This window comes from Pseudomonas oleovorans subsp. oleovorans (assembly GCF_002197815.1).
Classification (GTDB): domain Bacteria; phylum Pseudomonadota; class Gammaproteobacteria; order Pseudomonadales; family Pseudomonadaceae; genus Aquipseudomonas; species Aquipseudomonas oleovorans.
Genome location: NZ_NIUB01000013.1, coordinates 1 through 55254, shown reverse-complemented (window position 1 = coordinate 55254; position 55254 = coordinate 1). Strand labels below are relative to the sequence as shown.

The window sequence follows — 55254 nt, the reverse complement described above, 5'->3', positions numbered from 1 at the left end:
ATCACCCGCTCATGTGGTTTCGTAACCTGCTGGTCTACCGTCTCACCCAGGACATTCCTTTCGACGCCGAAGCGCTGGAGACCGCACTGGCCAGTAAACCGGCCCGTCCCTGCGCCAGCCAGGAACTGACCACCTACGGTTTCACCGCCCCCTTCGGCAAGGGCGCCGATGCGCCACTGGTGCATGTCAGCGGCGACTTCCTGCTGATTGGCGCACGCAAGGAAGAACGCATTCTGCCGGGTTCGGTGGTGCGTGATGCGCTGAAGGAGAAGGTCGACGAAATCGAAAACACGCAGATGCGCAAGGTGTACAAGAAAGAGCGCGACCAGATCAAAGACGAGATCGTCCAGGCCTTCCTGCCGCGCGCCTTTATCCGCAAATCCGGCACCTTCGCCGCCATCGCGCCGAAGCAGGGCCTGATCCTGGTCGACAGCGCCAGCGCCAAGAAGGCTGAAGACCTGCTCTCCACCCTGCGTGAAGCCATCGGCTCGCTGCCGGTGCGCCCGCTGTCGGTGAAGATCGCGCCGACCGCCACCCTCACCGACTGGCTGAAGAACCAGAGCGCTGCCGAAGGCTTCTTCGTCCTCGACGAGTGCGAGCTGCGTGACACCCACGAAGACGGCGGCGTGGTGCGCTGCAAGCGCCAAGACCTGACCAGCGAGGAAATCCAGCTGCACCTGTCCACCGGCAAACAGGTTACTCAACTATCGCTGGCCTGGCAGGACAAGCTGTCGTTCGTGCTCGATGACAAGCTGACCATCAAGCGCCTGCGCTTCGAAGACGTGCTGCAGGAGCAGGCCGAACAGGACGGCGGTGACGACGCCCTGGCCCAGCAGGACGCCAGCTTCATCCTGATGATGATGACCCTGGTAGAGTTCCTGCCCGAGCTGTTCAGCGCACTGGGCGGCGAAGAAATTCCGCAGGGGATCTGAAGCAGGACGCAGGTCTGTAGGAGCGGCGCCCCGCCGCGAATCAGGGCGGGGCACGCTTGGATAAAGCTTCGCCCCGAGGCGGGGCTCCTACGAAGAGCGGCTTTGCAGGCCTTGCCGGCGTCTGGCAAGTAGCCCGATGCAATCCGGGCAACAGGCGCCTGCCTCAGACCAGCGACTCGAGGCTCTCGGTAAAGGCACTGGCGCCCTGCTCCGCCGTGCTGAAGTTGTGGCGCATGAAGGCGAACAACTCGCGGCCGCAGCCGATTGCCGGAGCCGGCTTTGGCGCCAACTCGCGCGCGCTGAACTCGGCTTCATCGACCTGCAGCACCAGCTGCCCGCGCTGACCATCGACACGAATCAGATCGCCGTCACGCACCCGCGCCAGCGGCCCGCCATCGAAAGCCTCCGGGCAGACATGAATGGCTGCCGGGATCTTGCCCGAAGCGCCGGACATGCGCCCATCGGTAACCAGTGCCACCTTGAAGCCGCGATCCTGCAGCACACCCAGGTAAGGCGTCATCTTGTGCAGCTCCGGCATGCCGTTGCTGCGCGGCCCCTGAAAACGCACCACGGCGACGAAATCGCGCTCCAGCTTGCCGGCCTTGAAGGCTTCGACCAGCTCCAACTGATCCTCGAACACCAGAGCTGGTGCTTCCACCACCTGATGCTCGGGGGCCACCGCGGACACCTTCATCACCCCACGCCCCAGGTTGCCCTGCATCAGGCGCAGGCCGCCTTCTGCCGAGAACGGCCGCGCCACGGGGCGCAGCACGCTTTCCTCCAGACTTTCGCTCGGCCCGTCGCGCCAGACCAGCTTGCCGTCCTCGAGGAAGGGCTCACGGGTGTAGCGTGACAGGCCGCGGCCGGCCACGGTGTTGACCTCTTCATGTAGCAACCCGGCGTCGAGCAATTCGCGGATCAGGAAAGCCATGCCGCCAGCGGCCTGGAAGTGGTTGATGTCGGCCTTGCCATTGGGGTAGACGTGCGCGAGGGTCGGCACCACTTCGGACAGGTCGGCCATGTCCTGCCAGGTCAGCAGAATGCCGGCGGCGCGGGCGATGGCCGGCATATGCAGGGTATGGTTGGTGGAGCCACCAGTGGCATGCAGGGCAACGATGGAGTTGACCAGGCAACGCTCGTCGACGATCTCGCCGATGGGCATGAAACTCCCGCTCTGCTTGGTCAGGCGGGTGACCTGCTGCGCAGCTTCACGGGTCAGCGCATCACGCAGCGGCGTGCCCGGATTGATGAAGGAAGCGCCTGGCAGGTGCAGGCCCATCACCTCCATCAGTAGCTGGTTGGTATTGGCGGTGCCATAGAAGGTGCAGGTACCTGGCCCGTGGTAAGCGGCCATTTCCGCCGCCAGCAGCTCGTCGCGGGTCGCCTTGCCCTCGGCGTAACGCTGACGCACGTCGGCCTTCTCCTTGTTGGACAGCCCCGAGGTCATCGGCCCGGCCGGCACGAATATCGACGGCAGATGACCGAAACGCAGCGCGCCCATCATCAGCCCTGGCACGATCTTGTCGCACACGCCCAGATACAGCGCCGCATCGAACATGTTGTGCGACAGCGCCACAGCGGTGGACATGGCGATCACCTCGCGACTGGCGATCCCAATCTCCATGCCCGGCTCACCCTGGGTCACACCATCGCACATGGCCGGTACGCCACCGGCGAACTGCCCCACTGAGCCCAGCTCACGCAGCGCCTGTTTGATCTGCTCGGGAAAGGTTTCGTAGGGCTGATGGGCCGACAACATGTCGTTGTAGGCAGACACGATGGCCACGTTGGCCGCATCCATCAGGCGCAGGGTCTGCTTGTCGTGACCGCTGCAGCCAGCCACGCCATGGGCGAAGTTGGCGCACTGCAGCTTGCCCCGCTGCGGGCCTTCGCTGGCGGCGGCACGGATCATCTCCAGGTAGCGCTGGCGCGTGGCGCGGCTGCGCTGGACAAGACGTTCGGTCACTTCAACAACGCGGGGATGCATGGGGAATCTCCAGGCTAGCGACTAGCGCTTATTTGTATTTACAACAAAATACTGCCACTCAATGGGCTTGATTTCTAGAGAAATGGGAATAATCTTGTAATTACAACAACAAATTGACGAGACCCTCACCATGACACTACGCATCGCCATCAATGGCTTCGGCCGCATCGGCCGCAACGTGCTACGCGCACTCTACACCCAGCAATATCGCCAGCACCTGCAGGTCGTGGCCATCAACGACCTGGGCGACAGCGCGATCAATGCCCACCTGTTGCAATATGACAGCGTCCACGGCCATTTCCCTGAAGAAGTTAAAGTGGACGGCGAAAGCTTGTGGATCAAGGGTGACCGCATCGCCGTCAGCACCATTCGCAACCCGGCCGAGCTGCCGTGGAAAACCCATCAGGTCGATGTGGTGCTGGAATGCACCGGGCTGTTCACCGAGCGCGACAAGGCCGCCGCGCACCTCACCGCCGGCGCGCGCAAGGTCTTGATCTCCGCGCCCGCCAAGGGTGCCGACGCCACCGTGGTGTATGGCGTCAACGAACAGGTGCTGACGCCGGACATGCAGATCATCTCCAACGCCTCCTGCACCACCAACTGCCTGGCGCCGGTGGCCCAGGTGCTGCAACGCGAATTGGGCATCGAGCAAGGCCTGATGACCACCATCCACGCCTACACCAACGACCAGAACCTGTCCGATGTGTACCACAGCGACCCGTACCGCGCACGCTCGGCGACCCAATCGATGATCCCGACCAAAACCGGCGCCGCCGAAGCGGTCGGCCTGGTACTGCCGGAGCTGGCCGGCAAGCTTACCGGTATGGCCGTGCGGGTGCCGGTGATCAACGTGTCGCTGGTCGATCTGACCGTGCAGGTCAAGCGCGAAACCACTGCCGAGGAAGTCAATGCCCTGCTCAAGGCCGCCAGCGAGCGATCCCCGGTTCTCGGTTACAACGCTCTGCCGCTGGTGTCCTGCGACTTCAACCACAACCCGTTGTCATCGATCTTCGACGCCAACCACACCAAGGTCAGCGGCAAGCTGCTCAAGGTCATGGCCTGGTATGACAATGAGTGGGGCTTCTCCAACCGTATGCTGGACAACTGCCTGGTCCTGGCCCGCTTGAATTGAACAGGAGGCTCGATGAGCCGTATCAGCTTTACCCGTGCCCAACTGCCGGCACGCAAGCGCATCGCACTGGTGGCGCATGATCACTGCAAGGGTTTCCTGCTGGACTGGTGCGAACGTCAACGCGACAAGCTGGCGCGCCATGAACTGGTGGCCACCGGCACCACCGGCCTACTCTTGAGCAAACGCCTGGATCTGCCGGTGGAGAGCATGATCAGCGGCCCGCTGGGCGGCGACCAGCAAATCGGCGCACGCATTGCCGAGCAGCGCGTGGACATGCTGGTGTTCTTCTGGGACCCGTTCGAGCCGCAGCCACACGACCCGGATATCAAGGCACTGCTGCGTGTAGCGGCGGTATGGAACATCCCGGTAGCGTGCAACGAGAGCAGCGCCGACTACATGCTCAGCAGCAGCCTGCTGGAGCAACAGCACGAGTATCGCATTCCCGACTATCAGGCTTATCTGGCAGCGCGCGGCTAAAAATCCACCTTGCCCCGCCCCGCCTTGATCGCGCCGCGCTTGCTCTTGCCGTCCAGGCGACGCTTCTTCGAGCCCAGGGTCGGTTTGGTCGGGCGGCGTTGCTTTTCCACCTTGCCGGCGCTGCGGATCAACTCGGCAAGGCGCTCCAGGGCATCGGCGCGATTCTGCTCCTGAGTGCGGTACTGCTGCGCCTTGATGATCACCACCCCGTCGGCGGTGATACGACTGTCGGCAAGCGTCAGCAGGCGCTCCTTGTAAAAGGGCGGCAACGATGAGGCCTGGCTGTCGAAACGCAGGTGCACGGCGCTGGACACCTTGTTGACGTTCTGCCCACCGGCGCCCTGGGCGCGGATGGCGGTCAGTTCGATTTCATCATCGGGAAGGTGAACACTGTTGGAGACGATCAGCATGGCCATGATTTCTTGAAAGGCATGGCATCAGAATACCCGCCGCAGCTGTAATCTTTGCTTGAAATTTCCCCACGGCATTCGCCGGTCACCTCGGCTAACGTAGCGGCCTGTCTTTTTTCGGAAGCACTCGATGGACTCCATAACCCAGGCGGTACTCGGCGCCAGCATCCAGGGCGCGCTGCTCGGTCGCTGGCAGGGGCGCAAGGCGCTGCTCTACGGCGCGATGCTCGCCACCGTTCCCGACCTGGATGTGGTCATGGAATACGGCGATGCCGTGGCCAACATGACCTACCATCGCGGTTTCAGCCACTCGCTGTTCGTTCTCAGCGGCTTTGCCCTGCTGCTGACCTGGCTGGCCAGGCGCTTTCGCCCTCACCCGGGTTACTCGGCCAATCGTTTATTGCTCACGCTGTGGCTGGTGCTGATCACCCACCCGCTGCTGGACGCCTTCACCAGCTACGGCACCCAGCTGTTCTGGCCGCTGATGCCGACACCTACGGCCTGGTCGAGCCTGTTCATCATCGACCCGCTGTACACCTTGCCGCTGATTGCAGCGGTGCTGATCAGCCTGTTCACTGGGTTGCGCGAGCAGAGTTGGCGCGTACCGGCCGTAGCGCTGGCGGTGTCGACGCTGTACATCGGCTTCAGCCTGGCCGGCAAGTTCATGGCCGAGCAGCGAGTGGAACGCGAGCTGGCGCGTCAGGGCATCCAGGCCGAACAGCTGTTCACCACACCGACACCGCTCAACACGCTGCTGTGGCGCGTCATCGTGCTCGATGGCGAGCACTATCACGAAGCCCTGGTTGGCTGGTTTGATGACGAGCCACCGCAACTGCAACGCTTGCCGCGCGGCACTCATCTGCGTGAGCACCTGGCTGACGCCCCCATGCATCAACGCCTGGAGTGGTTCAGCGGCGGTGTGCTGCGCTATGACCAGATCGGTGATCGCCTGGTGGTCACCGACCTGCGCCTGGGCATGACCGGTTTTCATCCCTTCCGCTTCGATTTCGCGCAGAGGAAAGAGGGTCAGTGGCAGGTGCATGAGCGCATCGACCGCCTGCCCTTCAGTCGCGGCGAGTCCGAACACCTGGCCTTGCTATTCAAGCGTATCTGGCAGCCTGAGGTGCACGTGCCGCTGCTGGCCTGGGCCAGCGAGTTGCAGAAACCGCTTTTAACTGAGACTCGCTCGCACTGACAGCGTTACTATCGGCGTCCACTCCTATTGAGGCAAGACGCCTGCAATGCTGTTTCGCCGCTTCGAATCCCTGATCGACGTCTTCAAACCAAGCCCCGACGTCGCCCCGCCAACCGGCATGCTGCGTTTCTACAGCCATTACCTGAAACAGGTGTGGCCGCTGATGCTGGCAGTGCTGATCATCGGCTTCTTCGCCGCCCTGATCGAAGTCGCGCTGTTCAGCTTCCTCGGCCAGCTGATCGACATGGCCCAGGCCAGCACGGATGCCAGCAGCTTCTTCAGCAAGCACCAGAACGAGCTGCTGTGGATGCTGCTGGTGGCGCTGATCATCCGCCCCCTGGTGTTCGGCCTGCACAACCTGCTCACGCACCAGGCGGTCAATCCGGGCCTGACCAACCTGATTCGCTGGCAGAACCACCGCTACGTGCTCAAGCAGAGCCTGAGCTTCTTCCAGAACGACTTCGCCGGCCGCATCGCCCAGCGCGTGATGCAGACCGGCCCTTCGCTATGCGACTCGGCCATGCAGGTGATCGACGCGCTGTGGCATGTGGTGGTCTATGCCGGCAGCGCGCTGTACCTGTTCGCCGCCGCCGATCTGCGCCTGGTGGTGCCGCTGTCGTTGTGGATAGTCGGCTACAGCGCGGCGCTCTGGTACTTCGTGCCGCGCATCAAGGCGCGCTCGGCTGCCGCTTCCTCGGCGCGCTCGAAAGTTATGGGCCGGGTCGTCGATGGCTACAGCAACATCGCCACGCTCAAGCTGTTCGCCCACTCGCAGGAAGAGGAAAGCTACGCCCGCGAAGCCATGCAGGATCTGCTCGACAAGTTCCGCCTGCAGTCGCGCACCATCACTGCCCTGGATTTTCTCATCACCTGCCTGAACGGCGTACTGATCGTCGGCACCGGCGCCCTGGCCCTGTGGCTGTGGAGCCAGTCACTGATCACCACTGGCGCCATCGCCCTGGCGCTGGGCCTGGTAATCCGCATCAACAACATGGCCGAATGGATCATGTGGGTGGTCAACGGCATCTTCGAGAACGTCGGCACCGTGCAGGACGGCATGCAGAGCATCGTTCAGCCACGCCAGGTGCTCGACCACGCAAATGCCAAACCGCTGCAGGTGACGCAGGGCGGCGTGCGTTTCGAGGACATCCACTTCCACTACGGCAAGAAGGGCGGCGTGATCAGCGGCCTGGACATCGCCATTGCACCCGGCGAGAAAATCGGTCTGGTCGGCCCTTCCGGCGCCGGCAAGTCGACCCTGGTCAACCTGCTGCTGCGCCTGTACGACCTGGAAAGCGGACGCATCCTGATCGACGATCAGGACATCGCCACGGTGACTCAGGAAAGCCTGCGCGCCAACATCGGCGTGGTGACCCAGGACACCGCCCTGCTGCACCGTTCGATCCGTGACAACCTGCGCTACGGCAAACCCGCTGCCAACGACGACGAGCTCTGGCAAGCAGTACGCAAGGCCCGCGCCGATGCCTTCATCCCCACCCTCGATGACAGCCAGGGCGGACGCGGCATGGATGCTCAGGTCGGTGAGCGCGGCGTGAAGCTGTCCGGTGGCCAGCGTCAGCGCATTGCCATCGCCCGCGTGCTGCTCAAGGACGCGCCGATTCTGGTACTGGACGAAGCCACCTCGGCACTGGACTCGGAAGTGGAGGCGGCCATTCAGGAAAGCCTGGATAGCCTGATGGAAGGCAAGACGGTGATCGCCATCGCCCACCGCCTGTCGACCATCGCACGGATGGATCGCCTGGTGGTGATCGACCGGGGGCAGGTCATCGAAACCGGCACCCACGCCGAGCTGATTGCCCACGGCGGTCTGTATGCACGCCTGTGGCAGCACCAGACCGGTGGTTTCGTCGGGGTGGAGTAGAGTGAGGCTTGTGTAGGAGCCGGCTTGCCGGCGATGCGATTGATACGCCCATCGCCGGCAAGCCGGCTCCTACAGAATCAAGGTCGCAGCCTTACTCCGCAGCCGGCTTCTTGCGCTTGAGCGGCGCGCTGCCATCGGCACTGACCAGCACAGAAGGCTTGCCAGCAGGACGCGGACCGGTCTTGCGCTTGGAGGCGGTGGCTTTCTTCGGATCTTTCTTGTCGGTCTTTTTCTTCTTGCTGCCGGCGGCCTTGCCCGAGGCCTTGAGGTTCTTCGGCCCCTGGTAGATGCCTTTCAGCTCCTTGATGGTACGACGCTCGAAACGCTGCTTGAGGTAGCGCTCGATGCTCGACATCAGGTTCCAATCGGTGTGGCAGATCAGCGATACCGCCAGGCCTTCGCCGCCGGCACGGCCGGTACGACCGATGCGGTGCACGTACTCGTCGCCGGAACGCGGCATGTCGAAGTTGATCACCAGATCCAGGCCTTCGACGTCCAGACCGCGCGCAGCCACGTCGGTGGCCACCAGGACCTTGACTGCTCCCTGGCGTAGGCGGTCGATGGCCAGCTTGCGGTCCTTCTGATCCTTCTCACCGTGCAACACGAACGCCTTGACCCCGGCCGCCACCAGCTTGCCGTAGAGACGATCAGCCTGGACGCGGGTGTTGGTGAAGACGATAGCCTTGTCGTAGGTCTCGTTGGCCAACAACCAGTCCACAAGCTGTTCCTTGTGATAGTTGTGGTCGGCCGTGATGATTTGCTGGCGAGTACCCTCATTGAGCTGGCTGACGCTGTTGAGCATCAGGTGCTGCGGGTCCTTGAGCACCTTGGCGACCATCTCGCGCAGGCCATTGCCGCCAGTGGTAGCGGAGAACAGCAGGGTCTGGTGCGGGCCGCAGGCCTCAGCCAGGCGCTGGGCGTCCTCGGCAAAGCCCATGTCGAGCATGCGGTCGGCTTCATCGAACACCAGCACCTCGACCTCATCCAGCGGCAGATTACCGGCGTTGGCATGCTCGATCAGCCGGCCCGGCGTACCGATCAGAATGTCGATCTTGCGCATCATCGCGGCCTGCACCTTGAAGTCCTCACCACCGGTAACCAGACCGGCCTTGAGGAAGGTGAACTGGGCGAAGCGCTCGACTTCCTTGAGCGTCTGCTGCGCCAGCTCACGGGTCGGCAGCAGAATCAGCGCACGAATGCTGAGGCGCTGCTTGGAGTTGCCATCGCCGAGCAGCCGATTGAGCAGCGGCAGGACGAAAGCGGCGGTCTTGCCACTGCCGGTCTGGGCGATCACCCGCAAGTCCTTGCCCTCCAGCGCAGGCGGAATCGCTGCCGCCTGCACCGGAGTCGGCTCGACGAAATTAAGCTCGGCCACGGCTTTGAGCAGGCGTTCATGCAGGGCGAATTGGGCAAACACGGGGGCACTACCTCAAAGAAATCGACAAAACGATGCATAGCCTAACGGTTTCCGCCGTCGGGGCCGAATTTCTTTGCATGAAACTCGCATTCAGGCGACGACGGACGGCTGTCTGGAGTCGCTATCCGGCAGGAGCGGGCCGGAATCGGGAGCGCGCGCCGGATATCCAATTCGCATCACTACCCGAGAGCGCTGCCCATGCCCATCAAACCCCAGACCACTCTCAGTATCGGCCTGTGCGTCCTGTTGGCCGCAATGGAAGCAGATCGGCCGTGACGTGGTGCTGCTCGCCATCGCGACGGGGATCGTCTAGGAAATTCTGCGCAACGTTCTCGAATGAGAGACTATCGCGCAGCCATCCGACAAGCGGTACGGCGCACGACGAACTTGTCTCGGCGGCGCCACTCCAATTTTCAGATGGCCCGCCCGAGGTGCAATGATGAACCCGTCACTGATCTATCACGTCACTTCGAGCCTCGATGGCTACATCGCTCGCCCCGATGGGCGCATCGACTGGTTCGACTCGCTACGCCAGGCCGATGAAGAATATGCCTTTCAGTACTTCTACTCCGGCATCAACGCACTGCTGATGGGCCGAGGCACTTACGAGGCCCTCCTCAAGCGCGGCGGCCCATGGCCCTACCCCGGCAAACCCTGTGTGGTGCTGACTCGCCTCGCCCTGCCGCGCGCCGCAGACGAAATCCAGCTGACCCACTGCACGCCTGCTCAAGCCGTGGCGGCATTGAACGAAGCCGGCTTCCAGCGTATCTGGCTGGTCGGTGGCAGCCTGCTGGCGGGTAACTGCTACACCGCCGGGCTGATCGACGAAGTGGTGATCAACCTGGTGCCGCACCTGCTCGGCGCCGGCATCCCGCTGCTGGCCACGGGCATGGAACGCAGCCTGACCCTGAGCGACCAACGCCGCTTCAACAGTGGCACCCTGCAGGTGCATTATCGGGTGCAGAAGCAGGCCAATATGCGGACGCAGATCCCCGCGCCGCGTATCAACGTGGCCTGATGCTCTCGCGCTGCTGCTTGCGCAGCAGCCGAGCGCTGTCCCAGCCGACCAGCAGCACAGCCCCCCAGATCGGTAGATAGGTCAGCCATTGCCCGCTGTCGAAGCGCTCGCCCAGCACCAGTAGCGCCACGGCGAACAACAGCACCGGCTCGACGTAACTGAGAATGCCGAACAGCCCCAAGGGCAACAACCGGCTCGATGCCATGTAAGCGGCGAACGCCAGGGTGCCGATCAACGCCATCACCGGTACCAGCAGCCATAGCAAGGGACGATCGCTGAACGCCCCCACCGGCCCGTACGCGATGATCAGCCAGATCGCCAACGGTGCCAGCACCAGCATCTCCAGCACGAAACCGGACAACGCATCCAGGCGCATCCAGCGGCGCAGCATGAAATAAGGTGGGTAACCCAGCGCGGTGATCAGCGTCAGCCAGGAAAACGCCTGGGTACGCCACAACTCGTGCAGCACGCCGAGCATGGCGCAGGTCACCGCCAACTGCTGCAGCGGGCGCAGGCGCTCGCCGTAGAACAGTCGGCCGGTCAGCACCATGGCCAACGGCAGCAGGAAGTAGCCCATGGACACTTCCAGCATGTGCCCGGCCAATGGTGCCCAGAGAAACAGCCCCCACTGCACGCCGATCAGCGCCGCTGCCAGCGGGCAGGCGGCCAACAACAGCGGCTCGCGACGCAGACGCACGAAGCTCTCGCGCAGCAAGCTGGTCTGCCGCGCCAGCAGTACCAACAGCAAGACCAGGGGAATCGACCAGAGCACGCGCTGAGCGAATATCTGCACGCCATCGAGAGGCGTCAGCCACTGCACATAGCCCGGCAGCAGGGCAAACAGCATCGAAGCGCCAACCGATAGCGCCACACCCCGCCCGGACAGTTGCATCAGTGCACCTCGGCCGGCATGCGGCGCTCACGCCCCAGACGAACCAGCGGCAGCGAAGCTGCGATCACCGCACCGCCAAGCGCCAGACGCAGCCAGTCGGCATCGTGATTCCAGATCAGCAGGTTGACCAGCAGGCCAGCCGGCACCAATGCATTGTTCATCACCGCCAGGGTGCCACCATCGACCAGGCTGGCGCCCTTGTTCCACCAGTACAGCCCCACCCCCGAAGCCACCACGCCAAGCCAGAGCAGCACCCCCCACTGCAACGGAGTGCCAGGCAGGCGTTCACTATTGCCCAGCAACAGGAACGCAGGCAGGGCAATCAGCAGCGCCCCCAGATAGAAGAAGCCGAAACGCCGGTACTGCGGCTCGCTCGAGGGATGCTTGAGCAACAGGTGCTTGTACAGCACCTGACCGGCGGCGAAGGTGAAGTTGGCCACCTGCAGCAGCAGGAAGCCGAATAAAAAGCCGCTGCTGATACCGTCATAGCGGATGATCCCGGCGCCCAGCACCGCCACCACTGCAGCCACCAGCGCCCAGGGATTGAACCTGCGGTTCAGCGCATCCTCGATCAGCGTCACGTGCAGTGGCGTGAGAATGGTGAACAACAGCACCTCCGGCACGGTCAGCACCGAGAAGCTCAGGTACAGGCACACGTAAGTGATGCCGAACTGCAGCGCGCCGATCAGCAGCATGCCGCGCACGAATGCCGGGGCATGGCCACGCCAGCGGGTCAGCGGCACGAACAGCAAGCCGGCAATGACGATCCGCGTCAGCACCGCAAAATAGCTGTCGACATGACCGGCCAGGTACTCGCCGATCAGGCTGAAGGAAAACGCCCACAGCAGGGTCACTATCAGCAGATATCGCACAGCCACCTCCGAAGGAAGGCGGCGACCTTAGCGCGTTCCCCTGCGCCGGACAATCCATACGCCAGGGTAGGCGCTGTCCAGCCCCATAAAAAAAACCGGCCGTTCCCTCACGGAACGACCGGTATAGCACGCCCGCTAGCGGGCGCTCAGGAGCGTCGGGGGAGCGTCAGGCCACTTCAGCCAGCCTGGCCTTGGCCTGGGCCAGGCCTTTTTCACTGAACTCGGCGCCCAGGTTCAGGCCTTCGGCATGGATGAACTGCACGTCATGGATACCAATGAAAGCCAGCGCCTGGCGCAGGTAGGGTTCCTGATGATCCAGACCGCTGCCGGCGTAGATACCGCCACGCGCGGTCAGCACGAAGGCACGCTTGCCGGTCAGCAGGCCCTGCGGGCCGGTTTCGGTGTACTTGAAGGTGACGCCGGCGCGCAGCACATGATCCAGCCAGGCCTTCAGCGTGCTGGGGATGGCGAAGTTGTACATCGGCGCAGCCAGCACCAGCACATCGGCAGCCAGCAACTCATCGGTGAGTTGATTGGAGCGGGCCAGGGCAGCCTTCTCGGCATCGTTCTGCTGCTCGCTCGGGGTCATCCAGCCACCCAGCAGGGTGGCATCGAGGTGCGGAACCGGCTCGACTGCCAGATCGCGAATCTGGATCTGGTCTGCCGGGTGTGCGGCTTGCCAATTACCGATGAACTGCCGGGTCAGCTCGCGGGAAACCGAACCTTGCTGGCGGGCGCTGCTTTCGATAACGAGAACACGGGACATGTCTGAGGCTCCATCGAGAGAGTTGAGAGTCGATGGAGCACAGAGTAGAGACTCAGATTTCGATTAAAAAGCGCAAATATCCGCTTACATATATCGATTAAATTGATTTATAGACCTGCCGCGTCTAGGCTTTCATCACCTCAGGTTGCAGGTCAGGTTGACCCGCAGGCGAATCACGCTCCGGGTGAACTTGACCGTCATGTTGTTGCTGGCGCCAGGCGCCAACACGGTACGCCGGGTACGTGGTGCCTCGGGGCCATTGCGAAACACAGCCGTGCATTCGGCCTCGCTCTGCCCGTAGTTGTAGAGCATCAGCGCCGACATGTTGTGATCGATTACCTGTGTGCTGGCCGAGACCTCGGCACCATTGAACTGTTTTTCTACCTCGATGGGGTAGGCATGGGCAGCCAGCGGCAGACAGGCGAACAGCAAGCAGATTATTTTTTTCATCGGTGCTCTCCAACGTGGGATCGCCAGTGTAGGTGGAGATCGTCGGCGATAACAGCCGACTCAGGCAGGATGATGCAATGAAAGCTCCTCGCGTAACCCTGGATCAATGGCGCACGCTGCAAGCTGTCGTGGATCAGGGCGGTTTCGCCCAGGCCGCCGACGTGTTGCACCGTTCGCAGTCCTCGGTCAGCTATACCGTCGCGCGCATGCAGGAACAGCTCGGCGTACCGCTGTTGCGTATCGACGGTCGCAAGGCCGTGCTTACCGAGGCCGGCGACGTGCTGCTGCGCCGTTCGCGGCAACTGGTCAAGCAGGCCAGTCAACTGGAAGACCTTGCGCACCACATGGAGCAGGGCTGGGAAGCCGAGGTACGCCTGGTGGTGGATGCCGCCTACCCCACCGCCAACCTCGTCCGCGCCCTGACCGCCTTCATGCCGCAAAGCCGGGGTTGCCGCGTGCGCCTGCGTGAAGAAGTGTTGTCCGGGGTCGAGGAGGTGCTGCTCGAAGGCACTGCCGATCTGGCCATCAGCACGCTGAACATCACCGGCCATCTGGGTATCGAGCTGGGCGAAGTGGAGTTCGTTGCCGTCGCCAACCCGGAACACCCACTGCACCGCTTGCAACGCGAATTGAGCTTTCAGGATCTGGAAGGCCAGATGCAAGTGGTCACCCGTGACAGCGGCCGCCTGCAGCCGCGTGATGCCGGCTGGCTGGGCGCCGAACAGCGCTGGACGGTTGGCAGCCTGCCGACCGCGCGTACCTTCGTCAGCAGCGGCCTGGGCTTTGCCTGGCTGCCGCGCCACCTGATCGTCCGCGAGCTGCAGGAAGGCCTGCTCAAACCTCTGCCGCTGGCACAGGGTGGCATCCGCAAGCCACGCTTCTTCCTCTACAGCAACAAGGACCGTGTCCTCGGCCCGGCCACGCAGATTCTCATCGAGCTAATCAAGAATTTCGACGCGACGCCTCTGGATGCAGCCTTTGCGGCACCCTCGCCAAACCATTGAGACCCCGCGCATGCCCTACTTCGACAACGATGGCTGTCAGCTGCACTACGAGGACTATGGTCATGGACAGCCGCTGCTGCTGGTGCATGGCCTGGGCTCGAGCACGCGCGACTGGGAATACCAGATTCCGCTGCTAGCCCGGCATTACCGGGTGCTGGCACTGGACGTTCGTGGCCACGGCCGTTCGGACAAGCCGCGCGGACCTTACCGCATCGCCGACTTCGCCGATGACGTGGTCGCACTGATCGAACACCTGCAACTGCCACCGGTGCATCTGGTGGGCATTTCCATGGGCGGCATGATCGGCTTCCAGCTTGGCGTCGACCGCCCCGAACTGTTGCGCAGCCTGACCATCGTCAACAGCGGCCCCGAAGTGAAAGCCAGAAACGCGCGCGAATGGCTGGAAATCGGCAAGCGCTGGACGCTGTCGCGCCTGCTCAGCCTGGACACCATCGGCAAGGCGCTGGGCAAGTTGCTGTTCCCCAAGCCCGAGCAGGCAGAATTGCGGCGCAAGATCGAAGAACGCTGGCCGCAGAACGACAAGCGCGCCTACCTCGCCAGCCTCAACGCGATCATCGGCTGGGGCGTGCGCGAACGCCTCGATCGCATCACCTGTCCTACCCTGGTGATCAGCGCCGACCACGACTACACACCGGTTGAACGCAAACGTGAATACGTGGCAGAAATGCCCAACGCGCATCTGCTGGTGATCGAAAATTCGCGCCACGCCACACCACTGGATCAACCGGAACGCTTTAATAACGCCCTGCTCGCCTTTCTCGGCGAGATTGCCAACAAGGAAAACTGACCATCATGCTCAAGCAACTCGTTCTCGCCACCGGCACCCTGCTGCTGTCCTCCAGCCTGCTGGCCGCCGACAACCCCAAGGTACTGCTGACCACCAGCCTGGGCGAAGTGGAGGTGGAACTGGCCGCCGACAAGGCACCGATCAGCACGCAAAACTTCCTCAAATACGTCGACAGCGGCTTTTACAACGGCACCCAGTTCCATCGGGTAATTCCGGGTTTCATGGTCCAGGGCGGCGGTTTCGATGCCGACATGCGCCAGAAGGACACCGACGCACCGATCAAGAACGAGGCCGACAATGGCCTGCACAACGTCCGTGGCACCCTGGCCATGGCTCGCACCCAGGTACGCGACTCGGCCACCAGCCAGCTCTTCATCAACCACAAGGACAACGCTTTCCTCGACCACAGCTCGCGTGACTTCGGTTACGCCGTGTTCGGCAAGGTGACCCGTGGCATGGACGTGGTGGACAAGATCGCCCAGGTACCCACCGGCAACCGCGGCATGCACCAGAACGTACCGCGCGAGCCAGTGCTGATCATCGACGCCAAGCGTCTGTAAGCTCCCGATGTAGCCGTAGCCCCGATGCAATCCGGGGGATTGCAACACACCCTCCCCGGATTGCATCCGTATATGGGCTACGAGAGCGGGCTACGGGCTACGAGAGCGCCATGAACGACAAAGCCGCCCATCGGGCTAATGCTGATCAGATAAGTTCGTCACCACCCCCTCCTACTTGCAGTAGAGGGGCGTTTTTCGTAGGAGCCAGCTTGCTGGCGATGCTTTTTATGGCGGATCGCCGGCAAGCCGGCTCCTACAAAGATCGAGTGCAACGGCTTAACTGACTGGCATTACCCATCGGGCGGCTTTGTCGTTGAACGGTGGCGCTTATTTTTCCACGAAGGCGCGCTCGATCAGGTAGTCCCCCGGCTCACGCATGCGCGGGGAGATCTTCAGACCGAAGCTGTCAAGCACTGCGCTGGTCTCGTCGAGCATGCTCGGGCTACCGCAGATCATGGCGCGGTCGTCCTGCGGATTGATCGGCGGCAGGCCGATGTCGGCGAACAGCTTGCCGCTGCGCATCAGGTCGGTCAGGCGGCCCTGGTTCTCGAACGGCTCACGGGTCACGGTGGGGTAGTAGATCAGCTTCTCTTTCAGCGCATCGCCAAAGAACTCGTTGCGCGGCAGGTGCTCGGTGATGAACTCGCGATAGGCCACTTCGTTCACATAACGCACGCCGTGAACCAGAATCACCTTCTCGAAACGCTCGTAGGTTTCCGGGTCCTGAATCACGCTCATGAACGGCGCCAGGCCGGTACCAGTGGACAGCAGATAGAGGTGCTTGCCCGGATTGAGGTCATCGAGCACCAGGGTGCCGGTGGGCTTCTTGCTGATGATGATCTCGTCGCCTTCCTTGAGGTGCTGCAGCTGCGAGGTCAGCGGGCCGTCCGGCACCTTGATGCTGAAGAACTCCAGATGCTCTTCCCAGTTCGGGCTGGCGATGGAATAGGCGCGCATCAGCGGGCGACCGTTTTCCTGCTGCAGGCCGATCATCACGAACTGGCCATTCTCGAAGCGCAGGCCCGGATCACGGGTGCACTTGAAGCTGAACAGCGTATCGTTCCAGTGGTGGACGCTGAGCACACGCTCGACGTTCATATTGCTCATGATGATTTCCTCGAAAAACGACAGCGCCAAAGGCGCGATTGCGCGGGATTCTATTCGCGGCAACAATATCTGTTAAGTGGATTATCAAGATATAGGTTATCGGTTATATCGATATGCGATTTACCCTCAGACAACTTCAGGTATTCGTCGCCGTGGCGCAGCATGAGAGCGTTTCCCGCGCCGCGCAATCGCTCGCATTGTCGCAGTCGGCGACCAGCACTTCGCTGACCGAACTGGAACGGCAATCCGATTGCCAGCTGTTCGATCGCGCGGGCAAACGCCTGGCGCTCAACGCCCTGGGCCGGCAGTTGCTGCCCGAGGCCGTGGCACTGATCGATCAGGCCCGCGAGATCGAGCGCCTGCTCGGCGGCAAGAGCGGCTATGGCTCACTGAACGTCGGCGCCACCCTGACCGTGGGCAACTACCTGGCCACCCTGCTGATCGGCAGCTTCATGCAGCGCCATCCCGAATGCCGGGTGAAGCTGCAGGTGCACAACACCGCCCATGTGGTGCAACAGATCGCCCATTACGAGCTGGACCTGGGGTTGATCGAGGGCGACTGCCAGCACCCGGACATCGAGGTGCAGCCCTGGGTCGAGGACGAACTGGTGGTGTTCTGTGCGCCGCAGCACCCACTGGCCGGGCGTGGCAGCGCCAGCCTGGAAGAACTGACGCACGAAGCCTGGATTCTGCGTGAACAGGGCTCGGGCACGCGGCTGACCTTCGACCAGGCCATGCGCCATCACCCGCGCAACCTCAACATCCGCCTGGAGCTGGAACACACCGAGGCGATCAAGCGTGCGGTGGAATCCGGCCTGGGCATCGGCTGCATCTCGCGTCTGGCGCTGCGCGACGCCTTCCGCCGGGGCAGCCTGATGCCGGTGGAAACCCCGCAACTGGATCTGCGCCGGCAGTTCTACTTCATCTGGCACAAGCAGAAGTACCGCACGGCAGCGATGCGCGAGTTTCTCGAGCAATGTCGCGCGCTGACCGCAGGCGTCAGCCGTAGCGACCAGATCGTCCTGCCGCCAATCGTCTGAGCCTCACCCCAGCAGAATGATCGCCCAGACCGAGGCGATCATGCCCAGCGCCAGCAATTGCGCAGCGCTGCCCATGTCCTTGGCATTTTTCGACAGCGGATGGCGCTCGAGGGAAATGCGGTCGATGGCGGCCTCGATGGCCGAGTTGAGCAGTTCGACGATCAGCGCCAGCAGACAAACCGCGACCATCAAGGCCCGCTCGGCGCGACTGACCTCGAACACAAAAGCCGAGGGGATCAGCAGCAGATTGAGCAGCACCAGTTGACGAAACGCCGCCTCGCCGAGAAATGCGGCGCGCAAGCCATCGAGCGAATAGCCCGCTGCATTGAGGATGCGTTTCAGGCCCGTCTGGCCCTTGAATTCGGACATGCGCCCTACCCCTGCGAAAGAGGCGTGCAGCTTACTGCATCCGCCGTCGGAGAGCCTATACAGGAGAGGACAAGCTGAGTCCGATCATGCAGCTGCGCTTGCGTAGACCCTGGCGCAGCAGGGTTACGTCTGGCTAAGCGGGGATCGATTCCATCTGCTGCAACAGCAACGCCGCCTGAGTGCGAGTGCGCACGCCCAGCTTACGGAAGATCGCCGTCACATGCGCCTTGACGGTGGCTTCGGATACGCCCAGCTCGTAGGCGATCTGCTTGTTCAGCAACCCTTCGCAGACCATGGTCAGCACCCGGAACTGCTGTGGCGTGAGGCTCGCCAGGCCGGCACTCGCGGCCTTGGCCTCATCGGAAACCGGCGCGCCTTCTTCAGCCAGTGCGGGCCACCAGGTATCACCATCGAGCACATGGCGCACGGCCTGCTGCAGGGTTTCCAATGGGCTGGATTTGGGAATGAAACCGCTGGCGCCGAACTCGCGGGAGCGGTTGACCACGGAAGCCTCTTCCTGGGCGGAGATCATCACCACGGGGATCTGCGGGTACTGCCCGCGCAATAGCACCAGCCCGGAAAAACCATAGGCACCCGGCATATTGAGATCGAGCAGAACCAGATCCCAGTCACTCTTGGCGGCCAGATGGCCCTCGAGTTCGGCAATGCTGGCAGCCTCGACCAGATGCACCTGCGGCCCCAGCCCCAGGGTCAGTGCTTGCTGCAGCGCGCTGCGAAACAGTGGGTGATCGTCGGCAATCAGGATTTCGTAGGCGGCCATGGGCAGATCCTGTTGTTGTTATGAATGGCACGGAGGTGAGTATGGCAGTGCTTTTCGCCTGAAGATCCGTTCAAGGCTGCACATCCAGCAGCACAGACTCACCCACTCGAACCGACGGCGGCGCTCAGCATGCCGAGCTGTGACGGGGTGGTCAAGCGCAATGCTTTGCGGCAGGATGCGCAGCTTTACTGCCGAGATCCCCGAATGCGAAGCCAAGCCCTGCGCGCTGACCTGTTGATGCTGATCACCGCGATGATCTGGGGCAGTGCCTTCGTCGCCCAGCGCCTGGGCATGGATAACATCGGCCCCTTCCTTTATACCGGCCTGCGCTTTGCCCTCGCCTGCGTGGTGCTGCTGCCCGTACTGGCCCTGCTGCAACGTCGCCAGCAGCATCGCCCCGCCCCACTGAATCGCAACCTGCTGGTCGGCGGGGTGATCATGGGCCTGGCCCTGGCGCTGGGAATCAACCTGCAGCAGGTCGGCCTGCTGTTCACCACGGTGACCAACTCCGGCTTCATCACCGGCCTGTACGTGATCGTGGTGCCGCTTCTCGGCCTGCTGATCGGCCAGCGCAGCAGCGCCGGCATCTGGCTGGGCGCCAGTCTGGCGGTGGTCGGCATGTTCCTGCTCAGCGTCGGCGAAGGCTTTACCGTGGCCTCTGGCGACTGGCTGCAACTGGCCGGCGCCTTCGTCTGGGGCGTGCATGTGTTGCTGGTGGGTTTCTTCGCCAGCCGTCACGACCCGCTGCGTCTGGCCTTCATCCAGTTCGCCACCTGCGCGCTGATCAGCCTGCTGCTGGCGCTGCTGTTCGAGACCGCGACACTGAACGGCATCATTGCCGCCGGCCCGGCCATCCTCTACGGCGGCCTGTTCGGCGTGGCGGTGGGCTTCACCCTGCAGGTGGTGGCGCAGCAGCATGCCATCGCCTCGCACGCGGCGATCATCCTCTCGCTTGAGGCCGTATTCGCCGCCATCGCCGGCGCCCTGCTGCTGAGCGAAGTGCTGGCACCGCGCGGCTATCTGGGTTGTGCGCTGATGTTCGGCGGCATGCTGCTGGCGCAGCTGTGGCCCAAGCCACTGCCGAGTGAACTCAGCGGTACGTCTGCAAACGCTGGTGCAGAGCGTCGTTGAGATCCAGCGGCAAACGCCGTTTGGCCGCCAGGTAGTGCTGGCTGAACACATCGAGATAATCGTCCAGCGCCTCGCCGGCACGCAGGTCGCCCGCCAGCTCCAGGCACATGGCGGCCACCTCGGCCGTGCACAGGTGCTCACCACGGGTAGAGCGGCGCAGGCGATAGCGCGATAGTTGCGCCGGCGTCAGACTCAGCACCGGCAGCGCGTCCAGATAGGGGCTCTTGCGAAACATCTTGCGCGCCTCGGTCCAGGTGGCATCGAGCAGCACGAACAGCGGCCGCTTGCCGGGCGCCAATGTCACCTCCTCGACCACGCGCGACGGCGCCACGTACTCACCGGGAAAGACCAGATAGGGCTGCCACTGTGGATCGGCCAACAGCTCCAGCAGCGCCGGCTCGACAGCGGTTCGTGCCCAGCCGAAGGCATGGGTCTCGGGTACCACATCAGCGATCAGCCAGCCGGTATTGCTCGGCTTCAGCGCCTCGATGTCGTGCATCACCAGGCACATGCCGGCATTGGCCCGGACCTGCGGACGCCAGGCGCACAGACAATGCGTCGGCTGCACGCGGCAGTGCGGGCAGCGCTCGGCGCGTGAACCACGGGCGACGAAAGGCTTGATACTGCGCGCCAGGCGCTCTGCGCGCAGGCGGGCGACGGCATGTGGGGCTGGATCAGTCATGGAAGGCGCAACGGCGATTGGGCGCGCGATTCTAACACCTCGCCCGCACCGCTGGCGGGCCAGAACCAGTAGACTGCAACCGTCACAGGCCAATGGCCAGCGCCGCGAACATTCACGACCGTGGTCTGTCCAAGGCTGTCCACGCCTTCAGGAGTTACATCACATGCTGCGTTACATCCTTCCTGCCCTCGCACTCAGCCTGATGCTTGCCAACGCCCAGGCCGCCTCGCTGAAGGAAATGGAGCTGACTCGCACTCTGGAGCAGGTCGCCCGGCAAAGCAGCGAAGGCACGCCGCGGGCGATCAACGAGGACATTCTTGATCAGGGCTATACCGTGGAAGGTCACACGCTAATTAACCATCTCAGCGTGCGCGAAGCGCATGCCGCGCAGATGCGCGGCAACCCCGATACGGTGCGCAGCCAACTGGCGGCCAGCGTCTGCCGCAATCCGGGTTATCGCAGCCTGCTGGCGCAGGGCGCGCAACTGCGTTATCAGTTCAGCGAGTACCGCAGCAACCGTCCGGTTACCGTCGAAACCTTCGACAAGGGTGATTGCGGCCTGTAAGTACTGGCCAGGCTCAGCCTCGCTGCGCCCGGCGCTGGGCGTCATCGGCGCGTAACTCGGCGAGCAGGACCCCCATGTAGCGTGAGCGTCGCCCCCCCCTTCGAGGCGACGCACGCACGCCTCCTGCAGACTCAACTGGTTGATCCGTGCCGCCTCCTGCAGCATGCGATAGAGGTTGGTGTCGAGTTCTACAATCAGCCTGGGCATACCTGCCCCTCCCTTGCAATTGCCCCAACCCGGTGATTCAGCGCAGGATGTTGGGATCTCCCGTGCCGGCCAGCGCGGCCCGTTCCTCGGCCGTCAGCCAGGCATCGACCGTTATGCCCAGCACCTCGGCGACACTCTGCAACACATGCGCCCAGGTACAGCCGTTGGCGAACAGCATGCCGGCTTCGTCGAAGGTGCCGCCGCGGTTGCGATAACCCAGTGCCCGACAGAACGCGCCCTCGCCCAGCACCGTGGACAAATGCCCCCGTGCCACCTCCGGGCGCATATGGCTGAGCAATACGCGCCGCCGGTACGCAGCGGGGAACAACGCTTCATGTTCTGCAGGCGTAGCCAGCGCCGGTGCTTCCCAGGTATCACGCGGCGCCCGAAAACGTCCTGGCTCCTGCAAGTAAATCAGACGCCAGGCCACCGCATGCTGACTCAGACGAACAGCAGCACGGCGCATCGCGTGTAACTGGTAACTGCCGCTGGCAATCAGCAGCACCGGCTCGCCCTCGCCCTCGGCAGCCACCAGCAAGGCGCCATCACGGGCCAGTTGTTGTGCTTGCGCGGCCGTGAAGCTGCAGGGCTGCTCGCGCTTGGCCACCACCAGGCAAGCCAACCTGCCGCGCGCCTGATAGATGCCTGGCAGCAGCGCCAGCAGCGAATTGTGGTCGGCCGGCAGCAGCACGCGCACGACATCGTGCATCTCGCCCAGCAGCGCTTCACAGAAGGTGGTGTCCTGGTGCGATTGCTGGTTCTTGCCGTTCTCCCAGGTGTGCGAAGTCGCCACCAGCGGCCAACCCAGCCAGCCAGCCGGGCGCCCGACCTCTTTCTGCTGGCGGGCGAAGATCAGGCTCTGACGCACCGCGCCGAGCATCTTCACGCAGAACGCCTCGTAACTGGCCACCAGGTTCAGACCGCCCTGGTTGGCCAGGCAGGCGGAAACCACGGCCTCCTCGTTGAGCGCCGTGATCACCGCGCCATGCACTGATTCCAGCTCGCTTTCCGGCTGGCTGACACGGTGCTTGAGCGCCTTCAGCACGCCACCCAGGCGGTTGCTGGCAAGTTCGTCCGGGTTGCCAACACGGGCGCGTAACTGCGGATTGGCCCGTACCAGATCGACAAAGTAGCGATCCAGCGCGCTCATGGGCGAACAGGCAGCATCGTGAAAATGCAGTGCTGGCTGTACCGGCTGCGCGGGTTGCCGACGGGCCAGTGGATTGTCTCGTTCAGGCTCACGCCCCTTGCCGGCAGCGAACAGGCTGCAGGCCTCAGCCAATGCCTGCGGCCGCACCCACAACGCCGCAGCATGCTGGTTGAACAGCTCGCGCGCCTGCGCGTCGAGAGCCGGGCTGGCCGGTAGCGGCAGGTTGTGCGCGGCATTGCTGCCAGCGCCATAGAAGCCATAGCCCTTGGTGGTTTCGGCAATGCCGTAGGGCATGGGCAGGGGATAGTCGATCAGTTCGCGATTGCGCTCATCAACCCGATGCGCCAGGCGCTGCTCCATTTCCCACAGCGCACAGACGAAGGCTGCCGGGTCACGCCCATCGAAGCTCAGCGGATCGAAACCACAGCCGCGCAGGTGCCGGCGAAAGCCCTCCAGCCCCTCCAGCGTGCCGAGTTCGGTACGCTGCTCGATACGCCGACCGTTGGCGATCATCACCGGCAGCGCCACACCACAATCCTCGGCACGCCACCAGCGCGGCATCCAGTCACTACCGCGCTGCTCCTCGGCAGCACCGTCGGAGAGGAAGGCCACCAGTTTTTCGCCCGGCAATGGCAGATGCGCGTACTGCAACTCGGCAAAGCCCAGGTAACCGCCTTCGGCGATACCGCCAGCGGTATGCGGATTGACATGGCTGCCCAGCGGCACGCCAGGGCTGCCGTCCGCTGCCTGCGCATAGCTGTAGAAGTCTGCCACCAGGCGGCTCATGCCCGTTTCATCACAGGCATAGCGCTTAGCCTGCTCGGGATGCTGGTTGCCGGTCAGCAGGTTCAGCGCCTCGATGGCTGCCACGCAATGCCCCTGCCCCATCAGCCAGCCACGCGTCTCACCGGTCAGCGCGTTGAGGGCCAGGTAACCGGCGTAGGCCGGCACCATATTCAGCGCGCCACCGGTGTGGCCTTCCGGCACCGGCTTGAAGTCATCGGCCTGCAGCGGCTGACCATCGAGCCGAACACGCCGGGCATAGGTCATGTGCACCACCAGCCAGAGGCCGGCTGCGGTCAGCGCATCCAGCGCGCGAAACTGGCGGTAGACGCTTGGCAGATCGGGCTGCAAACCGCTTTGCACCAGCTGATGGGCCAGACGAAAGACCGCAGCGCTGGTCTGCGGGCTATGCTGAACAGGTCCGTGGCCCGCCTGCCAGTGGGCGAAGTCGGGGTATTGCTGGGCGTGTTGAGCCAGAGTCGCGGCATCGGGCAAAAGCTGAGGCATGGGTCATCTCCTGAAAATTCACTTGCAGTTTAGGCACCCGGAGCCCTACATCTAGTGACCTGCATCAAACCACGCGACGCTTCAAACCGGCAGACTCGCCACATCATCACAACAAGGACAGAACCATGGCCCTGCTTACTTTTCTCGGTGCAATCCAACAAGTTACCGGCTCCTGCTACCTGGTGGAGAGTCGCGACGGCGCCAAGGTCCTGCTCGAGTGCGGCATGCACCAGGGGCGCCGCCAGGAGGAGGATCAGAACCGCAGCGCCTTCCCCTTCGACCCGCGGGAGCTGGATGCGGTGGTGATCTCCCATGCCCACCTCGATCACAGCGGGCTGCTGCCACGCCTGGTCGCCGAGGGTTATCGCGGCCCGATCCACGCCACCGAGGCCAGCAGCGAACTGCTCGAACTGATGCTGTTGGATTCGGCCTTCCTGCAGGAGAAGGATGCCGAGTGGGAGAACCGCTGGCGTGCACGCCAGGGCAAGCCGGCGATCACGCCGCTCTACACCATCGCCCATGCCGAGCAGGCGCTCAGCCAGCGCCGCGCGCATGCCTACGGCACAACGATAGAGGTGGCCAAGGGCGTGCAGGTCACCTTCCACAATGCCGGCCACATTCTCGGCTCAGCCATCGTCGAAATGCAGGTGCAGGATCACCACCTGCAGCGTCATCTGGTGTTCTCCGGCGACCTGGGCAATACCTGCTCGCCACTGATGCAGGCGCCGACCCAACTGAACAAGGCCGACGTACTGCTGATGGAGTCGACCTACGGCGACCGTGATCATCGCCCCAGTGACGAAACCCTGGAGGAGCTGGCCGACATTCTGCAGCAGGCGCACAAGGAAGGCGGCAACGTGCTGATCCCCTCCTTCGCCGTCGGCCGCACCCAGGACCTTATCTATTACCTAGGCCGCTTCTATCAGGAAGGCCGCCTGCCACAGCAGGCCGTGTTCCTCGACAGTCCCATGGCCATCCGCGCCAACGCCATCTACAGCCGCTTCCATGATCAGTTCGCCGCCGAAGACCGCGCTGCACTGGCTGCCAAGGGTGTCACCCGGGTAGAGGACTGGCTACCGATCCTGCGCTGCACGCCAACGGCGGAAGAGTCCATGGCGATCAACCGGATCAAGAGCGGCGCGATCATCATCGCCGGTGCCGGCATGTGCAATGGCGGGCGTATCGTTCATCACTTCAAGCACAACCTCTGGCGCGAGAACTGCCATCTGGTCTTCCCCGGCTTCCAGGCCAAGGGCACGCTGGGTCGTTTGATCGTCGATGGTGCGGAAACGGTCAAGGTGCTGCACCAGCGCATTGCGGTGAAAGCCAGGGTGCACACGCTGGGCGGTTTTTCTGCGCACGCCGGTCAGTCGCAGCTGATCGACTGGGCGAGCCAGTTCGAGCACCACCCCGAGCTGTACCTGGTGCACGGCGAGCTGGAGAAGATGCAGGCCCTGCAAGCCGCCCTGCGCGAACGCCTGAACTGGATCGCCAACATTCCCGAACCCGGTGAGCAGATCGCCCTGTAACCGGCGCTTACGAAAAGCAGGCAGCGAAACGGCAACCAGGCTGTGGCAAGCGTCATGAAACGCCATAATCACGGAACCGGTACGGGCGCGAGCCGCATCAACCTCTCGCCCGGCTCAGAACAGGAGAGCCTTCATGCCTTACGAAGCGGACGACTATCTGTCGCGCCACGTGCAAACCAGCGAAGTCGACCTGACCCGCAAGGTCGACGAACTGGTGGCACTGGCAGCCCCCGGCAACAGCCCGAACCTGCAGCTGTACCGGGAAATGCTCAGTACCGTGATCCATATGGCCCAGGCGGACCGCAACCGCTGGGACGCCAAGATCATGCTGCAGACCCTGCGCGAGATGGAAAATGCCTTCGGTGTACTGGAACAGCTCAAGCGCCGGCGCAAGGTCACCGTATTTGGCTCGGCCCGCACGCCAACCGATCATCCGCTGTACCTGCAGGCTCGTGAACTGGGCGCACGGTTGGCGCAACGTGACCTAATGGTCATCACCGGCGCAGGCGGCGGCATCATGGCCGCCGCCCATGAAGGCGCCGGCGTGGACAACAGCCTGGGGTTCAACATCATCCTGCCCTTCGAACAAACGGCCAACGCGACGATGCGCGGCAGCAACCACCTGCTGTCATTCCATTTCTTCTTCCTGCGCAAGCTGTTCTTCGTCAAGGAGGCCGATGGCCTGGTGCTGTGCCCCGGCGGTTTCGGCACCCTCGACGAAGCGCTGGAAGTGCTGACCCTGATCCAGACCGGCAAGAGCCCACTGGTGCCCGTGGTACTGCTCGATCAACCGGGTGGCAGCTACTGGAAGGACGCCCTGGGTTTCATGCGCCGCCAGCTTGAAGACAATGGCTACATCCTGCCCAGCGATCTGAACCTGATGCACCTGGTGTACAGCGCCGAAGAAGCGGTGGATGAAATCGTCCACTTCTATCGCAACTTCCACTCCAGCCGCTGGCTCAAGGATCGCTTCGTGATTCGCCTCAATCATCCGCTCAACGAGGCGGCTCTAGTCATGCTGGACAGCGACTTCGCCAGCCTGTGCAAGGAAGGTGGCTTTACCCAGCAACCCTACTGCGAGCAGGAGCGCGACGAACCGGAACTGTGCCACCTGACCCGTCTGGCCTTTGCCTTCAACGGTCGTGAATATGGCCGCCTGCGCGCGCTGCTCAATGTGGTTAACGAGCCGGCGAATTGGGCAAGCTGAGCTGACGAAGTTGCCGTAGCCTGGATGCAATCCGGGGGTATTGGCCTCTCACCATTCCCGGATTACATCCGGGCTATGTAAAGCAAGAAGCCCAGCATTGGCTGGGCTTCCTTTTACTGCATGCCTATCAGGCGTTGCCGGCGACCTTCATCCGCGCTGCCTGGGTGAAATCGAGCATGCGCTTGAGCGGCTTGATCGCCTTGGGAATCAGCGCCGGGTCGACATGAATCTCACCGGAGCCCTGACGCAGGCCGGTCAGCACACGTTCCAGGGTGTTCATCGCCATCCACGGGCAGTGCGCGCAGCTGCGGCAGGCCGCGCCGTTGCCGGCCGTCGGCGCCTCGATGAAGGTCTTGTCCGGGCACAGCTGCTGCATCTTGTAGAAGATGCCGCGGTCGGTGGCGACGATGAAAGTGGAATTCGGCAGGGTCTGCGCCGCCTTGATCAGCTGGCTGGTGGAGCCCACCGCGTCGGCCAGCTCGACCACGTTCTGCGGCGATTCCGGGTGCACCAGAATGGCGGCGTCGGGGTACAGCGCCTTCATGTCCAGCAGCTGCTTGGACTTGAATTCCTCGTGGACGATGCAGGCGCCGTCCCACAGCAGCATGTCGGCACCGGTCTCACGCTGGATGTAGTTACCCAGGTGCTTGTCCGGCGCCCAGATGATGGTCTCGCCGTTGTCCATCAGGCTCTCGACAATCTCCAGCGCGCAGCTGGAGGTCACCACCCAGTCGGCACGCGCCTTCACCGCCGCCGACGTATTGGCATACACCACCACGGTACGCTCGGGGTGCTGATCGCAAAAGGCCGAGAATTCGTCCACCGGGCAACCCAGATCCAGCGAGCAGGTCGCCTCCAGCGTCGGCATCAGCACGCGCTTTTCCGGGTTGAGGATCTTCGCCGTCTCGCCCATGAACTTGACCCCGGCCACCACCACGGTCTGCGCCGGGTGCTGATTGCCGAAACGGGCCATTTCCAGGGAGTCGGAAACGCAGCCACCGGTTTCCTCGGCCAGGGCCTGGATGACCGGATCGCAGTAATAGTGCGCCACCAGCACCGCGTTCTGCTTCTTCAGCTCGGCGGCGATTTCGCGGCGATAAAAAGATTCTTCCTCGGCGGTCAGCGGCTTGGGCTGCTTGGCGTCGAGGTGGGCCTGAACCAGAAGGCGTTCGGAAATCTGCGTCATGTCGTCGAACCTGGGGCGCTCTTGAGCGAGCTGCGAGTATACCCCCTGCCTGCCCATCGCCACAGGCGGGGCAGCATCGGCCAGAGGGCTTTTCCGAGAGCAAAAAAAAGCCAGTCTCACGACTGGCTTTTGCGATCTGGTGGGTCGTGTAGGATTCGAACCTACGACCAATTGGTTAAAAGCCAACTGCTCTACCAACTGAGCTAACGACCCAACGCGAGGCGCATGATACTGATTTAATTCAGGAAATCAACACTTCGCGAAAACTTTTTCAGAAGTAGCGAGTGGCGTCGGGTACACCAGCGGCGACGAAACCGGCAGCGCGCAGGCGGCAGCTGTCGCACTTGCCACAGGCGCGGCCGTCATCGTCGGCCTGGTAGCAGGAGACGGTCAGCGCATAGTCCACGCCCAGACGCATACCGGCCTGGATGATCTCGCCCTTGCTCATCTGCTGCAGCGGCGCACGGATGGCAAAGCCCTGCCCCTCCACACCAGCCTTGGTGGCCAGGTTGGCCATGCGCTCGAAAGCCGCGACGAACTCCGGGCGGCAATCGGGATAGCCCGAGTAGTCCACCGCATTGACGCCGATGAAGATATCGCGCGCCCCCAGCACCTCAGCCCAGCCCAGCGCCAGGGACAGGAACACCGTGTTGCGCGCCGGCACGTAGGTCACCGGGATGCCTTCGCCCGGTGTTTCCGGAACCGCGATGCTGCTGTCGGTGAGCGCGGAACCACCGATGCCGTTGAGGTTCAGGCCGATCACCTTGTGCTCGACCACACCCAGTTGCCGCGCCACCCGCTCGGCTGCCTGCAACTCGGCACGATGGCGCTGGCCATAGTCGAAACTCATGCTGTAACAGGCGTACCCCTCGGCCTTGGCCATGGCGATGACCGTGGCCGAGTCCAGGCCACCGGAAAGGAGGATGACCGCTTTCTTGTCGTTCATGTTCAGTGTCCCGGCTCGTCGTTCCAGAGAATCTTGTGCAACTGCAATTGCAGGCGTACGGGCAGGTTGTCGGCCACGATCCAGTCTGCCAGCGCACGTGCATCGACCTGTTTGTGGCTGGGCGAGAACAGCACTTCGCCGGCTCGAGCAGCCAGGTCATATTCGATCAATTTGGATACTGCCCAGTCGTAGTCTTCACGCGAACAGATGACGAACTTGACCTGATCGTTGCGTGTCAGCCACTGGACGTTCTCGTAACGATTGCGCTGCACTTCAGCAGATCCAGGCGTCTTCAGATCGAGCACCTTGCTGACCCGGGCATCGACCGCTGAGACGTCGAGTGCCCCACTGGTCTCCAGCGACACCTCGTAGCCGGCATCACACAGACGCGCAAGCAAGGCAATGCAGTTGGGTTGAGCCAGCGGCTCGCCGCCAGTGACGCAGACGTAGCGCGGCCGATAGGCGGCCACCTGGTCGAGGATACTGTCCAGCGTGACGATCTCGCCGCCACTGAAGGCGTAGGCGGTATCACAGTACTGACAGCGCAGGGGGCAGCCGGTAAGGCGCACGAATACCGTCGGCAAGCCGGCAGTACGCGTCTCCCCCTGCAACGAATGGAAAATCTCGGTAATACGCAGAGTTTCTTGCATGGTAGCCACGAGCGTGATGACGAAACAGGCCATCCGCTTCCGTTGCGTTGAAAGACAGGAACGCCGGCAGTGGCCGACATTCGACAGGGCATGGCGACAAGGACATCAGCCGAGCTGAAACCCCGCCTCGCATGCGAGCGCGCATTCTAATGGATCACGCGAGGCCAGATAAGAAAAACCCGCGACTGGCGCGGGTTTGTTTATCGAATCTCGAACCTACAGTCGCTGCAGATCACGCTGCGCCAGCTGCGCTGCTGAGCTGCCCGGGTACTGCGCAATCACCTGCTGCAGAATGCCACGGGCCTTGTCGTTGTGACCCAGGCGACGTTCGACATCGGCCAGCTTGAACAGCGAATCCGGCACCTTGGCGTGACTCGGGTAGGCCTGGCTGACCTTGGCAAAGGCTTGAGCGGCTGCTTGCAGATCACCCTTGGCCAGATTCACTTCGCCCAGCCAATACTGCGCGTTACCCGCGTACTGGCTGTTGGGATAACGATTGAGAAAGGCGCTGAACGCCTGCGACGCCTTGTCGAAGTCCTTGGCCTTGATCAGGTCGAAGGCAGCGTCGTAATAGAGTTTTTCCTTGGCCGGATCACCCGGCTCGGCGCTGGCCTGCTGTTGTGCGGCAGGTGGCGTCGGGGTGCCACTGGCGTTGATCGCGCCAGTGGCTGAATTCTGTGCGGGAGCTCCACCGGCAGCGGCGCCGGAAGAAATGCGTTGGTCCAGATCCTGGTAACGCTCCAGACCTTCCTGCTTGAGGCGCTGAATTTCATTCTGCTGCTCTTCGACCATGCCACGCAGCTGGGCAATTTCCTGCTGCATCTGCTCGAGCTGGATGAACAGCATACCCTGTGCAGAAGCGGGCGCTTGCGAACCCGCTCCGACAGAGGCGCCGGCCGTACCATAACCCGCCGGTGGAAAGCTGCTGCCCTGTTGCATGGAGCTGCTTTCCAGTACGGGAACTTCCGCCATCACCGCGAACGGCAAGGCGAGCGTCAGAAGGGTCAGGATACGGCGGCAATCACGCATAGCAGCTTACTTACGCAGCTCTACGCGACGGTTCTGAGCCCAGGACTGCTCGTCGCTGCCAGTGGCAACCGGACGCTCTTTGCCGTAGGAAACGACTTCCAGCTGAGCCGGGGAGACGCCCTGCAGAACCAGGTAACGCTGCACGGCCTTGGCACGACGCTCGCCCAGAGCCATGTTGTACTCACGGGTACCGCGCTCGTCAGTGTGGCCTTCCAGAACGACGCGAGCGCCGTTGCCTTTCAGGTCCTTGGCGTGTACGTCCAGAGCGCGCATGGCTTCGGCTTTCAGGTCGGAGCTGTCGTAATCGAAGTAGAAAGTGGTGATAGCGCGCAGAGCCGCTTCTTCGCTCAGGCTGCCATCGACAGCGCCAGTGTTGGCACCGTAGCCAGCGTTCGGGTCAACTGCGCCTTCGCCAGCAGCGTCGCCGCCTTTGGAGGAGCAACCTACGGCAACGGCGAGAGCCAGGGACAGTGCAGCGAACTTACCGAATTTCAGCATTTCCATCATGTAACTCCTAATGAACCCCAGTTGTGTTAAGCAAAAAGGTGTAGCACCGCATCAGTTCAGGTAAGGGGACCAAGAAGGCTCTCGAACTTCGCCTTGAGCGGTAGGAAGAGGGAGCCTCACGCGTCCATTGATGGACGCCAACATCAAGACTCCCCGGCCCTGCTGGCGGGTGGCGTAGATTACCATGGTGCCATTGGGCGCAACAGTGGGCGACTCATCCAAACTTGTGTCTGAAAGTATGCGCAAACGGTTGGTTTCCAGGTCCTGGGCAGCCACCCTGAACACGGTGAAGCCATCCTGACGATGAATCATCACCAGGGTCTTTTCATCAGCCGACAATTTTGGGTTGGCGTTGTAGTTACCGACAAAGGTCACTCGCTCCACTGCCCCGCTATTGATGTTGGTCTTGTAGATCTGCGGACGACCCGCACGATCCGAGGTGAAGTAAAGGGTCTGACCATCCTTACCCCAGAAGGGTTCGGTATCGATGGCGTAATGGTTGGTGACGCGGCGCATCTGCCGGCTGCCCATGTCCATCACGTAGATTTCCGGATTGCCGTCCTTGGACAGCACGAAGGCTAGGCGATTGCCATCCGGCGACCAGGCAGGCGCGCCGTTGAGGCCCTCGAAATTGGTGATCTGCTCGCGGCGGCCGGTATCGATGTGCTGCACGAAGATGCGCGGACGACGCTGCTCGAACGAAACATAGGCAATACGACGGCCATCCGGGGCGAAGGACGGCGACAGGATCGGCTCGCGCGACTGCAGCAACGTCACCGCGCGGGCACCGTCATAGTCGGAGCGCTGCAGGGTGTAACGGGTGTTGTTGGCACCCATGCGCTCGGCCGTGACGTACAGCAGACGCGTGGAGAACGCGCCCTTGACGCCGGTGAGCTTCTCGAACGACTGGTCGGCGATATGGTGTGCCATATCGCGCAACTGATCGGTACCGCCACCGACATTGCCGGTCATGATCTGCTGCTCGGTGTTGACGTTGAACAGCGCGTACTGCACCTGCAGCCGGCCTCCATTGGGCACGATGTTGCCGACCAGCAGGTACTGGGCGCCGAGGGCTTTCCAGTCGCGGTAGATGACCTCGCTGGCCTGGGTCGGCAGACTGATCATGTTCTGCCGAGGGATCGGCTCGAAGTAGCCGGAGTTGCGCAGGTCATTACCGATGATCTGCGACATGTCTTCGGGCAATACCGAACCGCCCTGCCAGCCAAAGGGCACGACGGCGATGGGCGTGGCGCGGTCGGCGCCCTGGGAGATCACCAGCGGATCGGCCGCCTGGACGCTACCGACCAGCATGACCAGCCCCAACAGGGCGATACGAATCAGGTTGTTCACAGCGCTCAATCCTCCGGTTTGAAAATAACGCGACGCTGCCTGTACCGACTGTCGAAGGTAGCGCGATCCAATTGTTGCATCTCGGGAATACGCCCGACGTTACGTACAGCTGCCACGGCCGAACTATCGAACGGCGCATCGCCACTGGAGCGCGATACGCTGGCGTTGGTGATGGTGCCATCGGGCAACATCTGGATCACCAGCTCGACACTCATGCCACGACGGGCCGACATCGGCCGCTGCCAATTCTCGGTGATCAGCTTGATGATCAGATTATCGAGGTTGCCGGCCACCTGATCACCATGGGTTTCGGCCAGCGCCTGCTGGTTCTGCACATTGTCCGACAGCAGTTCGGCCAGGGCTGCGGCCTTCTGATCCTCGGCGGCCTTGCGTCGTGCATCTTCAGCCTTGCGTTTGGCATCCTCGGCCGCTTTCTTTTTCGCGGCTTCGGCGGCTGCCTTTTTCTTCGCCTCTTCTGCAGCGGCCTTTTTCTTGGCCTCTTCAGCGGCTTTTTTCTTCGCCTCTTCCTCAGCGCGCTTCTTGGCGATATCGGCCTGGCGCTTCTGCTCGGCGGCCTTCTCGGCCTCGGCCTTCTTCGCTGCTTCAGCCTTGGCAGCTTCGGCTTTGGCCTGCTCAGCCTGTTTTTGTTCCTCGGCACGTTTGGCGGCTGCGACCTTCTGCTCCTCGGCCTTCTTCTGCTCCAGCCTTTCGGCCTCGAACTGCGGCGCGGAGGTTTTCTGTGCTTCGCCGGCGACCTTTTGCGTGGTCTGTGTAGTGGCCTGACTCTGCGACTGCAACTGGTACAGCGTAGCCTGAACCACCGGGCGCGCCGGTGGCAGCTCCGGGGTGAAGGCGACACTGACGAACAGCATGGCAAAGATGAGTACGTGCAGACCCACTGCCCAGACTACAGGCCAGAAGTAGCTTTCCGACTGCGTGCGCTCGTGCTGCATCAAGGCGCCTCGGTTATCAGTCCGACATTGCCGACATCGGCCTGCTGCAAGCCTCCCATGGCCGCCATGACCGTGCCGTAATCAACCGACTTATCACCGCGCACGAACACCTGCACCTGCTTACCCTGACGGCGATTCTCACTGATGATGGCCGACACGGCCTGGGTCATCTGCTCGAGATTGACGGCACGTTCCTGCTCGGTATCGACATCGACCTCGCTGCCCATGTTCCAGTAGTAGGTCTTGTCGGCCTTGATCGAGATGGTCAGCACCAGGGCGTCGTTATCCTGCGGCAACACCTCGCTGCTGACTTTGGGCAAGTCGACCTTGACCCCCTGATTGAGCATCGGCGCGGTGACCATGAAGATGACCAGCAGCACCAGCATCACGTCGATGTAGGGCACCACGTTCATCTCGGCGACCGGCTTGCGTCTGTTGCGAATTCTCGCCATGGTAAAAACCTGTCCTCTTCGCTCGCCTTATTCTTCCGAGGTATGCACTTTGCGGTGCAGGATGGCCTGGAACTCGTCAGCGAAGGTGTAATAACGACCGATCAACATCTCGCCACGGGCAGAGAAGCGGTTGTAGGCGATGACTGCCGGAATCGCCGCGAACAGGCCGATGGCGGTCGCGATCAGCGCCTCGGCAATGCCCGGGGCAACGGTAGCCAGCGTGGCTTGCTGCACCTGGGACAGGCCCAGGAAGGAATTCATGATGCCCCATACGGTGCCGAACAGACCGATATACGGGCTGGTGGAACCGACGGTTGCCAGGAACGGCAGAGCGGTCTCCAATTTCTCCTCTTCTCGGGAGATGGCCACGCGCATGGCACGCGACACACCATCCATCACGGCATCCGGGTCAACGCCCGGCTGCTGACGCAGGCGCGAAAACTCCTTGAAGCCGGCGCGGAAAATCTGCTCCAGGCCAGAGTCCGGATCCGGGTTGCTGCCGGCCTGGCGATACAGTTTGGACAAGTCGATGCCGGACCAGAAACGGTCTTCGAAGTTGTCCAGCGCGCGCTTGGCGGCACGAATGGCGGTGCTGCGCTGGAAGATCATCACCCAAGATATGACGGACGCCGCCACCAGGGTGAGCATGACCAGCTGCACCACCAGGCTGGCATGACTGATCAGGCTCCAGACCGACATATTGTCTACGTTGGCTTCCACGCTTACTCTCCTGCTGCAATTGGACCCGGCGCCTGCGTCCCGGCGAACGCATGTCGCAGAGGCTCGGGAATGGCCCGGGGTTTCAAGTTGTCGGCGCGCACACAGGCCACCAGAAACTGCCCTTCGCAGAGCAGCACATCATCCGCAGCCCGCCTGACCTGTTGACGAAAGCGCAGGCTGGCACGGTTCAATGCGATTACATCGGCGCTGATCACCAGCTGGTCATCCAGACGTGCCGGCGCGTGATAACGCGCTTCGGCCGAATGCACGACGAACAACAGGCCCTCACCGGCAAGCGTCGACTGGGCATAACCCAGTTCACGCAGGCGCTCGGTGCGAGCCCGCTCCATGAATTTGAGGTAGTTGACGTAGTAGACGATGCCGCCCGCATCGGTATCTTCGTAATAGACCCGGCAATGGTGGCTGAACGGCTGGACTCCGTTTTGCGCGCACATACTCTAGTCCTCGGCCTGCGGCTTGCCAATCCGGCCTGGTAACAATTTTTTCGTCATTCGTCACCTGCACTGAACAGATCGTCGGCGACCTGCTCGCCGGCGCGCCTGGGAATATTCAAGCCGAAGTGCAGATAGGCATGACGCGTGACCACACGCCCGCGCGGGGTGCGCATCATGTAGCCCTGTTGAATCAGATAGGGCTCGAGCACGTCCTCGATGGTGTGGCGCTCCTCGCCGATGGCCGCCGCCAGGCTGTCCAGTCCTACCGGACCGCCATCGAACTTTTCGATCATGGCCAGCAGCAAGCGGCGGTCGGAGTGATCGAAACCGCGTTCGTCGACATCCAGCAGATTCAGTGCCTGATCGGCAATCGATGGGGTGATGTGGCCAGTACCACGTACCTCGGCAAAATCGCGCACCCGGCGCAGCAGGCGATTGGCGATACGCGGCGTGCCGCGCGCGCGACGGGCAATCTCGAAGGCGCCCTTGGCCTCGATGGGCAAGCCGAGAATTCCGGCCGAGCGCGCGACGATGGTGGCCAGGTCATCAACACCATAGAACTCCAGGCGCTGAACGATACCGAAACGGTCACGCAAAGGATTGGTCAGCATGCCGGCACGGGTGGTGGCACCGACCAGGGTGAAGGGCGGCAGGTCGAGCTTGATCGACCGCGCCGCCGGGCCCTCGCCGATCATGATGTCGAGCTGGAAGTCTTCCATGGCCGGATACAGCACTTCCTCAACCACCGGCGACAGGCGATGAATTTCGTCGATAAACAATACATCGCCACTTTCCAGGTTGGTCAGCAGCGCGGCCAGATCACCCGGTCGCTCAAGCACCGGTCCGGAAGTGCTCTTGATCGAACTGCCCATTTCTTCGGCGATGATATTGGCCAGGGTGGTCTTACCCAGGCCCGGCGGGCCGAAGATCAGCGTATGGTCGAGTGCTTCCACCCTACCCCGCGCAGCCTGGATGAACAGCGCCATCTGTTCGCGCACGACGGGCTGACCGATGTAGTCGGCCAGACGCAGCGGACGAATGGCTCTATCCTGCTGCTCTTCGCGCTCGCGGGGGGCGGCGGTAATCAGGCGATCAGCTTCGATCATCGAGGCATTCCACTAAAAGTCCATTGAATTGCACTGCCATGCGGCAAACCATGCAGCATTTCCCAGCAGAAGGCCGGTGGATGAAAAGGCGTCACCCACCCTACGCCATGCCGCGCAGCGCGCGCCGGATCAAATCTTCACTGCTCATACCATCCTCCTTGACGGCGGCAACTGCTCGGCTGGCCTCCTGCGGCTTGTAGCCGAGGGATATCAGGGCACTGACGGCGTCATTCTCCGCGCTTGAGACTGCCTGAGCCAGTTGAGGTTCAACCACCAGAGGCGCGATGGACGGTATCGACTCCCAGGCCTTGAAGCGATCCTTGAGTTCTACCAGCAGTCGCTCGGCGGTTTTCTTGCCGACTCCCGGCACCTTGACCAGCGCTGCGGTGTCCTGTGCCTGCACGCAACGCACCAGTTCATCAACTTCGAGCCCCGACATCAACGCCAGCGCCAGCTTGGGGCCGACGCCATTGAGACGAATCAGTTCACGGAACAGCTCACGCTCACGCTTCTCGAAAAAGCCATAGAGCAGGTGCGCATCCTCACGCACGACCAGATGAGTGTGCAGGGTCAGCGGCTCACCCACTGCAGGCAGACGATAAAGGGTCGTCATCGGCACTTCCAGCTCATAACCGACGCCATTCACATCCAGAAGCAAATGTGGCGGCTGCTTTTCCGCCAGGGTGCCGCGCAAACGTCCGATCACCACTGTATTCCTTTGATCCGATTACAAACGAAGACGGCCGCCACGCCGCTTGGCGCCGGCCAGCCCATGGGGAATGAGACTTTGTCGATGGTGGGCATGGCACAGGGCGATGCCCAGGGCATCGGAGGCGTCGATCTGCGGCTTTTGCACCAGCTTGAGCAGGTGCATGACCATCATCTGCACCTGTTGCTTGTCCGCCGCGCCGGTGCCGACTACCGTCTGCTTGACCTGGGTAGCGGTGTATTCGCTGACTTCCAGCCCCGCCTCCACCGCTGCGACGATGGCCGCACCGCGCGCCTGCCCCAACTTGAGCGCCGAGTCGGCATTACGCGCCATGAACACCTGCTCGATGCCCATGGTCACCGGGCCATGGGTGCGAATCACCTCGCTGACGCCGCGAAAGACGATCTGCAGGCGCTCGGCCAAAGGTCCATTACCCGTGCGAATGCAGCCCGAGGCCACATACTCGCAACCGCGCCCGGTATCGCGAACCACGCCATAGCCGGTAATACGCGAACCGGGATCGATTCCTAGGATGAGGGTCATGTCGGCAACTGTCTATTTATCCAGTTGGCGAGTATACGGGCGTCCTCATGCGCCGTCACTCGTGACGCACCTGAGGAACCAGAGAAAACCGCAGAAGGGGCGCTGGGCAGACGCAGGGGGAGCGTAGGGTGGGCTTCAGCCCACCAGGGCCGCTTACCCATAGCGGACACACACGGACTCCACCCTACTCACCCTACACTCACCCTACACATCCGGGCTACAGCTTCAGCCGAGCTGCTCCATGATCTCTTCAGCGACTTCGGCGTTGTGGTAGACGTTCTGCACGTCATCCAGGTCTTCGAGCATGTCGATCAGCTTGAAGACCTTCTGCGCGGTTTCCAGATCGGCAATCGGCGCATTGATCGAAGGGATCATCGCGATTTCCGCTTCCTCGCCCTTGAATCCGGCCGCACTCAGCGCCTCGTTGACGGCATGAAATTCAGTGAAGCTGGTCCACACCAGGGCCGAGCCATCCTCCCCCATCTCTACATCATCGGCACCGGCTTCCAGGGCGGCTTCCATCAGCGCGTCCTCATCGACACCCGGCGCGAAGCTGATCTGGCCCTTGCGCTCGAACATGTAGGCCACCGAACCGTCAGTGCCCAGGTTGCCACCACACTTGGTGAAGGCATGGCGCACTTCGGCAGCGGTACGGTTACGGTTGTCGGTCATCACTTCGACGATGATCGCCACACCGCTGGGTGCGTAGCCCTCGTAGCTGAACTCGACGACGTTGTCGGCTTCGTTGTTGCCGGCGCCGCGGGCGATGGCGCGGTCGATCACGTCACGCGACATGTTATTGGTCAGCGCCTTGTCCACGGCCAGGCGCAGACGCGGGTTATCCGCCGGAATCGGGCCGCCGTGCTTGGCGGCGACCGTCAGCTCACGAATCAGCTTGGTGAAGATCTTGCCCCGTTTGGCGTCCTGACGCCCCTTGCGGTGCTTGATATTGGCCCATTTGGAATGACCAGCCATAACTCACTCCATCTATAAGGTTTCACGATTACCGGGGCGTAAGAGTTTGAGTCTCTCCACCCCATAACGAAGAAGCCTGGAATCTCCAGGCTTCTTTGACAGGCTTATTCAGCCTTGGGTTGCTCGCGCAGGCGAATGTGCAGCTCGCGCAGCGACTTGTTGTCGACAATACCCGGCGCCTGAGTCATGACGCAGGCCGCACTCTGGGTTTTCGGGAAGGCAATCACTTCGCGGATCGACTGTGCGCCGGTCATCAGCATCACCAGACGATCCAGACCGAAGGCCAAACCACCATGGGGCGGCGCACCGTACTTGAGTGCATCGAGCAGGAAGCCGAACTTCTCCTGCTGCTCCTCTTCGCTGATGCCAAGCACACGGAACACGGTCTGCTGCATGGCCTTGTCGTGGATACGGATCGAACCGCCACCCAGCTCGGTGCCGTTGAGCACCATGTCGTAGGCACGCGACAGCGCGGCAGCCGGATTGGCCTCCAGCTCTTCAGGGCTGCAGCTCGGCGCGGTGAACGGGTGGTGCATGGCGGTCAGGCTACCGTCGTCGTTTTCCTCGAACATCGGGAAGTCGACGACCCACAGCGGCGCCCACTCGCAAGTCAGCAGGTTGAGGTCATGACCCAGCTTGATGCGCAGCGCGCCCAGGGCTTCGCTGACGATCTTGGCCTTGTCGGCACCGAAGAACACGATATCGCCGTCGACAGCGCCAACGCGGTCGAGGATGACGTTGATGTTGTCCAGCGGGATGTTCTTGACGATCGGCGACTGCAGACCGTCAACGCCGGCCGCACGCTCGTTGACCTTGATATAGGCCAGGCCCTTGGCGCCGTAGATGCCGACGAACTTGGTGTAGTCGTCGATCTGCTTGCGCGGCATGCTCGCCCCACCCGGTACGCGCAGCGCGGTCACACGACATTTCGGGTCGTTGGCCGGCCCGGCGAAAACCTTGAATTCGACGTCCTTGAGCTGATCCTCCACATCCACCAGCTCCAGCGGAATGCGCAGGTCCGGCTTGTCCGAGCCAAAGCGGCGCATGGCTTCGGCCAGGGTCATGTGCGGCAGCTCACCGAACTCGACGTCCAGCACTTCCTTGAACAGGTTGCGCACCATGGTCTCGGTGATGCTCATGATGTCTTTTTCATCGAGGAAGCTGGTCTCGATGTCGATCTGGGTAAATTCCGGCTGGCGGTCGGCGCGCAGGTCTTCGTCGCGGAAGCACTTGGCGATCTGATAGTAGCGGTCGAAGCCGGCGACCATCAGCAGTTGCTTGAACAACTGCGGCGACTGCGGCAGGGCGAAGAAGCTGCCAGCGTGGGTGCGGCTCGGCACCAGGTAGTCGCGCGCACCTTCAGGAGTAGCGCGGGTCAGGATCGGCGTTTCGACGTCAAGGAAGCCGTTGTCGTCGAGGTAGCGACGGATGCTCGAAGTGATGCGCGAGCGCAGCTTGAGCTTCTCGGCCATTTCCGGGCGACGCAGGTCGATGAAGCGGTAGCGCAGACGGGTTTCCTCGCCAACGTCACTGTATTCGTTGAGCGGGAACGGTGGGGTTTCCGCCTCGTTCAAAACTTCCAGCTCGTAGCCCAGCACCTCGATGGCGCCGCTGGCCATGTTCGGGTTGACCGCACCGGCTGGACGCAGACGCACCTTGCCGGTGATCTTGACCACATACTCACTGCGCACGCGGTCGGCCTTGGCGAAGGTCTCGGCACGATCAGGATCGAACACCACCTGAGCCAGGCCTTCACGATCACGGATATCGAGGAAGATCACCCCGCCATGGTCACGGCGACGGTGTACCCAGCCGCAAAGGGTGATTTCCTGGCCATCCAGGCTCTCGTTCAACTGGCCGCAATAGTGGCTGCGCATCATGATCGTGTTTCGCTTCTCTAAGGTCTTGGATAGGTCAGGCAGCCCCCAGCGCCCTGGGCAGGAGCCACACCGCAGCAAACGTCCAACTGTACGTCGCACGCCGATAAAGAGCGGGATTATATAGCGTAAATCGCCATGACGCAGCCGCCCGGCAGATGGCTTCTATAATCGATGAAGCCTCCCGCCAGGAGAACGACCATGCGCAGCAACCTGCCCAGCGACCTGCTGGAAGACTTTCGCCTCGAAGCCGCCGAGCAGCTACCACGCTGCGAACCACTGCTGATCGAGTTTGAACGAGCGCCCAAAAGCGCGGAAAGACTGCGCGAGCTGTTTCGCCTGATCCATACGCTCAAAGGCAACTTGGGTTACGTCGAGCTCAACACACAGATGCCGCCACCACAAGCCATCGAGGACGTACTCGACGCCCTGCGTTGCGGCGCCATGACCTTCGACAGCCTGCTGGGCGATATCCTGCTGCTTAGCCTCGACCGGTTACGCACCTTGCTGGATCAGGCCCTGGAAGGTAGCGATCATAAGCCTGACAGCGGACAGATCCGGCAACTGTGCAGCGCCCACTGGGTAGAGGTGTTCAACCGAACCTTGCAACAGCAGCCAACCCTGGCTCATCGCTGAGCGCTGCTTCGACGAGCGGATGCGACCCATTGAAAATGAACCGTTCGTTATCGACAACATCCAAACATCGTATTCATTGATATAAGCCAGGTTCATCCTGGCAGCCCGCGTGTTAGCCTTCACTCATCATGCGGGCCACGCCCAGACCAACTGAAAGGAGAAATCATGGAAATCAATATCGGAATCGCCGAACAGGATCGCGCCGCCATTGCCGAAGGCCTTTCGCGCCTGCTTGCCGACACCTACACGCTGTATCTGAAGACCCACAACTTCCACTGGAACGTCACCGGCCCGATGTTCAACACCCTGCACCTGATGTTCGAAGGGCAGTACACCGAACTGGCCCTGGCCGTCGACGCCATTGCCGAACGTATTCGTGCTCTGGGCTTCCCGGCACCGGGCACCTACGCCGCGTACGCTCGCCTGTCGTCGATCAAGGAAGAAGAAGGCGTGCCCACGGCAGAAGACATGATCAAACAGCTGGTTCAGGGCCAGGAAGCCGTGGTGCGCACTGCTCGCGATATCTTCCCGCTGCTCGACAAGGTCAGTGACGAACCGACGGCTGATCTGCTGACCCAACGCATGCAGGTACACGAGAAAACCGCCTGGATGCTGCGCAGCCTGCTCGCAGCCTGACCCCAAGGCCCGGTTATCCGGGAATGCTGTTCACTTAAGGTTGCACACGTTTGGCTCCCCTCTCCCATTTATTGGGGGCACGCCTAGTGGAGAGGGGCTGGGGGAGAGGGCTGAAAACACCGCAAACCTGCCAGTTTTCCCCTCTCCGAACGCGGCCCGCCCTAACCCTCTCCCCAAAGGGGAGAGGGGACTCATCGCGTCCGACCATTTCTTATGTGAACAGCATTACGCTCATCCGGGCCTTTTCATTAGGCACATAGTTATCCCCTGATCTATGCTCTGGCCATTAGCCAGCGAGTTCCTGCCGCAATGAGTCAAGCAAACAAACCGCCCAGCATCATCACCCTCTACCCGGAAGAAACCCGCGAGGCGGCGGAACTACTGAAACAAGCGGTGCCGCTGATGATGCGCCACGCCATACCGCCCAACCCGGTGCACTATGCACTCTGGTACACCTACAGCAGAGGCAGCGAACCCGAACTCAACCGACGCCTGGACAAGGTGGTCGAGGACTTCGACGTATTCCCCCCGGAAACCGCCAGCCGCCTGTTTCGCGACTACATCATCCGCGGCGAACTGGAAGAAGCACGCGCCGGCCAGCAACAAGTCATCGAGCTGGTCGACGATATCGAAGGCGACGTCTCCAGCAGCGTGATCGGTAGCCAGCACTACCAGCAGAGCCTGAGCCAGGGTCTCAGCGCCCTGCAGGAGCCGATCATCGACGATCTGCCGGGCGTGCTCAGCGAGCTGCAGGAAAGCACGCAACTGATGCACGACCAGCAGGAAAAATTCCTCTATCGCCTGCGCGCCGCACAGCAGGAAATAACCCATCTGCGTAGCCAACTGGAGCGCGCGCACCTCGCGGCAACGCTCGACAGCCTGACCCGCGTATTCAACCGCCATGCGTTTACCCGTTTGCTGGAACGCGCCCTGAACGAGTCGTACCAGGGCCTGGCACTGGTAATTCTGGATATCGACCACTTCAAACAGTTCAACGACCAGTACGGACATCCTCTTGGTGACCGCGTGCTGCAACACGTCGGCCAGCTTCTGCGCGACCTATTGCCACCGGAGGCCTTCGCGGCGCGCTACGGCGGCGAAGAGTTCTGCGTGGTACTACGCAACTGCGCCAACCTCAACGAAGTCCTCGATTTCGCCGAACAACTGCGCCACAAGATCCAATCACTGAGGATCAAGGTAAGGCGCACAGACCAGTTTCTGGACAGCATAACTGCGTCCTTCGGCTGCGCCATGGCCGCCGAAGGCGACACATTCGAATCGCTGCTCACCCGCGCCGATGACGCCCTCTATCAAGCCAAACGCGCCGGACGCAACCAGGTCCACCCCACTACCAGCGAAACGATGCTAAGCGCTTGATTTGAGAAGCCCTCGGCTTTGCTGTTAAATAGCCTCGCGCGCCGCGTTACCATCCTGCGGCGCCACCAACCTTGATTACAGGCGCGCCACGGCCGTTCAACTGGCCGTTAGCAACGTGCGCTCTCTCCGCAGCACCGTGAGTCATCATTCGATCAGTGAGTTCATCAAAGATGTTGAAGATTGCCCATCTCGTGACAGGGTTCGCCGCCCTACTGCTGTCTGCCGTACCCGGTTTGTCCACTTCCTTTCTTACCACGCCGGATGCCATCTATCTGGCCCTGATCGGCCTGTTCAACCTGCTTGCCGCATCGCAGCAACAGACGCTCCCCACCGCGCGCCAACAACTACTGGGGCTGTCCTCGGCTCTATTGATATTGGCTGCCGTGGTACAGAGCTTGATCCTGCTTGCCCCGCTGCCCAGCATCGGCAGCCAGCCCGCCATCTGGCTGCCGCTGCTGACCCTGGTTATCGCCGTGGCGCTGAGCCTTGCAGCACAACTGAGCAGGCAGCCGCGTAGCGCAGAGCAACGCCCGGCCGCACCACAAGCTAGCGCCAGCACCAGCGTTACCCAGGATAATCGCGAGACCGGTACGGTCAAGTGGTTCAATACCTCCAAGGGCTTCGGCTTCATTTCCCGCGACTCGGGTGACGATATCTTCGTTCACTTTCGCGCCATTCGTGGCGAGGGCCACCGAGTCTTGGTCGAAGGCCAACGCGTGGAGTTCTCGGTCATGCAGCGCGATAAAGGTCTGCAGGCTGAAGACGTGATCGCAGCAGCCCCTTCGCGGCGCTGAGCGGTACGCAAAGAAAAGCCCGGGAAACCGCAAGGTGTTGGTTTAATCTGTTGATGCAGATTGCTAACGCCATGATCTGAAAGCCAAAAAACAGAAATCCCCAGCAGAAAATACCTCCGCTGGGGATTTTTGCTTCTAGAGCCCGTAACAGCTGGCCATCGGGGAGTCTTTCAACAGATTTCCCCAGCGGCCGGGGGAAACCGGGTTTTTTCATATCAGTAATGAGGTGGCGGCGCTTCGTCTTCGGCAATACCCGCCTGACCGCTCAACTCCTCCTGGCGCCGCGCCAGAACCGTCAATTGCAACTGCATCCGCTCGATACGCCTGTTCTGTTCGACCAGCTCATCGCTGAGCGCCTGAATGGTGTCATCCTGAAATGCCAGGCGGCTTTCCAGCTCCATGATCCGCGACTCAAGGCTCATGCAGGCTCTCCGGCAAACTGAAAATCCCTGGTCAGCACCAGCCGCAACCTGGCGATGATCTGCTCGACCTGACTCGCCTCGTAAGGCTGCGCCGGATGCCGCCCCCAGACCGGCGCGGGCCAGGCAATGTCATCGCGCCGACGCACGATCACATGCATATGCAGCTGACTCACCACATTGCCAAGCGTGGCGACATTCATCTTGTCGGCGGCAAAAGTATCCTTGAGGGTTTCGGCCAGCAGCGTGGTTTCCTGCCACAGCTGACGCTGATCAGCCGCATCGAGCTGGAACAGCTCGCTCACTTCCTCACGACGCGGAACGAGGATAAACCAGGGGTAGTGGGCATCGTTCATCAACAGCAGACGACTCAATGCAAAGTCCCCGACCAACAGGCAATCCTGCTGAAGACGTGAATCCAGAGCGAACATGGCGATTCTTCTCCTTTGAACAGATCACTCAAGCGTAGTGCCTGAGCCACGCGATGGCGCGCAGCATACGCGGGCCCATCGGACAATTCATCCGCAGCCCCTGCACCAGCGCCAGGCACTCAATACTAAGACGCACCACAGCCGTGCAACATGATGTTTCTTCTCGTAATGCATGCCCCCAGGCGTTACCCCATGCGAGCCCTGGCCAGGCCCGAAACAGGCCCCTGACTGCGAACTGCCGACAGCACACCCAGTCGCGACAAACCCGCGCCACCCTTGAGTCCGCTGACCTGACATAAGGCCCCGCACAGCGTAAAAACAAGGTTTTACAGAGCACATCCGGTTTTGAGCACGACTCTTGCTAATGTCCAGCACAATGCCCGGCAAGCCGTGCAGTCGATCAATAACAGCGGTACCCGGCACAGCAGAACCGCGAAAACGTTGGCCAGCCGTAGCACGCGCTGCAGAGCTACACATTTGCGACATTCCCTCAACTCCATGCGACACGGAGCCGCAGAAGTCGCAACGAATAGACTGTAACTATCGCCAACCTTGGCAGCGTGCTATAAGTTATCGCCGACACAAAAAGAAAGAGCCGCCCATATAACAAAACAGTGGGCTGCGCAACTCTTCTAAACCCAAGGAGCAATCACGATGCAAGTGATGAAGTGGAGCGTAATCGCCCTGGCAGTAGCCGCGGGCACCAGCCAAATGGCAGTGGCTTCCAGCCAGTCCGAGTCCAACGGCTTTATCGAAGACAGCAGTTTCAACATCTTCAATCGCGTTCTGTACATGAACCGCGATTTCCGTAACGGTCCGAACGGCGCAAGCACCTCCGCCAACCCGGCTGGCTACAGTGAAGAAACCGGCCTGGGCATCCGCCTGCTGTACGAGTCCGGCTTCACCCAAGGCACCGTAGGCGTCGGCGTGGACGCTCACTCGCTGAGCAGCATCAAGATCGACAGCGGTCGTGGTCGCTACGGCACTGGCCAGTTCGCTCAGACTGACGACGGTCGTGGCGATGACACCCAGAGCGAAGTTGGCGGCGCCATCAAGTTCCGTATCTCGGACACCGTACTCAAGTACGGTAACCAGTTCGTTGCCAGCCCCGTATTCTCCACCGACGACAGTCGCATCCTGCCGGAAGTCGCTACCGGTACTTATCTGGTCAGCAATGAAATCGATGGTCTGGAGCTGAGCGCTGGTCGCTTCACTGCGCTGAATGATCAAGTTCAGACCTATCGCGACAGCCTCGGCCTGAAAGAAATCAACATTGTAGGCGCCAACTACAGCTTCACTGATAACTTCAGTGGTGGTCTGCACGCGTCCGATGCTGACGACCTGTACCGTAAGTACTACGGCAACCTGAACTACAACATGCCGTTCAGCGATGAGCAGGCTCTGAACCTCGATTTCAACATCTACAAAACTAAGTACGACAAGGGTTATGTAGAGAGCTACACCACTGAAACCGATGATGACGGTAACGTGACCACCCAAGGTGTCCGTGAAAGCCGCGACAACACCATCTGGAGCCTGGCGGCTGCCTACTCGTTGGGCGCCCATACCTTCACCCTGGCTCACCAGCGCGCTACTGGCGACGAGGGTTATCGCTATGGTGAAGACGGTGGTGGCACCATCTGGCTGGCCAACTCGGTTCAGTACTCCGACTTCAACCAGGAAGACGAGAAGTCCTGGCAAGCTCGCTACGACATCAACATGGCGTCCTACGGCGTTCCGGGCCTGAGCTTCATGACCCGTTACATCCGTGGTACTGCTGCTGATAGCTACACCGAGCGCGAACTGAACATCGAAGCCAAGTACGTGATCCAGGAAGGTGCGGCCAAGGATCTGTCCTTCCGTATTCGTAACGCCTTCTACCGCGATAACGCTCAGGGTGACGTGAACGACTTCCGCCTGATCGTCGAATACCCGCTGAGCATTCTGTAACTTCAGCGCTACTCGATAGTGGTATAAAAGAAACCCGGCCTTGGCCGGGTTTCTTTATTTAGCCCCCAGTGATTTAAATCGGCAACGCGTATGTCCCCGTTACATGCGCAACCAGTTCCTCCTCGTTACCCGCCGAATATAACGAGACTTCGCAAACTGCCTGACGTCGGCTCAAGCGCAAGATGCGCGCCTCGGCCAACAAGTCCACCGGCTTGGGTTTGACCAGAAAGTTGATATTGAGATTGGACGTCACTGCCATTTCCACCCGCCCCAGACGCCCCAGCACCACGGCATACATCGCCGCATCCGCCAGCGCCATGATGGTCGGGCCGGAAAGCGTGCCACCCGGACGCACCAATTTGGCGTGAAAAGGCACACGAGCCAGCACCCCATCCTCGTCCAGGCGATCGATCCGCAGATCGAGATCCTCGGCCATCGGCAGCCCTGCGCGAATCAGGTTCTGAACCTCAAGGGCAGTCAATCCCACTCTTCAATCCTCCCGGCACGCGCAGTAGCACTTTCGCGCCTGCACCCGTCCTGTACGCCACTGTATAGGCACCGTACAATGCCAGCCTATTACATGCCCTAGCAACCGACAGAACGGCCAAACATGCGTACCAGTCAGTTCCTGCTCTCGACCCTGAAAGAAACCCCTTCCGATGCCGTGGTGATCAGCCACCAGCTGATGCTGCGTGCCGGCATGATCCGCAAGCTGGCCTCCGGCCTGTACACCTGGCTGCCGATGGGCCTGCGCGTACTGCGCAAGGTCGAGAACGTGGTGCGCGAGGAGATGAACGCCGCCGGCGCCCTGGAGGTGCTGATGCCCGCCATTCAGCCGGCCGAGCTGTGGCAGGAATCCGGGCGCTGGGTGCAGTACGGCCCCGAGTTGCTGCGCGTCAAGGATCGCCATGATCGTGAATTCTGCGTTGGCCCGACCCACGAAGAAGTGATCACCGATCTGGCCCGCAACGAGCTGAACAGCTACAAGCAGTTGCCGATCAACCTGTATCAGATCCAGACCAAGTTCCGTGACGAGATCCGTCCGCGCTTCGGTCTGATGCGCGGCCGTGAGTTCATCATGAAGGACGCCTACTCCTTCCATGCTGATCAGGCTTCCCTGCAGGAAACCTACGACCGCATGCACCAGGCCTACTGCAATGTATTCAGCCGCCTGGGCCTGAACTTCCGCCCGGTACAGGCCGATACCGGCTCCATCGGCGGCACCGGCTCGCACGAATTCCACGTACTGGCCGACTCCGGCGAAGACGATATCGCCTTCAGCAACGTATCCGACTACGCCGCCAACATCGAGAAGGCCGAAGCCATCCCGCGTGAGAAAACGCGCGGTGCTGCGACCGAAGCGATGCGCCTGGTCGATACCCCCGATACCAAGACCATCGATGCACTGGTTCAAGGTTTTGGCTTGGCCATCGAGAAGACCATCAAGACCCTGGTGGTGCACGCCGCCGAGGAAGGCAAGCTGATCGCCCTGATCGTGCGTGGCGACCACGAACTGAACGAGATCAAGGCCGCCAACCTGGAACAGGTGGCCAGCCCGCTACAGATGGCCAGCGAAGCCGAGATTCGCGCAGCCATCGGCGCAGGCCCTGGCTCGCTCGGCCCGGTTAACCTGCCGATCCCCTGCATCATCGACCGCAGCGTAGCGCTGATGAGCGATTTCGCCGCCGGTGCCAACATCGAAGACAAGCACTACTTCGGCGTCAACTGGGAACGCGACCTGCCGCTGCCTGAGGTTGCCGACCTGCGCAACGTCGTTGCCGGCGACCCCAGCCCGGACGGCCAGGGCACCCTGGAAATCAAGCGCGGCATCGAAGTCGGCCACATCTTCCAGCTCGGCACCAAGTACAGCGAGGCGATGAACTGCCAGGTGCTCGGCGAGAACGGCAAGCCGGTCACCCTGACCATGGGCTGCTACGGCATTGGCGTATCGCGCGTGGTGGCGGCCGCCATCGAGCAGAACTTCGACGAGCGCGGCATTCGCTGGAACGATGCCCTGGCGCCCTTCCAGATCGCCCTGGTGCCGCTGCGCTACGAAACCGACCAGGTGCGCGAAGCCACCGACAAGCTGTATGCCGAGCTGACTGCCGCCGGCTATGAAGTGCTGCTGGATGACCGCGACAAGAAAACCAGCCCCGGCATCAAGTTCGCCGACATGGAGCTAATCGGCATTCCGCACCGCGTCGTGGTCAGCGACCGTGGCCTGGCCGAGGGCAACCTCGAGTACAAGAGCCGCGCCGAAACCGACCCGCAAGCCGTGCCGCTGGCCGAGATCCTGCCTTTCCTGCAAGCCCGTATCAGCCGCTGATCACGCCCTACCGAGACATCATGCACACGAGCAACAACCTTCGCCTCATCGGTGCCGCCCTGTGCGGCGCCCTCTTGATCAGCGGCTGCGCCAACCAGTTGCCGCAACGCAGCGAGCATGAGGAGCGCGTCGAACGCAAACTGCTGGATCACCAGTTGCAGATCGATGCCGGCGAGCCCAAGGTGCTGGAGCTACCGCAACGCCGCGTGCGCGTGCATGACCAGAAAAGCTACGAGGTCACGGCTTTCGAAGTGACCCGCCGCTACGACCGCTACACACCCTACCAGCCCTGGCGCGAAATCTATGAAGTACCGATGGGCGCGGTAGCGGTGGTTGCGGGCGTGGGCGCCAACATACTCAACGTCGTGCTGCTCGGCAGTCTGCCGGAAACCGCTACCCGTGGCTGGATCAGTTACGGCATGGCCGGCCTGAACCCCTTCATGAACGTCGAGTCGAACGGCCGCGCCGAGCAGAACCTGGCAAGCATCAACGAGGTGCAGCGCGACCGTCGCATGGAGTACACCAACCTGCCCTGGTCCGAGCGCCCGGTGCAGGTCAAGGCTGGCGACCAGCAATTCGAACTGCTCACCGACAGCAGCGGTGTGCTGCGCCTCAACCTGCTCGACAGCCCGTTCAGCGAACAGGACATCGCGCGCCTGAACATGCTGCAACTGAGCGTCGAAGATCGCCTGGGCGACGATGTCGCGCGGGCGGAAACGACCCTTATGGTCAGCCATACCCTGCGCGGCAAGCTGCGGGAAGCGCATGACCTGATCTTCGATGACCTCGAAGATGGCGATGTTGACCAGTGGGTACACCGGGTCAAACGCCTTTCCGATCTGGGTCTGGAAGAGGAAGCCAGCGAGCTGGAGCAGAGCCTGATCGAGCTGACCCGCAACGATCCTGAACTGCAGGAGGCGTTCCTCAAGGCCTTGCTTCAGGACGCCGGGCGCCTGGCGGCGGATCCGGCAGCCAACTGATGATCAACAGATCGCCTGCCGGCCTTCAGCTCACAGTGGCTTGAGCAATAACAGCAGGGACACCGGCTGAACGCTCTCGGGATGCAGCGGCTCCTGCAGCCACTCCAGGCGCCAGCCGGTTTCGCCGATGAGCGTCAACCAGGATTGCAGCGTACGGAAGAACCAGGGCATCGGTGCCTGGAAACCCTCGCCGAAACCGGCAAAATCCTCGACCCTCCAGCCATCCTGATAAGGCTCACCATGGCTGGCACGCCACGGATGCAGGGTCTGGATCAGCAGACTGCCGCCTGGGGCAAGCAGGCCGTGCAGGCTGCGCAGAACAGGCTGCAGTGGTTCTTCGAGCAGGGCGAAATTGCACACCAGTACCTCGAAACGCCCGAGCTGATCGGCATGCGCGTCCAGCTCGGCATAGCCACAGACCCGATACTGACTGCGCCCATCACACGCCGCGCGCGCCGCGTCGATCAGCGGTGCAGAGGCATCGACCCCGACCGCTTCGATGCCATGCTCAGCCAGACCACGGCACAACCAGCCCGCACCACAGCCGATATCCAGCACACGCCTGGGTTGTAATGCCAGCACGGCCTGAATGATGGCGGCATCGGTAACCAGCCGCCGGCTCTCGATGCGTTGCTCACGCACCGCAGCCGCCCAGGCATCGGCATTGGCCTGCCAGCTTTGCTGAAGTTGTTCCCGGTGGTCGCGTTGCATGGTGCAGCCCTGCATCGATGCGCTCTGGCGAGTCTAGCAGGCCTGCCCGCTGCGGCGTACCACTCGGGCAATCGATAAAACCGCCGGCCAGACAGCCCGCCAGCGTCTAAGCTGTCATCAGGACAGAAGAAAGGACGCAGCCCTGGCGAGCTGAGGTCAGCAGCCGGCCAGGCGCCTCGCAACAATGCTGACAGGCCACGCCGGTGATCTATGGGTGCAGCATGGCAAGGCAAACCACGGCAGCATGACCTGATTGCGAAAACGGGGCGTTACTGGCGCCTGACGTTCTACCTTGTGCTGGCGGTTCTGGTACTGGCCACTACTGCCCTGCTGGTATTCGAATCACGCAGCGCCCATCTGCAGTCACGCGAGCTGAGCCGTTATGCCGCAAGCCTTACCTACCAGGTCGAGCCTGGCCCCAGCGAACGGATCCTGTACCCAAGCGACGGCCCCTTCGACAAACGCCAGGGTTATGCCTATCTGCCGCTGATGCTGGAACGCCTGCACCAACGCGATTATCAGATCACCGAACAGGCGCGCTTCTCCGACGCCCTGCTGGCCTACAGCCGTCGAGGGCTGTTCCCGCCCTTTACCGAGAAAAGCCAGAGCGGCCTGAGCATCAGCGACTGCCGGGGTACGCCCTTCTACGAGTTTCGTTACCCGCAGCAGGGCTACGCCGACTTCGCCAGTATCGCGCCGCTGGTGGTCGATAGCCTGCTGTTCATCGAGAACCGACACCTGCTCGACGCGTCGCAACCGCTGGCCAATCCGGCGGTAGACTGGCCACGCTTCGCCATGGCCGCGCTGTCGCAGATCGGCAAGCTGCTCGATGTGCAGGATCAGTCCGCCGGTGGCAGCACCCTGGCCACTCAGCTGGAGAAATACCGGCACTCTCCCGATGGCCTGACGCTGTCGGCGAAAGAAAAGCTGCGGCAGATGATCTCCGCCAGCGTGCGTGCCTACCAGCAGGGGCCGCAGACCCTCGAAGCACGCCAGACCATCGTGCGCGACTACCTCAACAGCGTACCGCTGTCAGCCGCCCCAGGGCATGGCGAGGTCCATGGCCTGGCTGACGGCCTGCGCATCTGGTACGGCGCGGATTTCGAGCGCAGCAATGCGCTACTCGACCCAGCCCGTGCACCCGACGCCAGTATGGCTGAGCGTGGCCTGGCTCTGCGCCAGATGCTGTCACTGATGATCGCCCAACGCCGTCCCTCCTACTATCTGGCACAAGGGCGCAAGGAGATGGAAGCACTGACGGAGAGTCATATCCGCCTGCTGGCGGCAGGCGGGTTGATCGACGCAGAGCTGCGTGACGCGGCGCTGACGCAGAAGCTGCAATACCGCGACTGGCAGCAGGAGCCCAATCTGCGCGCCGTGGAAAGCGACAAGGGCATCAGCGTGGCGCGCTCACGCCTGTCCAATCTGCTGGGGATGCCACTGTACGACCTCGATCGTCTCGATCTGGCTGCACGCAGCACACTGCAGCGCGATCTGCAGCAACAGGCCAGCGCCTACCTGCAGAACCTGGCTGACCCGGCATTCGCCGGACAGATCGGCCTGTTCGGTGAGCGCCTGCTGTCAGCGGAGAAAACCGCCGAGGTGCGCTACAGCTTCACCCTGTTCGAACGCACGCCGGACGGCAGCCGGGTTCGGGTACAGACCGACAGCACCGACCAGCCCTTCGATATCAACGAAGGCAGCAAGCTGGAGCTGGGCTCGACGGCCAAACTGCGGGTGCTGGCCACCTACCTGGAGATCATCGCCGAGCTGCATCAGCGCCACGCCAACAAGAACCCGGCCGAGCTGCGTAACGTCGATATCGCCGAGCAGGACTACCTGAGCCGCTGGGCAGTCGCCTATCTGCTGGCCAACCCCGGCGCCGATCTGGCCAGCATGTTGGAAGCTGCGCTGGAACGACGCTATTCGGCCAGCCCGCATGAACGCTTCTTCACCGGCGGCGGGCTACACACCTTCGGTAACTTCCGCCGCGAGGACAACGACCGCAACCCCACCCTGCGCGAGTCGCTGCGCGAGTCGATCAACCTGCCGTTCGTGCGCTTGATGCGCGATCTGGTGCGCTACAGCACCTATCAGAACAGCGCCGAGCTGCTCAAGGACGACAAGGACCCACGCCGCCAGGAGTATCTGCAACGCTTCGCTGACCAGGAGGGGCGTACCTTCCTGCTGCGCTTCTGGCGCAAGTACCAGGGCCAGCCGCAGCAGCAACGCCTGGAGACCTTCATCAGTGGCTTGCGCCAGACCTCTGTGCGCCTGGGCGCCGTGCACCGTTACCTGCTGCCGCAGGCCGATGAAGAAACCTTTGCCGCTTTTCTGCGGGCGCAACTGCCACAGGAAAAGCTCACCGACCAACGTATCGCCCGCCTGTACAAGGAGTACGGCCCTGGTGCCTACAGTCTGCCGGATCAGGGCTATATCGCCCGTGTACATCCGCTGGAGCTGTGGCTACTGGGTTACCTGATCGACAACCCGCAGGCGAGTTTCAGCGACGCCGTGGCAGCCAGCATCGACGAGCGCCAGGAGGTCTACGGCTGGCTGCTGCGCACCCGGCACAAGAGTGCCCGCGACAGCCGTATCCGCATCATGCTAGAGGTGGAGGCCTTCTCCGATATTCACCGACGCTGGAAGAACCTCGGCTATCCCTTCCAGCACCTGGTGCCCTCTCTGGCCACTGCCCTGGGCAGTTCCGGTGACCGGCCGGCAGCGCTGGCCGAGCTGATGGGCATCATCCAGAACGACGGCATTCGCCAGCCGGTACTGCGCATCGACGAACTGCACTTTGCCGCCGACACCCCCTACGAGACGCGGGTCGAACGTAACACCCACGGGGCCAAACGAGTGATGCCCTCGGAAGTTGCGGCCGCGCTGCGCAATGCACTTTCCCAGGTGGTCGAAGGCGGTACCGCAAGGCGCTTGCAGGGCACCTTCCACTTGCAGGACGGGCGTGATCTGACCCTGGGCGGCAAGACCGGTACCGGTGACAACCGCATCGAAAGCGTCGGAGCCGGCGGACGGGTGATCAGTTCACGGGCAATGAACCGCACGGCCACCTTCGTGTTCTTCCTCGGCCCGCGTCACTACGGCACCCTGACCGCATTCGTACCGGGACGCGAGGCGGAACGCTTCACCTTCACCTCGGCCCTGCCGGTACAGGTGCTCAAGGGCATGGCGCCGATCCTCGCGCCTTATCTCGAACCCGGCAGTTCCACCCTGTGTGATACGCCGATGAGCGCAGCGCAGATCAGCCGGCGGTAATACCTGGTAACCACAGCGCTCAGTCCCTGGCGAAACCCGGCATCGGATGTGCAGTCCATGATGGCTGCATTATCCATTGCCGTTCATGAGTATGCCGATGCCCTCACCTTGGTTAGCTCTGCTGCGCCGCCGTCGCCTGAGCCTGATCGTTCTGGCCAGCCTGCTGGTCCTCCTGCCCATCGGCTGCGCCAAACTGGAGCAGACCGAGCGCGAACTGGTGTTTCGTATCGAGCCCGGCACCGCGCGCTGGTTCAGCGGCCTGCCCGCTGGCGTCGAGGACGTGCAGCTGCAATCGCCAGCGCTCGCAGCCGATGAAAGCCTGCACGCCTGGTGGTGGCCCGCGCCGCGCAAGGATGCCCCGGCGCTGCTCTACCTGCATGGTTCGCGCTGGAACCTGACCGGCCAGTTGTTTCGCATCGAGCAGTTGCACGCCATGGGCTTCTCGGTGCTGGCGGTGGACTACCGGGGCTTCGGCCAGAGCCGTGGCCCGCTACCCTCCGAGCGCAGCGTCTATCAGGATGCGCTGATCGCCTGGGAGCACCTGGCGCGCCTGCAGCCAGAGGCGAGCAAGCGGTTCATCTACGGCCATTCCCTCGGCGGCGCGGTGGCCGTCAACCTGGCCCATGAACTGGCCGATGACAAGCAGTCGCCGCAAGCGGCGGGGTTGATCGTCGAATCCAGCTTCACCAACCTGGGCGATGTGGCCACCGCAGTGAGCAATACCTCGCTACCGGTGCGCTGGCTGCTGTCGCAGGAGTTCGACTCGCTGAGCAAGATCGGCGCGGTCGGCGTCCCCGTGCTGATCGCCCACGGGCGTGATGACCGCTACGTGCCCGCCCGTTTCAGCGAAGCCCTGTTCGATGCGGCCCGTGAGCCCAAGCAATTGCTGCTGATCGACGGCGCCAACCACAACAACAGCCTGCGCATGGCCGCTAACAGCTACCGGCAGGCCTTGCAGACGCTGGGGCTCGAACTCAACTGATGAAGCTGAACGCCCTCAGGGCCTGAACTGCTGCAGGTAAAGTTGCTCGACCTTGGCCCGCGCCCAGGGTGTCTTGCGCAGAAAGGTCAGGCTCGACTTGATGCTCGGCTCATGCTTGAAACAGCGCACATCGACCTCACGTGCCAGCCCTTCCCAACCGATGCGCTCGACCAGAGCCGCGAGTATCGCCTGCAAGGTCAGGCCGTGAAGCGGGTCATTGCTGCTCATACCGACATCCATCGAATTAAAGTGCGCCTATCTTAGTGCCATAATCGGGTAGGAGGCGGGGTCACCCCCGCCGTCCTCCCACACCACCGTACGTACGGTTCCGTATACGGCGGTTCCTGCCTACTGACAAACAGCATCAGCGAGCTTGGTTCCGTTGATGTGTCGCCTGCGGTAGCTAAGCGCCCAGACC

The 55254-nt window shown here is 62.2% G+C and carries 55 protein-coding genes, 1 tRNA gene and 1 pseudogene; 23 read left to right on the top strand and 34 right to left on the bottom strand.

Annotation, left to right across the window (positions count from 1 at the left end; translation table 11 throughout):
* Positions 1-11: 11 nt before the first annotated feature.
* Positions 12-932 carry a recombination-associated protein RdgC gene (rdgC, locus tag PSOLE_RS09965; RefSeq protein ID WP_074859940.1) on the top strand — a complete coding sequence of 307 codons (921 nt, stop codon included), beginning with the start codon at positions 12-14 and terminating at the stop codon, positions 930-932.
* A 163-nt stretch (positions 933-1095) separates the two neighbouring features.
* Here the strand turns inward: rdgC and edd are convergent, their stop codons facing one another.
* Positions 1096-2919, bottom strand: coding sequence for a phosphogluconate dehydratase (edd, locus tag PSOLE_RS09960; RefSeq protein WP_074859942.1), 1824 nt, complete (start codon positions 2917-2919; stop codon positions 1096-1098).
* A gap of 130 nt (positions 2920-3049) precedes the next feature.
* On the opposite strand from edd, the gene gap reads away from it, so the two are divergent.
* A complete protein-coding gene (gene gap / locus PSOLE_RS09955) occupies positions 3050-4051 on the top strand; it encodes a type I glyceraldehyde-3-phosphate dehydrogenase (protein WP_074859944.1) in 1002 nt (333 codons plus the stop codon).
* A 12-nt stretch (positions 4052-4063) separates the two neighbouring features.
* Complete coding sequence (locus PSOLE_RS09950) at positions 4064-4528, top strand: methylglyoxal synthase (protein ID WP_024307292.1); 465 nt, start codon at positions 4064-4066, stop codon at positions 4526-4528.
* On the opposite strand, the gene arfB is transcribed toward PSOLE_RS09950, so the two are convergent.
* Positions 4525-4938, bottom strand: coding sequence for an alternative ribosome rescue aminoacyl-tRNA hydrolase ArfB (gene arfB, locus PSOLE_RS09945; protein WP_074859981.1), 414 nt, complete (start codon positions 4936-4938; stop codon positions 4525-4527). The two genes, PSOLE_RS09950 and arfB, sit on opposite strands and share 4 nt — an antisense overlap.
* Before the next feature lie 130 nt (positions 4939-5068).
* On the opposite strand from arfB, the gene PSOLE_RS09940 reads away from it, so the two are divergent.
* On the top strand, positions 5069-6133 hold the full coding sequence (locus PSOLE_RS09940; protein ID WP_074859946.1) for a metal-dependent hydrolase: 1065 nt from the start codon (positions 5069-5071) through the stop codon (positions 6131-6133).
* A gap of 46 nt (positions 6134-6179) precedes the next feature.
* Entirely contained in the window at positions 6180-8015 is a 1836-nt protein-coding gene (locus PSOLE_RS09935) for an ABC transporter ATP-binding protein (RefSeq protein WP_004423537.1), read from the top strand.
* A gap of 91 nt (positions 8016-8106) precedes the next feature.
* Here PSOLE_RS09935 and PSOLE_RS09930 read toward each other — a convergent pair whose 3' ends face one another.
* Positions 8107-9432, bottom strand: a complete 1326-nt coding sequence (locus tag PSOLE_RS09930) for a DEAD/DEAH box helicase (protein WP_004423534.1) — start codon at positions 9430-9432, stop codon at positions 8107-8109.
* Between the two features lie 439 nt (positions 9433-9871).
* Between PSOLE_RS09930 and PSOLE_RS09925 the strand changes: the two genes are divergently transcribed.
* A complete protein-coding gene (locus PSOLE_RS09925) occupies positions 9872-10450 on the top strand; it encodes a dihydrofolate reductase family protein (RefSeq protein WP_074859983.1) in 579 nt (192 codons plus the stop codon).
* On the opposite strand, the gene rarD is transcribed toward PSOLE_RS09925, so the two are convergent.
* The 4 genes from rarD to PSOLE_RS09905 form a co-directional block, all read right to left on the bottom strand.
* A complete protein-coding gene (rarD, locus tag PSOLE_RS09920) occupies positions 10437-11342 on the bottom strand; it encodes an EamA family transporter RarD (RefSeq protein WP_074859948.1) in 906 nt (301 codons plus the stop codon). The two genes, PSOLE_RS09925 and rarD, sit on opposite strands and share 14 nt — an antisense overlap.
* On the bottom strand, positions 11342-12214 hold the full coding sequence (locus tag PSOLE_RS09915; protein ID WP_074859949.1) for a carboxylate/amino acid/amine transporter: 873 nt from the start codon (positions 12212-12214) through the stop codon (positions 11342-11344). The genes rarD and PSOLE_RS09915 overlap by 1 nt, the downstream gene beginning before the upstream one ends.
* A 166-nt stretch (positions 12215-12380) precedes the next feature.
* Positions 12381-12980, bottom strand: a complete 600-nt coding sequence (locus PSOLE_RS09910) for an FMN-dependent NADH-azoreductase (protein WP_074859951.1) — start codon at positions 12978-12980, stop codon at positions 12381-12383.
* A 135-nt stretch (positions 12981-13115) separates the two neighbouring features.
* Positions 13116-13430, bottom strand: a complete 315-nt coding sequence (locus PSOLE_RS09905; RefSeq protein WP_074859953.1) for a 3-phosphoglycerate kinase — start codon at positions 13428-13430, stop codon at positions 13116-13118.
* A 77-nt stretch (positions 13431-13507) separates the two neighbouring features.
* Between PSOLE_RS09905 and PSOLE_RS09900 the strand changes: the two genes are divergently transcribed.
* The 3 genes from PSOLE_RS09900 to PSOLE_RS09890 are packed head-to-tail and all read left to right on the top strand — an operon-like array spanning position 13508 to position 15802.
* Positions 13508-14434 (top strand): LysR family transcriptional regulator, encoded by a 927-nt coding sequence (locus tag PSOLE_RS09900; protein WP_074859954.1) that lies wholly within the window; start codon positions 13508-13510, stop codon positions 14432-14434.
* Positions 14435-14444: 10 nt separating this feature from the next.
* Positions 14445-15242 carry an alpha/beta fold hydrolase gene (locus PSOLE_RS09895; RefSeq protein WP_074859956.1) on the top strand — a complete coding sequence of 266 codons (798 nt, stop codon included), beginning with the start codon at positions 14445-14447 and terminating at the stop codon, positions 15240-15242.
* A 5-nt stretch (positions 15243-15247) separates the two neighbouring features.
* The gene (locus tag PSOLE_RS09890) at positions 15248-15802 is read left to right on the top strand and encodes a peptidylprolyl isomerase (RefSeq protein ID WP_074859958.1); all 555 of its coding nucleotides are present in this window, start codon (positions 15248-15250) and stop codon (positions 15800-15802) included.
* A gap of 327 nt (positions 15803-16129) precedes the next feature.
* Here PSOLE_RS09890 and fpr read toward each other — a convergent pair whose 3' ends face one another.
* Complete coding sequence (fpr, locus tag PSOLE_RS09885; protein WP_004423513.1) at positions 16130-16909, bottom strand: ferredoxin-NADP reductase; 780 nt, start codon at positions 16907-16909, stop codon at positions 16130-16132.
* Between the two features lie 113 nt (positions 16910-17022).
* On the opposite strand from fpr, the gene PSOLE_RS09880 reads away from it, so the two are divergent.
* Positions 17023-17949, top strand: coding sequence for a LysR family transcriptional regulator (locus PSOLE_RS09880; protein ID WP_074859960.1), 927 nt, complete (start codon positions 17023-17025; stop codon positions 17947-17949).
* A gap of 3 nt (positions 17950-17952) precedes the next feature.
* On the opposite strand, the gene PSOLE_RS09875 is transcribed toward PSOLE_RS09880, so the two are convergent.
* Together PSOLE_RS09875 and erdR are read right to left on the bottom strand one after the other, a co-directional pair.
* Positions 17953-18318: a diacylglycerol kinase gene (locus PSOLE_RS09875; protein WP_074859962.1), complete on the bottom strand. Its 366-nt coding sequence runs from the start codon at positions 18316-18318 to the stop codon at positions 17953-17955.
* 133 nt (positions 18319-18451) lie between these two features.
* On the bottom strand, positions 18452-19099 hold the full coding sequence (gene erdR / locus PSOLE_RS09870; RefSeq protein WP_074859964.1) for a response regulator transcription factor ErdR: 648 nt from the start codon (positions 19097-19099) through the stop codon (positions 18452-18454).
* Positions 19100-19303: 204 nt separating this feature from the next.
* Here erdR and PSOLE_RS09865 point away from each other — a divergent pair, with 204 nt between their 5' ends.
* A complete protein-coding gene (locus tag PSOLE_RS09865; RefSeq protein WP_074859966.1) occupies positions 19304-20230 on the top strand; it encodes a DMT family transporter in 927 nt (308 codons plus the stop codon).
* Here the strand turns inward: PSOLE_RS09865 and PSOLE_RS09860 are convergent.
* Positions 20190-20912, bottom strand: a complete 723-nt coding sequence (locus tag PSOLE_RS09860; protein WP_074859968.1) for a tRNA-uridine aminocarboxypropyltransferase — start codon at positions 20910-20912, stop codon at positions 20190-20192. The two genes, PSOLE_RS09865 and PSOLE_RS09860, sit on opposite strands and share 41 nt — an antisense overlap.
* A gap of 163 nt (positions 20913-21075) precedes the next feature.
* Between PSOLE_RS09860 and PSOLE_RS09855 the strand changes: the two genes are divergently transcribed.
* A complete protein-coding gene (locus PSOLE_RS09855) occupies positions 21076-21477 on the top strand; it encodes a quorum-sensing-regulated virulence factor family protein (RefSeq protein WP_074859971.1) in 402 nt (133 codons plus the stop codon).
* 13 nt (positions 21478-21490) lie between these two features.
* Here the strand turns inward: PSOLE_RS09855 and PSOLE_RS24640 are convergent.
* Together PSOLE_RS24640 and PSOLE_RS09845 are read right to left on the bottom strand one after the other, a co-directional pair.
* Positions 21491-21684: pseudogene (locus tag PSOLE_RS24640) on the bottom strand (hypothetical protein).
* Positions 21685-21721: 37 nt separating this feature from the next.
* Entirely contained in the window at positions 21722-24124 is a 2403-nt protein-coding gene (locus PSOLE_RS09845) for a phosphoketolase family protein (RefSeq protein ID WP_074859972.1), read from the bottom strand.
* Between the two features lie 125 nt (positions 24125-24249).
* On the opposite strand from PSOLE_RS09845, the gene PSOLE_RS09840 reads away from it, so the two are divergent.
* Positions 24250-25653, top strand: a complete 1404-nt coding sequence (locus PSOLE_RS09840) for an MBL fold metallo-hydrolase RNA specificity domain-containing protein (RefSeq protein WP_074859974.1) — start codon at positions 24250-24252, stop codon at positions 25651-25653.
* Positions 25654-25786: 133 nt separating this feature from the next.
* The gene (locus PSOLE_RS09835) at positions 25787-26860 is read left to right on the top strand and encodes an LOG family protein (RefSeq protein WP_074859975.1); all 1074 of its coding nucleotides are present in this window, start codon (positions 25787-25789) and stop codon (positions 26858-26860) included.
* Between the two features lie 127 nt (positions 26861-26987).
* On the opposite strand, the gene nadA is transcribed toward PSOLE_RS09835, so the two are convergent.
* The 16 genes from nadA to aspS form a co-directional block, all read right to left on the bottom strand.
* Positions 26988-28046: a quinolinate synthase NadA gene (nadA, locus tag PSOLE_RS09830; RefSeq protein ID WP_074860280.1), complete on the bottom strand. Its 1059-nt coding sequence runs from the start codon at positions 28044-28046 to the stop codon at positions 26988-26990.
* 137 nt (positions 28047-28183) lie between these two features.
* Positions 28184-28259 (bottom strand) — tRNA-Lys (locus PSOLE_RS09825).
* Positions 28260-28317: 58 nt separating this feature from the next.
* Entirely contained in the window at positions 28318-28992 is a 675-nt protein-coding gene (gene queC, locus PSOLE_RS09820; RefSeq protein ID WP_074860282.1) for a 7-cyano-7-deazaguanine synthase QueC, read from the bottom strand.
* A 2-nt stretch (positions 28993-28994) separates the two neighbouring features.
* Entirely contained in the window at positions 28995-29642 is a 648-nt protein-coding gene (gene queE, locus PSOLE_RS09815; protein ID WP_074860321.1) for a 7-carboxy-7-deazaguanine synthase QueE, read from the bottom strand.
* 216 nt (positions 29643-29858) lie between these two features.
* Complete coding sequence (ybgF, locus tag PSOLE_RS09810) at positions 29859-30671, bottom strand: tol-pal system protein YbgF (RefSeq protein ID WP_074860284.1); 813 nt, start codon at positions 30669-30671, stop codon at positions 29859-29861.
* Between the two features lie 6 nt (positions 30672-30677).
* Complete coding sequence (gene pal, locus PSOLE_RS09805) at positions 30678-31175, bottom strand: peptidoglycan-associated lipoprotein Pal (RefSeq protein ID WP_074860286.1); 498 nt, start codon at positions 31173-31175, stop codon at positions 30678-30680.
* Positions 31176-31229: 54 nt separating this feature from the next.
* Positions 31230-32528: a Tol-Pal system beta propeller repeat protein TolB gene (gene tolB / locus PSOLE_RS09800; RefSeq protein ID WP_074860287.1), complete on the bottom strand. Its 1299-nt coding sequence runs from the start codon at positions 32526-32528 to the stop codon at positions 31230-31232.
* Between the two features lie 5 nt (positions 32529-32533).
* Positions 32534-33481: a cell envelope integrity protein TolA gene (gene tolA, locus PSOLE_RS09795; protein ID WP_088339313.1), complete on the bottom strand. Its 948-nt coding sequence runs from the start codon at positions 33479-33481 to the stop codon at positions 32534-32536.
* The gene (tolR, locus tag PSOLE_RS09790) at positions 33481-33933 is read right to left on the bottom strand and encodes a protein TolR (protein ID WP_074860291.1); all 453 of its coding nucleotides are present in this window, start codon (positions 33931-33933) and stop codon (positions 33481-33483) included. Before tolR ends, tolA begins: the two co-directional genes overlap by 1 nt.
* Before the next feature lie 27 nt (positions 33934-33960).
* Positions 33961-34653, bottom strand: a complete 693-nt coding sequence (gene tolQ, locus PSOLE_RS09785; RefSeq protein ID WP_004423476.1) for a protein TolQ — start codon at positions 34651-34653, stop codon at positions 33961-33963.
* A gap of 2 nt (positions 34654-34655) precedes the next feature.
* Positions 34656-35108 (bottom strand): tol-pal system-associated acyl-CoA thioesterase, encoded by a 453-nt coding sequence (ybgC, locus tag PSOLE_RS09780; RefSeq protein ID WP_074860293.1) that lies wholly within the window; start codon positions 35106-35108, stop codon positions 34656-34658.
* Between the two features lie 53 nt (positions 35109-35161).
* Positions 35162-36214 carry a Holliday junction branch migration DNA helicase RuvB gene (ruvB, locus tag PSOLE_RS09775; protein WP_074860294.1) on the bottom strand — a complete coding sequence of 351 codons (1053 nt, stop codon included), beginning with the start codon at positions 36212-36214 and terminating at the stop codon, positions 35162-35164.
* A gap of 100 nt (positions 36215-36314) precedes the next feature.
* On the bottom strand, positions 36315-36920 hold the full coding sequence (gene ruvA, locus PSOLE_RS09770; RefSeq protein ID WP_074860296.1) for a Holliday junction branch migration protein RuvA: 606 nt from the start codon (positions 36918-36920) through the stop codon (positions 36315-36317).
* Between the two features lie 21 nt (positions 36921-36941).
* Complete coding sequence (gene ruvC, locus PSOLE_RS09765) at positions 36942-37466, bottom strand: crossover junction endodeoxyribonuclease RuvC (RefSeq protein ID WP_004423469.1); 525 nt, start codon at positions 37464-37466, stop codon at positions 36942-36944.
* A 225-nt stretch (positions 37467-37691) separates the two neighbouring features.
* A complete protein-coding gene (locus PSOLE_RS09760) occupies positions 37692-38441 on the bottom strand; it encodes a YebC/PmpR family DNA-binding transcriptional regulator (RefSeq protein WP_074860297.1) in 750 nt (249 codons plus the stop codon).
* 104 nt (positions 38442-38545) lie between these two features.
* On the bottom strand, positions 38546-40321 hold the full coding sequence (aspS, locus tag PSOLE_RS09755) for an aspartate--tRNA ligase (RefSeq protein ID WP_074860299.1): 1776 nt from the start codon (positions 40319-40321) through the stop codon (positions 38546-38548).
* Positions 40322-40519: 198 nt separating this feature from the next.
* Here aspS and PSOLE_RS09750 point away from each other — a divergent pair, with 198 nt between their 5' ends.
* From PSOLE_RS09750 to PSOLE_RS25125, 4 genes are all read left to right on the top strand, one after another.
* Positions 40520-40954 carry an Hpt domain-containing protein gene (locus PSOLE_RS09750; RefSeq protein ID WP_074860301.1) on the top strand — a complete coding sequence of 145 codons (435 nt, stop codon included), beginning with the start codon at positions 40520-40522 and terminating at the stop codon, positions 40952-40954.
* Between the two features lie 165 nt (positions 40955-41119).
* Positions 41120-41590 (top strand): Dps family protein, encoded by a 471-nt coding sequence (locus PSOLE_RS09745; protein ID WP_074860303.1) that lies wholly within the window; start codon positions 41120-41122, stop codon positions 41588-41590.
* A 309-nt stretch (positions 41591-41899) separates the two neighbouring features.
* The gene (locus PSOLE_RS09740) at positions 41900-42967 is read left to right on the top strand and encodes a GGDEF domain-containing protein (RefSeq protein ID WP_074860305.1); all 1068 of its coding nucleotides are present in this window, start codon (positions 41900-41902) and stop codon (positions 42965-42967) included.
* 170 nt (positions 42968-43137) lie between these two features.
* Complete coding sequence (locus PSOLE_RS25125) at positions 43138-43761, top strand: cold-shock protein (protein WP_074860307.1); 624 nt, start codon at positions 43138-43140, stop codon at positions 43759-43761.
* 215 nt (positions 43762-43976) lie between these two features.
* On the opposite strand, the gene PSOLE_RS09730 is transcribed toward PSOLE_RS25125, so the two are convergent.
* Positions 43977-44183: a SlyX family protein gene (locus tag PSOLE_RS09730; RefSeq protein ID WP_004423461.1), complete on the bottom strand. Its 207-nt coding sequence runs from the start codon at positions 44181-44183 to the stop codon at positions 43977-43979.
* Positions 44180-44611 (bottom strand): HIT family protein, encoded by a 432-nt coding sequence (locus tag PSOLE_RS09725; RefSeq protein ID WP_074860309.1) that lies wholly within the window; start codon positions 44609-44611, stop codon positions 44180-44182. The genes PSOLE_RS09730 and PSOLE_RS09725 overlap by 4 nt, the downstream gene beginning before the upstream one ends.
* A 654-nt stretch (positions 44612-45265) precedes the next feature.
* Between PSOLE_RS09725 and PSOLE_RS09720 the strand changes: the two genes are divergently transcribed.
* Complete coding sequence (locus PSOLE_RS09720) at positions 45266-46561, top strand: OprD family porin (RefSeq protein WP_074860311.1); 1296 nt, start codon at positions 45266-45268, stop codon at positions 46559-46561.
* 73 nt (positions 46562-46634) lie between these two features.
* Here PSOLE_RS09720 and PSOLE_RS09715 read toward each other — a convergent pair whose 3' ends face one another.
* Positions 46635-47042 (bottom strand): PaaI family thioesterase, encoded by a 408-nt coding sequence (locus PSOLE_RS09715; protein WP_088339312.1) that lies wholly within the window; start codon positions 47040-47042, stop codon positions 46635-46637.
* Between the two features lie 129 nt (positions 47043-47171).
* On the opposite strand from PSOLE_RS09715, the gene PSOLE_RS09710 reads away from it, so the two are divergent.
* Entirely contained in the window at positions 47172-48887 is a 1716-nt protein-coding gene (locus PSOLE_RS09710) for a proline--tRNA ligase (protein ID WP_074860313.1), read from the top strand.
* A gap of 20 nt (positions 48888-48907) precedes the next feature.
* Entirely contained in the window at positions 48908-49867 is a 960-nt protein-coding gene (locus tag PSOLE_RS09705) for a hypothetical protein (protein WP_074860315.1), read from the top strand.
* Positions 49868-49897: 30 nt separating this feature from the next.
* Here PSOLE_RS09705 and PSOLE_RS09700 read toward each other — a convergent pair whose 3' ends face one another.
* Entirely contained in the window at positions 49898-50578 is a 681-nt protein-coding gene (locus PSOLE_RS09700; RefSeq protein WP_074860324.1) for a class I SAM-dependent methyltransferase, read from the bottom strand.
* Positions 50579-50788: 210 nt separating this feature from the next.
* Here PSOLE_RS09700 and PSOLE_RS09695 point away from each other — a divergent pair, with 210 nt between their 5' ends.
* Positions 50789-53854: a transglycosylase domain-containing protein gene (locus PSOLE_RS09695; protein ID WP_074860317.1), complete on the top strand. Its 3066-nt coding sequence runs from the start codon at positions 50789-50791 to the stop codon at positions 53852-53854.
* 97 nt (positions 53855-53951) lie between these two features.
* Positions 53952-54836, top strand: coding sequence for an alpha/beta hydrolase (locus PSOLE_RS09690; protein ID WP_074860319.1), 885 nt, complete (start codon positions 53952-53954; stop codon positions 54834-54836).
* A 15-nt stretch (positions 54837-54851) separates the two neighbouring features.
* Here PSOLE_RS09690 and PSOLE_RS09685 read toward each other — a convergent pair whose 3' ends face one another.
* Positions 54852-55064: a VF530 family protein gene (locus tag PSOLE_RS09685; protein WP_039964429.1), complete on the bottom strand. Its 213-nt coding sequence runs from the start codon at positions 55062-55064 to the stop codon at positions 54852-54854.
* Positions 55065-55254: the final 190 nt, after the last annotated feature.

Bases quoted from the DNA above. Each gene is read 5' to 3' on its own strand.
- rdgC (WP_074859940.1), top strand. From the start codon at position 12: ATGTGGTTTCGTAACCTGCTGGTCTACCGTCTCACCCAGGACATTCCT.
- edd (WP_074859942.1), bottom strand. From the start codon at position 2,919: ATGCATCCCCGCGTTGTTGAAGTGACCGAACGTCTTGTCCAGCGCAGC.
- gap (WP_074859944.1), top strand. From the start codon at position 3,050: ATGACACTACGCATCGCCATCAATGGCTTCGGCCGCATCGGCCGCAAC.
- PSOLE_RS09950 (WP_024307292.1), top strand. From the start codon at position 4,064: ATGAGCCGTATCAGCTTTACCCGTGCCCAACTGCCGGCACGCAAGCGC.
- arfB (WP_074859981.1), bottom strand. From the start codon at position 4,938: ATGCTGATCGTCTCCAACAGTGTTCACCTTCCCGATGATGAAATCGAA.
- PSOLE_RS09940 (WP_074859946.1), top strand. From the start codon at position 5,069: ATGGACTCCATAACCCAGGCGGTACTCGGCGCCAGCATCCAGGGCGCG.
- PSOLE_RS09935 (WP_004423537.1), top strand. From the start codon at position 6,180: ATGCTGTTTCGCCGCTTCGAATCCCTGATCGACGTCTTCAAACCAAGC.
- PSOLE_RS09925 (WP_074859983.1), top strand. From the start codon at position 9,872: ATGAACCCGTCACTGATCTATCACGTCACTTCGAGCCTCGATGGCTAC.
- rarD (WP_074859948.1), bottom strand. From the start codon at position 11,342: ATGCAACTGTCCGGGCGGGGTGTGGCGCTATCGGTTGGCGCTTCGATG.
- PSOLE_RS09910 (WP_074859951.1), bottom strand. From the start codon at position 12,980: ATGTCCCGTGTTCTCGTTATCGAAAGCAGCGCCCGCCAGCAAGGTTCG.
- PSOLE_RS09905 (WP_074859953.1), bottom strand. From the start codon at position 13,430: ATGAAAAAAATAATCTGCTTGCTGTTCGCCTGTCTGCCGCTGGCTGCC.
- PSOLE_RS09900 (WP_074859954.1), top strand. From the start codon at position 13,508: ATGAAAGCTCCTCGCGTAACCCTGGATCAATGGCGCACGCTGCAAGCT.
- PSOLE_RS09895 (WP_074859956.1), top strand. From the start codon at position 14,445: ATGCCCTACTTCGACAACGATGGCTGTCAGCTGCACTACGAGGACTAT.
- PSOLE_RS09890 (WP_074859958.1), top strand. From the start codon at position 15,248: ATGCTCAAGCAACTCGTTCTCGCCACCGGCACCCTGCTGCTGTCCTCC.
- fpr (WP_004423513.1), bottom strand. From the start codon at position 16,909: ATGAGCAATATGAACGTCGAGCGTGTGCTCAGCGTCCACCACTGGAAC.
- PSOLE_RS09880 (WP_074859960.1), top strand. From the start codon at position 17,023: ATGCGATTTACCCTCAGACAACTTCAGGTATTCGTCGCCGTGGCGCAG.
- PSOLE_RS09875 (WP_074859962.1), bottom strand. From the start codon at position 18,318: ATGTCCGAATTCAAGGGCCAGACGGGCCTGAAACGCATCCTCAATGCA.
- erdR (WP_074859964.1), bottom strand. From the start codon at position 19,099: ATGGCCGCCTACGAAATCCTGATTGCCGACGATCACCCACTGTTTCGC.
- PSOLE_RS09865 (WP_074859966.1), top strand. From the start codon at position 19,304: ATGCGAAGCCAAGCCCTGCGCGCTGACCTGTTGATGCTGATCACCGCG.
- PSOLE_RS09860 (WP_074859968.1), bottom strand. From the start codon at position 20,912: ATGACTGATCCAGCCCCACATGCCGTCGCCCGCCTGCGCGCAGAGCGC.
- PSOLE_RS09855 (WP_074859971.1), top strand. From the start codon at position 21,076: ATGCTGCGTTACATCCTTCCTGCCCTCGCACTCAGCCTGATGCTTGCC.
- PSOLE_RS09845 (WP_074859972.1), bottom strand. From the start codon at position 24,124: ATGCCTCAGCTTTTGCCCGATGCCGCGACTCTGGCTCAACACGCCCAG.
- PSOLE_RS09840 (WP_074859974.1), top strand. From the start codon at position 24,250: ATGGCCCTGCTTACTTTTCTCGGTGCAATCCAACAAGTTACCGGCTCC.
- PSOLE_RS09835 (WP_074859975.1), top strand. From the start codon at position 25,787: ATGCCTTACGAAGCGGACGACTATCTGTCGCGCCACGTGCAAACCAGC.
- nadA (WP_074860280.1), bottom strand. From the start codon at position 28,046: ATGACGCAGATTTCCGAACGCCTTCTGGTTCAGGCCCACCTCGACGCC.
- queC (WP_074860282.1), bottom strand. From the start codon at position 28,992: ATGAACGACAAGAAAGCGGTCATCCTCCTTTCCGGTGGCCTGGACTCG.
- queE (WP_074860321.1), bottom strand. From the start codon at position 29,642: ATGCAAGAAACTCTGCGTATTACCGAGATTTTCCATTCGTTGCAGGGG.
- ybgF (WP_074860284.1), bottom strand. From the start codon at position 30,671: ATGCGTGATTGCCGCCGTATCCTGACCCTTCTGACGCTCGCCTTGCCG.
- pal (WP_074860286.1), bottom strand. From the start codon at position 31,175: ATGGAAATGCTGAAATTCGGTAAGTTCGCTGCACTGTCCCTGGCTCTC.
- tolA (WP_088339313.1), bottom strand. From the start codon at position 33,481: ATGCAGCACGAGCGCACGCAGTCGGAAAGCTACTTCTGGCCTGTAGTC.
- tolR (WP_074860291.1), bottom strand. From the start codon at position 33,933: ATGGCGAGAATTCGCAACAGACGCAAGCCGGTCGCCGAGATGAACGTG.
- ybgC (WP_074860293.1), bottom strand. From the start codon at position 35,108: ATGTGCGCGCAAAACGGAGTCCAGCCGTTCAGCCACCATTGCCGGGTC.
- ruvB (WP_074860294.1), bottom strand. From the start codon at position 36,214: ATGATCGAAGCTGATCGCCTGATTACCGCCGCCCCCCGCGAGCGCGAA.
- ruvC (WP_004423469.1), bottom strand. From the start codon at position 37,466: ATGACCCTCATCCTAGGAATCGATCCCGGTTCGCGTATTACCGGCTAT.
- PSOLE_RS09760 (WP_074860297.1), bottom strand. From the start codon at position 38,441: ATGGCTGGTCATTCCAAATGGGCCAATATCAAGCACCGCAAGGGGCGT.
- aspS (WP_074860299.1), bottom strand. From the start codon at position 40,321: ATGATGCGCAGCCACTATTGCGGCCAGTTGAACGAGAGCCTGGATGGC.
- PSOLE_RS09750 (WP_074860301.1), top strand. From the start codon at position 40,520: ATGCGCAGCAACCTGCCCAGCGACCTGCTGGAAGACTTTCGCCTCGAA.
- PSOLE_RS09745 (WP_074860303.1), top strand. From the start codon at position 41,120: ATGGAAATCAATATCGGAATCGCCGAACAGGATCGCGCCGCCATTGCC.
- PSOLE_RS09740 (WP_074860305.1), top strand. From the start codon at position 41,900: ATGAGTCAAGCAAACAAACCGCCCAGCATCATCACCCTCTACCCGGAA.
- PSOLE_RS25125 (WP_074860307.1), top strand. From the start codon at position 43,138: ATGTTGAAGATTGCCCATCTCGTGACAGGGTTCGCCGCCCTACTGCTG.
- PSOLE_RS09730 (WP_004423461.1), bottom strand. From the start codon at position 44,183: ATGAGCCTTGAGTCGCGGATCATGGAGCTGGAAAGCCGCCTGGCATTT.
- PSOLE_RS09725 (WP_074860309.1), bottom strand. From the start codon at position 44,611: ATGTTCGCTCTGGATTCACGTCTTCAGCAGGATTGCCTGTTGGTCGGG.
- PSOLE_RS09720 (WP_074860311.1), top strand. From the start codon at position 45,266: ATGCAAGTGATGAAGTGGAGCGTAATCGCCCTGGCAGTAGCCGCGGGC.
- PSOLE_RS09710 (WP_074860313.1), top strand. From the start codon at position 47,172: ATGCGTACCAGTCAGTTCCTGCTCTCGACCCTGAAAGAAACCCCTTCC.
- PSOLE_RS09705 (WP_074860315.1), top strand. From the start codon at position 48,908: ATGCACACGAGCAACAACCTTCGCCTCATCGGTGCCGCCCTGTGCGGC.
- PSOLE_RS09700 (WP_074860324.1), bottom strand. From the start codon at position 50,578: ATGCAACGCGACCACCGGGAACAACTTCAGCAAAGCTGGCAGGCCAAT.
- PSOLE_RS09695 (WP_074860317.1), top strand. From the start codon at position 50,789: ATGGGTGCAGCATGGCAAGGCAAACCACGGCAGCATGACCTGATTGCG.
- PSOLE_RS09690 (WP_074860319.1), top strand. From the start codon at position 53,952: ATGCCCTCACCTTGGTTAGCTCTGCTGCGCCGCCGTCGCCTGAGCCTG.
- PSOLE_RS09685 (WP_039964429.1), bottom strand. From the start codon at position 55,064: ATGAGCAGCAATGACCCGCTTCACGGCCTGACCTTGCAGGCGATACTC.